At 50.5% G+C, this 56,442-nt stretch carries 59 protein-coding genes and 1 tRNA gene (2 of these 60 cut by a window edge); 40 read left to right on the plus strand and 20 right to left on the minus strand.

Annotated elements, in window-relative coordinates; all coding sequences use genetic code 11:
- Both CWI69_RS02445 and CWI69_RS02450 read right to left on the minus strand, forming a co-directional pair.
- Positions 1 to 792, minus strand: the 5' portion of a protein-coding gene (locus CWI69_RS02445; RefSeq protein WP_126761560.1) for an isovaleryl-CoA dehydrogenase. It extends 378 nt beyond the left edge of the window; only the first 792 of its 1,170 coding nucleotides appear in the window; it begins with the start codon at positions 790 to 792; its stop codon lies beyond the left edge, outside the window.
- Positions 793 to 809: 17 nt separating this feature from the next.
- Complete coding sequence (locus CWI69_RS02450) at positions 810 to 1,214, minus strand: MerR family transcriptional regulator (protein ID WP_126761562.1); 405 nt, start codon at positions 1,212 to 1,214, stop codon at positions 810 to 812.
- Positions 1,215 to 1,392: 178 nt separating this feature from the next.
- On the opposite strand from CWI69_RS02450, the gene CWI69_RS02455 reads away from it, so the two are divergent.
- Positions 1,393 to 2,571, plus strand: a complete 1,179-nt coding sequence (locus CWI69_RS02455) for an acetyl-CoA C-acyltransferase (RefSeq protein WP_126761564.1) — start codon at positions 1,393 to 1,395, stop codon at positions 2,569 to 2,571.
- Here CWI69_RS02455 and CWI69_RS02460 read toward each other — a convergent pair.
- A complete protein-coding gene (locus CWI69_RS02460; protein WP_126761566.1) occupies positions 2,563 to 3,417 on the minus strand; it encodes an EamA family transporter in 855 nt (284 codons plus the stop codon). The two genes, CWI69_RS02455 and CWI69_RS02460, sit on opposite strands and share 9 nt — an antisense overlap.
- 18 nt (positions 3,418 to 3,435) lie before the next feature.
- Positions 3,436 to 4,329 carry a helix-turn-helix domain-containing protein gene (locus CWI69_RS02465; RefSeq protein ID WP_126761568.1) on the minus strand — a complete coding sequence of 298 codons (894 nt, stop codon included), beginning with the start codon at positions 4,327 to 4,329 and terminating at the stop codon, positions 3,436 to 3,438.
- Positions 4,330 to 4,449: 120 nt separating this feature from the next.
- Between CWI69_RS02465 and CWI69_RS02470 the strand changes: the two genes are divergently transcribed.
- The 8 genes from CWI69_RS02470 to rlmM are packed head-to-tail and all read left to right on the plus strand — an operon-like array spanning position 4,450 to position 12,583.
- Positions 4,450 to 5,949 (plus strand): CoA-acylating methylmalonate-semialdehyde dehydrogenase, encoded by a 1,500-nt coding sequence (locus CWI69_RS02470; RefSeq protein ID WP_126761570.1) that lies wholly within the window; start codon positions 4,450 to 4,452, stop codon positions 5,947 to 5,949.
- An 11-nt stretch (positions 5,950 to 5,960) separates the two neighbouring features.
- Positions 5,961 to 7,118: an acyl-CoA dehydrogenase family protein gene (locus CWI69_RS02475; protein WP_126761572.1), complete on the plus strand. Its 1,158-nt coding sequence runs from the start codon at positions 5,961 to 5,963 to the stop codon at positions 7,116 to 7,118.
- Between the two features lie 36 nt (positions 7,119 to 7,154).
- A complete protein-coding gene (locus CWI69_RS02480) occupies positions 7,155 to 8,279 on the plus strand; it encodes an enoyl-CoA hydratase/isomerase family protein (protein WP_126761574.1) in 1,125 nt (374 codons plus the stop codon).
- A 10-nt stretch (positions 8,280 to 8,289) separates the two neighbouring features.
- The gene (gene mmsB, locus CWI69_RS02485; protein ID WP_126761576.1) at positions 8,290 to 9,186 is read left to right on the plus strand and encodes a 3-hydroxyisobutyrate dehydrogenase; all 897 of its coding nucleotides are present in this window, start codon (positions 8,290 to 8,292) and stop codon (positions 9,184 to 9,186) included.
- A gap of 9 nt (positions 9,187 to 9,195) precedes the next feature.
- Positions 9,196 to 9,960: an SDR family oxidoreductase gene (locus CWI69_RS02490; RefSeq protein WP_126761578.1), complete on the plus strand. Its 765-nt coding sequence runs from the start codon at positions 9,196 to 9,198 to the stop codon at positions 9,958 to 9,960.
- A 10-nt stretch (positions 9,961 to 9,970) separates the two neighbouring features.
- Entirely contained in the window at positions 9,971 to 10,870 is a 900-nt protein-coding gene (locus tag CWI69_RS02495) for a transcriptional regulator GcvA (protein WP_126761580.1), read from the plus strand.
- Positions 10,863 to 11,495, plus strand: a complete 633-nt coding sequence (locus CWI69_RS02500) for an alpha/beta family hydrolase (protein ID WP_126761582.1) — start codon at positions 10,863 to 10,865, stop codon at positions 11,493 to 11,495. The genes CWI69_RS02495 and CWI69_RS02500 overlap by 8 nt, the downstream gene beginning before the upstream one ends.
- Positions 11,492 to 12,583: a 23S rRNA (cytidine(2498)-2'-O)-methyltransferase RlmM gene (gene rlmM, locus CWI69_RS02505; RefSeq protein ID WP_126761584.1), complete on the plus strand. Its 1,092-nt coding sequence runs from the start codon at positions 11,492 to 11,494 to the stop codon at positions 12,581 to 12,583. Before CWI69_RS02500 ends, rlmM begins: the two co-directional genes overlap by 4 nt.
- Positions 12,584 to 12,591: 8 nt before the next feature.
- On the opposite strand, the gene CWI69_RS02510 is transcribed toward rlmM, so the two are convergent.
- From CWI69_RS02510 to queF, 3 genes are read right to left on the minus strand one after another with little or no spacing between them, the layout of a single operon-like run.
- Positions 12,592 to 12,966 carry a DUF3192 domain-containing protein gene (locus CWI69_RS02510; protein ID WP_126761586.1) on the minus strand — a complete coding sequence of 125 codons (375 nt, stop codon included), beginning with the start codon at positions 12,964 to 12,966 and terminating at the stop codon, positions 12,592 to 12,594.
- Positions 12,967 to 13,001: 35 nt separating this feature from the next.
- Positions 13,002 to 14,357 carry a nucleotide 5'-monophosphate nucleosidase PpnN gene (gene ppnN / locus CWI69_RS02515; protein WP_126761587.1) on the minus strand — a complete coding sequence of 452 codons (1,356 nt, stop codon included), beginning with the start codon at positions 14,355 to 14,357 and terminating at the stop codon, positions 13,002 to 13,004.
- Between the two features lie 23 nt (positions 14,358 to 14,380).
- Complete coding sequence (gene queF / locus CWI69_RS02520; RefSeq protein ID WP_126761588.1) at positions 14,381 to 15,223, minus strand: NADPH-dependent 7-cyano-7-deazaguanine reductase QueF; 843 nt, start codon at positions 15,221 to 15,223, stop codon at positions 14,381 to 14,383.
- A 170-nt stretch (positions 15,224 to 15,393) separates the two neighbouring features.
- Between queF and CWI69_RS02525 the strand changes: the two genes are divergently transcribed.
- From CWI69_RS02525 to CWI69_RS02535, 3 genes are read left to right on the plus strand one after another with little or no spacing between them, the layout of a single operon-like run.
- Positions 15,394 to 15,963 carry a SecY-interacting protein Syd gene (locus CWI69_RS02525; RefSeq protein WP_126761589.1) on the plus strand — a complete coding sequence of 190 codons (570 nt, stop codon included), beginning with the start codon at positions 15,394 to 15,396 and terminating at the stop codon, positions 15,961 to 15,963.
- 57 nt (positions 15,964 to 16,020) lie between these two features.
- Complete coding sequence (locus tag CWI69_RS02530; protein ID WP_126761590.1) at positions 16,021 to 16,716, plus strand: GNAT family N-acetyltransferase; 696 nt, start codon at positions 16,021 to 16,023, stop codon at positions 16,714 to 16,716.
- A complete protein-coding gene (locus tag CWI69_RS02535; protein WP_126761591.1) occupies positions 16,709 to 17,050 on the plus strand; it encodes an Mpo1-like protein in 342 nt (113 codons plus the stop codon). Before CWI69_RS02530 ends, CWI69_RS02535 begins: the two co-directional genes overlap by 8 nt.
- Here the strand turns inward: CWI69_RS02535 and CWI69_RS02540 are convergent.
- Entirely contained in the window at positions 17,032 to 17,340 is a 309-nt protein-coding gene (locus tag CWI69_RS02540; RefSeq protein ID WP_198678867.1) for a DUF3301 domain-containing protein, read from the minus strand. The two genes, CWI69_RS02535 and CWI69_RS02540, sit on opposite strands and share 19 nt — an antisense overlap.
- Entirely contained in the window at positions 17,341 to 18,369 is a 1,029-nt protein-coding gene (locus tag CWI69_RS02545) for a DUF3549 family protein (RefSeq protein ID WP_126761593.1), read from the minus strand. It lies immediately after the preceding gene.
- A 73-nt stretch (positions 18,370 to 18,442) separates the two neighbouring features.
- On the opposite strand from CWI69_RS02545, the gene CWI69_RS02550 reads away from it, so the two are divergent.
- Positions 18,443 to 18,787, plus strand: a complete 345-nt coding sequence (locus CWI69_RS02550) for a YqcC family protein (RefSeq protein WP_126761595.1) — start codon at positions 18,443 to 18,445, stop codon at positions 18,785 to 18,787.
- Positions 18,780 to 19,493, plus strand: coding sequence for a tRNA pseudouridine(65) synthase TruC (truC, locus tag CWI69_RS02555; protein WP_126761597.1), 714 nt, complete (start codon positions 18,780 to 18,782; stop codon positions 19,491 to 19,493). The genes CWI69_RS02550 and truC overlap by 8 nt, the downstream gene beginning before the upstream one ends.
- Here truC and dapD read toward each other — a convergent pair.
- The 3 genes from dapD to map are packed head-to-tail and all read right to left on the minus strand — an operon-like array spanning position 19,490 to position 23,751.
- Positions 19,490 to 20,314 (minus strand): 2,3,4,5-tetrahydropyridine-2,6-dicarboxylate N-succinyltransferase, encoded by an 825-nt coding sequence (gene dapD, locus CWI69_RS02560; protein WP_126761599.1) that lies wholly within the window; start codon positions 20,312 to 20,314, stop codon positions 19,490 to 19,492. The genes truC and dapD overlap by 4 nt on opposite strands.
- Positions 20,315 to 20,341: 27 nt before the next feature.
- Positions 20,342 to 22,957 carry a [protein-PII] uridylyltransferase gene (gene glnD / locus CWI69_RS02565; protein WP_126761601.1) on the minus strand — a complete coding sequence of 872 codons (2,616 nt, stop codon included), beginning with the start codon at positions 22,955 to 22,957 and terminating at the stop codon, positions 20,342 to 20,344.
- On the minus strand, positions 22,957 to 23,751 hold the full coding sequence (map, locus tag CWI69_RS02570; RefSeq protein WP_126761603.1) for a type I methionyl aminopeptidase: 795 nt from the start codon (positions 23,749 to 23,751) through the stop codon (positions 22,957 to 22,959). The genes glnD and map overlap by 1 nt, the downstream gene beginning before the upstream one ends.
- A 303-nt stretch (positions 23,752 to 24,054) precedes the next feature.
- Between map and rpsB the strand changes: the two genes are divergently transcribed.
- The 17 genes from rpsB to CWI69_RS02655 all read left to right on the plus strand — a co-directional run bounded on the left by rpsB (position 24,055) and on the right by CWI69_RS02655 (position 40,844).
- A complete protein-coding gene (gene rpsB / locus CWI69_RS02575; protein ID WP_126761605.1) occupies positions 24,055 to 24,786 on the plus strand; it encodes a 30S ribosomal protein S2 in 732 nt (243 codons plus the stop codon).
- Positions 24,787 to 24,812: 26 nt separating this feature from the next.
- Positions 24,813 to 25,691, plus strand: coding sequence for a translation elongation factor Ts (tsf, locus tag CWI69_RS02580; protein ID WP_126761607.1), 879 nt, complete (start codon positions 24,813 to 24,815; stop codon positions 25,689 to 25,691).
- A 144-nt stretch (positions 25,692 to 25,835) separates the two neighbouring features.
- On the plus strand, positions 25,836 to 26,594 hold the full coding sequence (pyrH, locus tag CWI69_RS02585; protein ID WP_126761609.1) for a UMP kinase: 759 nt from the start codon (positions 25,836 to 25,838) through the stop codon (positions 26,592 to 26,594).
- A 13-nt stretch (positions 26,595 to 26,607) separates the two neighbouring features.
- Positions 26,608 to 27,165 carry a ribosome recycling factor gene (gene frr, locus CWI69_RS02590; RefSeq protein ID WP_126761611.1) on the plus strand — a complete coding sequence of 186 codons (558 nt, stop codon included), beginning with the start codon at positions 26,608 to 26,610 and terminating at the stop codon, positions 27,163 to 27,165.
- An 81-nt stretch (positions 27,166 to 27,246) separates the two neighbouring features.
- Positions 27,247 to 28,020: a polyprenyl diphosphate synthase gene (gene uppS / locus CWI69_RS02595; protein WP_126761613.1), complete on the plus strand. Its 774-nt coding sequence runs from the start codon at positions 27,247 to 27,249 to the stop codon at positions 28,018 to 28,020.
- Positions 28,021 to 28,022: 2 nt separating this feature from the next.
- Positions 28,023 to 28,886 carry a phosphatidate cytidylyltransferase gene (locus tag CWI69_RS02600; RefSeq protein ID WP_126761614.1) on the plus strand — a complete coding sequence of 288 codons (864 nt, stop codon included), beginning with the start codon at positions 28,023 to 28,025 and terminating at the stop codon, positions 28,884 to 28,886.
- Complete coding sequence (gene ispC / locus CWI69_RS02605) at positions 28,886 to 30,091, plus strand: 1-deoxy-D-xylulose-5-phosphate reductoisomerase (RefSeq protein ID WP_126762804.1); 1,206 nt, start codon at positions 28,886 to 28,888, stop codon at positions 30,089 to 30,091. Before CWI69_RS02600 ends, ispC begins: the two co-directional genes overlap by 1 nt.
- Entirely contained in the window at positions 30,085 to 31,440 is a 1,356-nt protein-coding gene (rseP, locus tag CWI69_RS02610; protein WP_126761616.1) for a sigma E protease regulator RseP, read from the plus strand. The genes ispC and rseP overlap by 7 nt, the downstream gene beginning before the upstream one ends.
- A 35-nt stretch (positions 31,441 to 31,475) precedes the next feature.
- Complete coding sequence (gene bamA / locus CWI69_RS02615; protein ID WP_126761618.1) at positions 31,476 to 33,962, plus strand: outer membrane protein assembly factor BamA; 2,487 nt, start codon at positions 31,476 to 31,478, stop codon at positions 33,960 to 33,962.
- 53 nt (positions 33,963 to 34,015) lie between these two features.
- Positions 34,016 to 34,531, plus strand: coding sequence for an OmpH/Skp family outer membrane protein (locus CWI69_RS02620; RefSeq protein ID WP_126761620.1), 516 nt, complete (start codon positions 34,016 to 34,018; stop codon positions 34,529 to 34,531).
- Positions 34,532 to 34,536: 5 nt separating this feature from the next.
- The gene (gene lpxD, locus CWI69_RS02625; RefSeq protein WP_126761622.1) at positions 34,537 to 35,556 is read left to right on the plus strand and encodes a UDP-3-O-(3-hydroxymyristoyl)glucosamine N-acyltransferase; all 1,020 of its coding nucleotides are present in this window, start codon (positions 34,537 to 34,539) and stop codon (positions 35,554 to 35,556) included.
- A gap of 23 nt (positions 35,557 to 35,579) precedes the next feature.
- Positions 35,580 to 36,035, plus strand: a complete 456-nt coding sequence (gene fabZ / locus CWI69_RS02630) for a 3-hydroxyacyl-ACP dehydratase FabZ (RefSeq protein ID WP_126761624.1) — start codon at positions 35,580 to 35,582, stop codon at positions 36,033 to 36,035.
- On the plus strand, positions 36,036 to 36,800 hold the full coding sequence (lpxA, locus tag CWI69_RS02635) for an acyl-ACP--UDP-N-acetylglucosamine O-acyltransferase (protein ID WP_126761626.1): 765 nt from the start codon (positions 36,036 to 36,038) through the stop codon (positions 36,798 to 36,800).
- Between the two features lie 3 nt (positions 36,801 to 36,803).
- Entirely contained in the window at positions 36,804 to 37,979 is a 1,176-nt protein-coding gene (lpxB, locus tag CWI69_RS02640; protein ID WP_126761628.1) for a lipid-A-disaccharide synthase, read from the plus strand.
- A gap of 85 nt (positions 37,980 to 38,064) precedes the next feature.
- Positions 38,065 to 39,021 (plus strand): glutathione S-transferase family protein, encoded by a 957-nt coding sequence (locus CWI69_RS02645; RefSeq protein WP_126761630.1) that lies wholly within the window; start codon positions 38,065 to 38,067, stop codon positions 39,019 to 39,021.
- A complete protein-coding gene (locus CWI69_RS02650; protein WP_126761632.1) occupies positions 39,018 to 39,854 on the plus strand; it encodes a pirin family protein in 837 nt (278 codons plus the stop codon). Before CWI69_RS02645 ends, CWI69_RS02650 begins: the two co-directional genes overlap by 4 nt.
- Before the next feature lie 21 nt (positions 39,855 to 39,875).
- Entirely contained in the window at positions 39,876 to 40,844 is a 969-nt protein-coding gene (locus CWI69_RS02655; RefSeq protein ID WP_126761634.1) for an NAD(P)H-quinone oxidoreductase, read from the plus strand.
- 5 nt (positions 40,845 to 40,849) lie between these two features.
- Here CWI69_RS02655 and CWI69_RS02660 read toward each other — a convergent pair.
- A tRNA-Tyr gene (locus tag CWI69_RS02660) sits at positions 40,850 to 40,934 on the minus strand.
- 51 nt (positions 40,935 to 40,985) lie between these two features.
- Between CWI69_RS02660 and xerD the strand changes: the two genes are divergently transcribed.
- The 5 genes from xerD to lysS all read left to right on the plus strand — a co-directional run bounded on the left by xerD (position 40,986) and on the right by lysS (position 47,183).
- Entirely contained in the window at positions 40,986 to 41,933 is a 948-nt protein-coding gene (gene xerD, locus CWI69_RS02665) for a site-specific tyrosine recombinase XerD (protein WP_126762805.1), read from the plus strand.
- A gap of 72 nt (positions 41,934 to 42,005) precedes the next feature.
- Positions 42,006 to 42,722 carry a bifunctional protein-disulfide isomerase/oxidoreductase DsbC gene (gene dsbC / locus CWI69_RS02670; protein WP_126761636.1) on the plus strand — a complete coding sequence of 239 codons (717 nt, stop codon included), beginning with the start codon at positions 42,006 to 42,008 and terminating at the stop codon, positions 42,720 to 42,722.
- A 78-nt stretch (positions 42,723 to 42,800) separates the two neighbouring features.
- Positions 42,801 to 44,459, plus strand: a complete 1,659-nt coding sequence (gene recJ, locus CWI69_RS02675; protein ID WP_126762807.1) for a single-stranded-DNA-specific exonuclease RecJ — start codon at positions 42,801 to 42,803, stop codon at positions 44,457 to 44,459.
- 43 nt (positions 44,460 to 44,502) lie between these two features.
- Positions 44,503 to 45,601 (plus strand): peptide chain release factor 2 gene (gene prfB, locus CWI69_RS02680; RefSeq protein ID WP_126761638.1). Its coding sequence is split into 2 segments (ribosomal slippage): positions 44,503 to 44,577 and positions 44,579 to 45,601, totalling 1,098 coding nucleotides; the frame shifts between segments, so codons are not numbered across the junction.
- Positions 45,602 to 45,659: 58 nt separating this feature from the next.
- Positions 45,660 to 47,183, plus strand: coding sequence for a lysine--tRNA ligase (lysS, locus tag CWI69_RS02685; protein ID WP_126761640.1), 1,524 nt, complete (start codon positions 45,660 to 45,662; stop codon positions 47,181 to 47,183).
- On the opposite strand, the gene CWI69_RS02690 is transcribed toward lysS, so the two are convergent.
- The 6 genes from CWI69_RS02690 to ygfZ form a co-directional block, all read right to left on the minus strand.
- Positions 47,170 to 47,880 (minus strand): response regulator, encoded by a 711-nt coding sequence (locus CWI69_RS02690; protein ID WP_126761642.1) that lies wholly within the window; start codon positions 47,878 to 47,880, stop codon positions 47,170 to 47,172. The genes lysS and CWI69_RS02690 overlap by 14 nt on opposite strands.
- Entirely contained in the window at positions 47,877 to 48,962 is a 1,086-nt protein-coding gene (locus CWI69_RS02695) for a sensor histidine kinase (RefSeq protein WP_126761643.1), read from the minus strand. The genes CWI69_RS02690 and CWI69_RS02695 overlap by 4 nt, the downstream gene beginning before the upstream one ends.
- Positions 48,963 to 48,977: 15 nt before the next feature.
- Complete coding sequence (locus CWI69_RS02700; protein WP_126761645.1) at positions 48,978 to 50,432, minus strand: TrkH family potassium uptake protein; 1,455 nt, start codon at positions 50,430 to 50,432, stop codon at positions 48,978 to 48,980.
- Positions 50,433 to 50,519: 87 nt separating this feature from the next.
- On the minus strand, positions 50,520 to 51,674 hold the full coding sequence (locus tag CWI69_RS02705) for a trans-sulfuration enzyme family protein (RefSeq protein ID WP_126761647.1): 1,155 nt from the start codon (positions 51,672 to 51,674) through the stop codon (positions 50,520 to 50,522).
- 170 nt (positions 51,675 to 51,844) lie between these two features.
- Positions 51,845 to 52,333 (minus strand): FKBP-type peptidyl-prolyl cis-trans isomerase, encoded by a 489-nt coding sequence (locus tag CWI69_RS02710; RefSeq protein WP_126761649.1) that lies wholly within the window; start codon positions 52,331 to 52,333, stop codon positions 51,845 to 51,847.
- Positions 52,330 to 53,274 (minus strand): tRNA-modifying protein YgfZ, encoded by a 945-nt coding sequence (ygfZ, locus tag CWI69_RS02715; RefSeq protein ID WP_241971017.1) that lies wholly within the window; start codon positions 53,272 to 53,274, stop codon positions 52,330 to 52,332. The genes CWI69_RS02710 and ygfZ overlap by 4 nt, the downstream gene beginning before the upstream one ends.
- A gap of 78 nt (positions 53,275 to 53,352) precedes the next feature.
- On the opposite strand from ygfZ, the gene CWI69_RS02720 reads away from it, so the two are divergent.
- Both CWI69_RS02720 and CWI69_RS02725 read left to right on the plus strand, forming a co-directional pair.
- On the plus strand, positions 53,353 to 53,625 hold the full coding sequence (locus tag CWI69_RS02720) for an FAD assembly factor SdhE (RefSeq protein WP_126761653.1): 273 nt from the start codon (positions 53,353 to 53,355) through the stop codon (positions 53,623 to 53,625).
- A gap of 1 nt (position 53,626) precedes the next feature.
- Positions 53,627 to 53,917 carry a hypothetical protein gene (locus tag CWI69_RS02725; protein ID WP_126761655.1) on the plus strand — a complete coding sequence of 97 codons (291 nt, stop codon included), beginning with the start codon at positions 53,627 to 53,629 and terminating at the stop codon, positions 53,915 to 53,917.
- Here the strand turns inward: CWI69_RS02725 and nadB are convergent.
- Positions 53,891 to 55,495: an L-aspartate oxidase gene (nadB, locus tag CWI69_RS02730; RefSeq protein ID WP_126761657.1), complete on the minus strand. Its 1,605-nt coding sequence runs from the start codon at positions 55,493 to 55,495 to the stop codon at positions 53,891 to 53,893. The two genes, CWI69_RS02725 and nadB, sit on opposite strands and share 27 nt — an antisense overlap.
- 182 nt (positions 55,496 to 55,677) lie before the next feature.
- On the opposite strand from nadB, the gene rpoE reads away from it, so the two are divergent.
- Positions 55,678 to 56,256: an RNA polymerase sigma factor RpoE gene (gene rpoE, locus CWI69_RS02735; protein ID WP_126761659.1), complete on the plus strand. Its 579-nt coding sequence runs from the start codon at positions 55,678 to 55,680 to the stop codon at positions 56,254 to 56,256.
- 18 nt (positions 56,257 to 56,274) lie between these two features.
- Positions 56,275 to 56,442 carry the beginning of a sigma-E factor negative regulatory protein gene (locus tag CWI69_RS02740; protein ID WP_126761661.1) on the plus strand. 441 nt of this gene lie beyond the right edge of the window, so only the first 168 of its 609 coding nucleotides appear in the window; the start codon lies at positions 56,275 to 56,277; the stop codon falls past the right edge of the window.

Raw genomic sequence — 56,442 nt, forward strand, 5'->3', positions numbered from 1 at the left:
ACAGGCCTGCATGATCCCTAACGGGCCGGCCGCCAGTACAGCGCGTTCGTAATCAAGGCCGCTCATCAGTACTTCGACGCCACCGTCGACTTCGCCTAATACGTTTTCCGCGGGAACTTTGCAGTCTTCAAAGACCAGTTCACAGGTGTTGGAACCGCGCATGCCCAGTTTGTCGAGCTTCTGTGCGGTACGAAAACCAGGGTAATTCTTTTCGATGATGAACGCCGTGATACCACGGGAATTCTTATCAGGACTAGTTTTTGCGTAAACCACCAGCACATCGGCCTCAGGGCCGTTGGTGATCCACATTTTGTTGCCGTTTAAGAGGTAATGGTCACCTTGCAAATCAGCACGTAGTTTCATGCTGACCACATCGGAGCCGGCGTTGGGTTCACTCATTGCCAGAGCGCCCACGTGCTCACCTGAACATAATTTCGGCAGGTATTTTTTCTTTTGATCTTCACTACCGTTGCGTGCTATCTGGTTAACACACAGGTTCGAGTGTGCGCCGTAGCTGAGGCCGACGGAAGCTGATGCGCGACTGATTTCTTCCATGGCAATCACATGCTCAAGATAACCCAGGCCTGAACCGCCATATTGCTCCGGCACCGTCATGCCCAGCAAGCCAAGCTCGCCAAATTTTTGCCATAGATCGGCGGGAAATTCGTTTTTCTCATCAATTTCCGCGGCACGTGGTGCTATTTCATCACGCGCAAAGGCGTTGACGCTTTCACGAATCATATTGGCGGTTTCGCCTAAACCAAAATTTAAACTGCTGAATTGGCTAATCATAACTACTCCTGCGTAATCTATTGCTGCGCTGAGCCCGAAGGCTGCAAATCGTTAAGTTCGTCCCGACAACGTTCTTCCAGGTTGCCCAGTTCGACTAATAAAACTTTAATATCTTCAAGTTGTTGATGCAGCGATGTCCGCTTGTCATCAATCAACTCCAACACCGTATGTAGCTGGCGGACACTACTATTTTCCATGTCGTACAGGTCGAATAGTCGCTTGGTCTCAGCCAGTGAGAATCCCAACCGTTTGCCGCGCAGAATTAGCTTCAGACGCACACGGTCTTTGTTGGTGTAGAGACGGGTTTGCCCCTGACGCGTTGGCGCCAGCAGGCCCTGATCTTCGTAGAAGCGAATACTGCGGGTGGTAATGTCAAATTCCCGTGCCAGTTCGCCGATGCTGTATGTGGTGATATCGTTCATTTTACTTGCATTTTGGCTTGGTAGAGCGTTAAGCTTAAATCAAGTTGACGTTAACGTAAAGGTAAGAACAGCAACTGCGTTATTAGTTAGCAGATATTAGTTATTGGTTGAACGCGTTAAACTCCAATAACTACTATCCAATAACGGATAACGCTTTTGTGTTTTTTGAGGAGATTTTATGTCTGATGCAGTGGTAATTGTTGCGGCGAAGCGCACCCCAATGGGTGGCTTTCAGGGTAGTTTGAGTGCTGTCGATGCAGCCAACCTGGGTGCGACAGCAATCAAGTCAGCGGTCGCCGAGAGTGGCCTAAGTCCTGACGATGTTAGTGAAGTTATCATGGGTAATGTGTTACCTGCGGGGATCGGTCAGGCGCCGGCGCGGCAGGCGACACTGTATGCCGGACTGCCAAAAAGTGCTGGCGCGACCACCATCAATAAAGTCTGTGGCTCAGGCTTAAAAGCCGTCATGTTCGCCCATGACTTGTTGCATGTGGGTTCGGCGGATGTGGTTATTGCGGGAGGCATGGAAAGTATGACGAACGCACCTTACTTGCTGAAGAAAGCACGTGCTGGCTTTCGTATGGGCCACGATACGATCTACGACCATATGATGCTGGACGGTCTGGAAGACGCCTATGAAGGCAAAGCGATGGGTGGCTACGCGCAAGGTACTGCCGATGACTATAAACTTGGCCGTGAAGCGATGGATGCGTTTGCGCTTGAGTCGCTACGTCGGGCGCAAGCTGCGATTGCTGATGGTGCGTTTGCCGATGAAATAGCTGATGTTACTTACAGCACGCGCAAAGGCGATGTAACGGTAAGTATCGATGAGCAACCGGGCAAGGCTATGCCTGAGAAGATCCCTTCGTTACGCCCGGCCTTTGCCAAAGACGGTACCATTACAGCGGCCAATTCAAGTTCGATTTCCGATGGCGCCGCAGCATTAGTGCTGATGCGTGAAAGTGAAGCGAAAAAACGTGGTTTACAGCCACTGGCACGCGTGGTGGGGCATGCGACTCATTCGCAGGCACCGGCAGAATTCACCGTTGCCCCTATCGGTGCGATGACCAAACTTCTGGAACGCATCGGCTGGCAGAAAGACGACGTCGACCTGTGGGAAATTAATGAAGCGTTCGCCATGGTGACGATGTTGGCGATGCAGGAAATGGAACTCGACCATAACAAAGTGAATGTTCATGGTGGTGCCTGTGCACTGGGTCACCCGATCGGCGCCAGTGGTGCACGCTTACTGGTGACCTTATTGCACGCACTGCGCCGTCACGGTAAACAGCGCGGCGTCACCTCACTTTGTATTGGTGGTGGTGAAGCGGTTGCGGTAGCGGTTGAGCTAATTTAACCGCCGTCGCAACGAGGCAACATAGACAGCGCTGCCAAGGATGACAGCGCCAATTGCCAGGCGTAGCCAATCGACCTGATTCCCCCAAAAGATGAAGTTAACTAAGAGTCCGGCGGGGATCAGCATATTGTTCATAGTGGCCAGTTGCGCAGTATTCACGCGTTTGCTGGCAAGGTTCCAGGCCAGGTAGCCAACGCCGGATGCGGCCAGACCGAGCCAAAGTAAAATACCCCATTGCAGCTGAGTACTGGGGCGCAGGCTGAAGTCGGCGAAAGCGGCCATGGCAATTCCGGTAGTGACGGTTGCGCCGATAAAAAAGAGCGCAAATACGTGCACCTGATTGCGTTCGTCACCCAGAGGCAAACGTTTGTAGAATACCTGCCCGGCGGCAAAGCAAAGGTTGGCCCCCTGAATGAGCAAGAAGCCTGTTAGAAACTCGTCGCTCAGTGGGTTGAAACGAATCACTGCGGCGCCGAGTACGGCCAGCACTGCCGCCAACCACCAGGAAGCCGGCAGATGTTTGCGTTGAAATAGCACGTCGTCAATTAAGGTCACATACAGCGGTGTAAAAATCGTAAAGAGCAGAACTTCAGCGACGCTCAGATAAATAAATGCGTGATAGAGCAACAGATACATTATGCCAATTTGGATGGCACCGATGCCGGCCAGCAGCAGTTGTTTTCGTGCAGCTAACCGTTTGGGGCGCCAGAAGGGCAGAAAGAGCAGCAAGGCGAGCAGCATCCGGATGAATACGGCAATATAGCCGTCGACGTTGCCAGCGAGAAACTCACCGATAAGTGAGAAACTTGCGGCCCATAACGCCGTGACTGCCCAAAGAATCCACATGTTGCCTGCTCCTGACGTTTAGTTATGTCCCTGGTGACTGTCACGATAAGCGCTGGGTGCTAAACCCATGACTTTCTTGAACAGTCGGGAAAAATAGTAGGGGTCATCAAACCCTAAACTTTGTGCGATGGTACGCACGGTGTCTGTGCTGCTGTCGAGTTGCTGACAGGCGAGTTTAATTTTCAGCTCGTTAAAATAGCGCATCGGTGATGTGCCGGTAACGGTTTTAAATTTTTTCGCAAAATGAAAACGCGATAAGCCAGCGACGCGGGCAAAATCGGCGAGGTCCAGATTGCGGTGGCTATTGTCTTGCATGAACCGTTCGAGTGCAAGCAGGTCAAAGTCCTGTGCTTGTTGCGCCTGACTTGCCAGGTCGGGCAGCTGAGCAAACAGGCTTTGTAGCAAGGTCGCGGCACGAACCGCGCGCTGCCGTTGCCAGCGCTGGTGTTGCAGGTTGAGTAAATCGGTGACGTTTGGCAACAGACTGCGCCAGTTATCCAGCGTCAGCACAAACTGGTTCGGAGCAAGACCAAGTATGTCCATGCACCTTGCTGACTCTGAGCCGCTGAAATGGGTCCAGTAGATGCTCCAGGGCGTTTCAGCATCAGCTTGGTAAGCATGTGGCAGGCCTGCCGGCAGCAGTAACAGCTGGCCTGCATTAAGGCTGCCAAACTGAGTGCCTTGCGCGGTTTCGACACGATAATGGCCGCTACCGCGGTGACAAAATATGAGCAAGTGATCGGTGTGCATGGAACGTTTAACGCGGTGGCCGGTCGCTTCCAGGTAATGACCGTATGCCAGCGGATAGAAGTGTTTGCTGAGCGGGTGCCGGGCCAGATGCTCGGTGAGCTCGAGTGGCAACACAATACGTGAACTTCCGGTCGGCAAGGGCCAGCTGGACGGTTGGCTCATAAAAGAATCTCAAATAACAATTTTGTCCATTATAGGGGCAAAATCGTTAATGTTAAAGAATCTGGTTCAGTGCTTAAATACGAGCCATAAATCATTAGTCAGCACAACGAGGTAATTCACATGACTAAAAAAGTACCCCTTTATATTGATGGCGAATTTGTTCAATCCAAAACATCGCAGTGGATTGATGTAACTAACCCGGCAACGCAGGAAGTGATTGCCCAAGCGCCATGTGCGACCAAAGAAGAAATGGACGCTGCGGTTGCCAGTGCCAAAAAGGCTTTCCTGACCTGGAAAGAAACGCCAGTTTCTGAGCGTGCCCGCGTGATGATGCGTTATCAGGCGTTACTGAAAGAACATCATGATGAAATTGCCGAAATTCTTGCCAGCGAAACCGGGAAGACCTTTGATGACGCTAAAGGTGACGTCTGGCGTGGTATCGAAGTCGTTGAACATGCAGCGAATATCCCATCGTTATTGATGGGTGAAACCGTAGAGAACGTCGCTCGCGGCATCGACACCTACAGCTATACTCAGCCGTTAGGCGTCTGCGCGGGTATTACGCCGTTTAACTTCCCGGCGATGATTCCATTGTGGATGTTCCCATTAGCGATTTCCTGCGGTAATACCTTTATTCTGAAGCCCTCTGAACAGGATCCATTAACGCCGACCCGTCTGGTCGAGTTATTTGAACAAGCTGGCGCACCAAAAGGCGTGTTGCAAGTAATTCATGGTGCCAAAGACCAGGTCGACTTTATTCTTGATGAACCTGCTGTGCGGGCTATCTCTTTTGTTGGCTCTGTGCCGGTGGGTCAGTACATCTACCGTCGCGGTACCGAGAACATGAAGCGCGTTCAGGCCTTTGCGGGTGCGAAGAACCACTGCGTTATCATGCCTGATGCCAATAAGAGTCAGGTGATCAGTAACCTGGTCGGCGCTTCTGTAGGTGCAGCCGGACAACGTTGTATGGCAATTTCTGTTGCGGTATTTGTCGGCGCAGCGAAAGACTGGATCCCTGAGATTGCAGAAGAACTGAAAAAAGTTCGTCCGGGTGCCTGGAATGATAAAGCAGCGGCTTATGGTCCATTAATCAGCCCACAAGCGAAACAACGGGTTGAGAACTTCATTAAGCAAGGACAAGAAGAGGGCGCTACCTTACTGGTCGACGGTCGGAACTGTGAAGTGAAAGACTTCCCGGATGGCAACTGGGTAGGACCGACCATGTTTAGCGATGTTACTACGGATATGGAGATCTATAAGAACGAGATCTTTGGTCCGGTACTTTGCGCGACCAGTACCGATACGCTGGAAGAGGCAATTGAGTTAGTCAATGCTAATCCATACGGCAACGGTACTTCAATGTTCACCGCAAGTGGTGCGGCAGCGCGTAAATACCAACACGAAGTTGAAGTCGGCCAGGTTGGTATCAACATTCCAATTCCGGTACCACTGCCGTTCTTCTCGTTCACCGGCTGGAAAGGCTCTTTCTTCGGCGACTTGCATGCGTATGGCAAGCAAGGGGTGCGGTTCTACAGTGAAACTAAGACCATCACCGCACGTTGGTTCGAAAGCGATATCGCTGACGTCAACGGTCCGAATATGACCATTAACTTGAACTAACGGGGTGTGGCATGGATTTTAATTTAACTGATGATCAACAGGCGTTTGTCGATACTGCAAAAGCTTTTGCTGAGAAAGAGTTAGCACCTTTTGCCGCGGAGTGGGATGAAACATCTCACTTTCCGGTTGAAGTATTCCGCAAAGCTGGCGAGATGGGTTTTATGGGCATGTACACGCCAGAAGATGCCGGCGGCTTCGGTATGAGCCGACTCGATTCTGCGTTAATTTTCGAACAATTAGCGATGGGTTGTACCGCCACCACGGCAATGATGACCATTCACAATATGGTAACCTGGATGATCGGCTCGTTCGGCACTGCTGAGGCAGTTGAAGAGTGGGTACCTGAGCTGGTCACCGGCGAGAAACTCGGTTCCTATTGTTTAACTGAACCGGGTGCCGGTTCAGATGCCGCGAGTCTGCGTACCAGTGCCAAAAAAGACGGCGATGACTATGTTCTGAATGGCTCGAAAATGTTTATCTCTGGCGCTGGCAGCACCGATGTTCTGGTCGTTATGGCACGAACCGGTGAAGCCGGACCCAAAGGCGTTTCAGCCTTTGTGGTGCCTGCTGATGCAGAAGGCGTCAGTTACGGTAAGAAAGAAGCGAAAATGGGTTGGAACGCACAACCTACGCGTCTGGTTACCTTCGAAGATGTCCGTATTCCGGCGAAGTACTTACTTGGCGCCGAGGGTGAAGGTTTCAAATTTGCCATGATGGGTCTCGATGGCGGGCGTATTAACATTGCCGTTTGTTCAGTGGGTACGGCACAGGCCGCACTGGATACCGCGCGTAACTACATGTTGGAGCGTACGCAATTTGGCAAGGAACTGGGACAGTTTCAGGCGTTGCAGTTTAAACTGGCTGATATGGCCACTGAACTGGTTGCGGCTCGCCAGATGGTGCGCCTGGCAGCATTTAAAGTGGACAACAATGACGCCGATAAAACCACCTACTGTGCGATGGCAAAGCGCTTTGCTACTGATGTTGGTTTCCAGGTGTGTAATGAAGCATTGCAGATTCATGGTGGCTACGGTTACATCAAGGAATACCCACTTGAACGTCATGTCCGTGATGTCCGGGTGCACCAGATCCTTGAGGGTACAAATGAGATCATGCGGGTGATTATTGGCCGTCGCTTATTAGCGGACATTGATCGCGCAATTCTTTAATTTTGTAACTTAAATCGCAAACAACAAGGAATCATCATGAGTACAGTGGTTAAGTTCGAAGAACGGCAAACCGCCTGTGGAAAACGCCTTGGTATTGCCCGGTTAAACTCTGAAAAATCGCTGAACGCGCTGAGTCTGGAGATGATCCAGCAGTTGCAGCCGCAACTTGATAGTTGGGCCGGGGACGATGAAATTGCCTGTGTCTGGCTGGAAGGCGCGGGCGAAAAAGCATTCTGCGCCGGCGGTGATATTGTTGCTATGTATCATGCGATGCGCGATCAGCCTGGTGAGTTGGTTGATGAAGTGGCTGATTTCTTCAGTCAGGAATACCGTCTCGATCACACTATACACAGCTACCCAAAACCTTTTGTGGTCTGGGGCGATGGCATTGTGATGGGCGGTGGTATGGGTCTGATGAATGGTGCAAGTCATCGTGTGGTCACTGAGCGGTCGCTGCTGGCCATGCCTGAAATCACTATCGGCTTATACCCTGATGTTGGCGCCACGCATTTCCTTAATCAGATGCCAAAAGGTTGTGGGCTGTTTTTAGGCCTGACCGGTGCCCAAATGAATGCCAGCGACGCGCTGTTTCTGAACCTTGCAGACCATTTTGTGGCGAGCGAAAATAAGCAGCAAGTGGTCGACGCCTTAACTGAAATCCAGTGGGGCGAGACACCGAGTTTGAACCAGCAAAAAGTTACCGACGTGCTGGCACAATTTGGTGAGTCCGATAGTAAGCTGCGTCCAGCAGCTCAGGTTGAGCCAAATCACGACCTAATTCAGGAGCTCACCTCGGGTGATGACATTACTGAAGTAACGGACGCAATCATCAAGCTGGATAGCGATGATAAATGGTTGAGTCGGGCCAGCAAAACCCTTGCCGGCGGTTGCCCAATGACAGCACATATCGTCTGGAATCAGTTGCAGGCGGGTAAAGATTTGCAACTTGCCGACTGCTTCCGCCTCGAGCTCACTCTGTCAGTTAAATGTGCCACACGCGGTGATTTCGCTGAAGGTATTCGGGCCTTGTTAATTGATAAAGATAAGCAACCTAAATGGCAACATGACTCGGTTGCTGAGGTGTCAGCTGAAGAAGTTGATAGTTTTTTCACCTCGCCGTGGTCGCAGGACGAACATCCGCTGGCTGATTTAGGAAAATAAGGGGAAGCTAATGGCAACCGTAGGTTTTATTGGACTTGGTAATATGGGCGGCCCAATGGCTGCCAATCTGGTTAAAGCGGATCATAAAGTTACCGTTTTTGATCTTTCTGAAGCAGCGCTGGATCAAGCGCGCGAAGCCGGCTGTGCAGTTGCATCTGATGTGCAAAGCGTAACAGAAGGTGCCGATTTTGTTATTTCCATGCTGCCAGCCGACCATCATGTGGAGGGTGTTTATCTGGGCGACAAAGGCCTGAAAAATGTCCTCGATAAAAATACCCTGGTTATCGATTGCAGTACCATCAGTGCTGAAACAGTCCGTAAAGTTGCAGCGGAACTTGCAGAAAGTGGCATCGCCTTTATTGACGCGCCGGTATCTGGTGGGGTTGGTGGCGCAAAAGCCGGTACCTTAACCTTTATCTGTGGTGGTGCTGAAACTTCGGTCGATCGCGCCCGTGACGTACTCAATGCGATGGGTAAAAACGTATTCCGTGCCGGTGATGCGGGCTCAGGTCAGGTAGCAAAAATCTGCAATAACATGCTGCTTTCCGTACTTATGGCGGGAACTTCAGAAGCGTTGCAGCTCGGTATTGCCCATGGCCTGGATGCCAAAGTTTTATCAGAAATCATGCTGCAAAGTTCGGGACGCAACTGGACCTTGGAGGTTTATAACCCATGTCCGGGCGTAATGGATGGTGTACCGTCCAGCAATGACTATCAGGGCGGCTTCCTGGTCGACTTGATGGCAAAGGACCTGGGGCTGGCGCAACAAGCTGCACTGCGCAGCGGAGCGAGTACGCCTATGGGCTCGTTAACCCTCAACCTATACCGCAGTTGGTCACAGCTCGGCCATGGTCGGGAAGACTTCTCGAGCATTTTCAAGTATGTTACGCCACAAATGAAAAAGTAGGAGCAACGGATGGATATTGCAGCAAGTACAATTGTGATTACTGGTGGTGCCCAGGGGCTTGGGCGTGCCATGGCGGAACATTTTGCCGAAGCGGGCGCTGCACTGGCGCTGATCGACATGAATCAGGAAACGCTGGACGAAGCGGAGCAGGTTTGCGCAGCTAAGGGTGCCAAAAAAGTTAAAGGTTACCTCGCTAACGTGACCGATGAAGCAGCGGTTGAAGAGGTTTTTGCCACCATTAACACTGACTTCGGTGGTATCAATGTGTTGGTCAATAATGCCGGTATTTTGCGTGATGGCCTGTTAATCAAGTGCAAAGACGGCGAAATCACCCACAAAATGCCATTACAGCAGTTTCAGTCGGTTCTCGATGTGAATCTGACCGGTAGCTTTCTTTGTGGTCGTGAAGCTGCAGCACATATGGCAAAAGCCGGTAACGGCGGCGTGATTATCAATATTTCAAGCGTCGCGCGAGCGGGGAACATGGGCCAGACCAATTACTCAGCGACCAAAGCTGGTGTGGTTGCCATGACAGTCACCTGGGCGCGTGAGTTAGGTCGTTTCGGTATCCGTTGTGGTGCTATTGCTCCGGGCTTTATTGAAACACCGATGACTGCGCAAATGAAACCCGAAGCTATTGAACGTGCTCTGAGTATGGTGCCGTTGCGACGTTGGGGACAACCTGATGAAATTGCGCACAGTGCCCGTTACATCATAGAGAATGACTTTTTCAGCGGACGTGTGTTAGAAATAGACGGAGGCGTCCGACTTTAATCGATCAAACATGCGAAAATTACCCCCATTAAATGCACTCAAGGCTTTCGAGGCTGCTGCCCGACACTTAAGTTTTACCCGCGCTGCGGATGAACTCTTTGTTACCCAGGCAGCAGTGAGCCATCAGGTCAAAGCATTAGAGGAGTTTTTGGGGGTAAAGCTGTTTATCCGGCGCAACCGTTCACTGCTACTTACCCCCGAAGGGCAAACCTATTACCTTGAGCTGAAAGAGATTTTTGATCATCTGCAGCAAGCGACGGAACGCTTGAAAAGTGCCTCCGAACGTGGCTCGTTAACCATTAGTTTGCCGCCAAGTTTCGCGATTTTATGGTTTGTGCCCCGGCTGAGTCGGTTCCACGAAGCCTGTCCGGAAATCGATGTGCGGATCCGTGCCGTAGATGAAGTCGATGGTTCGCTGACTGACGACGTCGATGTCGCGATTTACTATGGTTCGGGCAAGTGGCCTGGCTTAAAAGCCTATAAGTTACATAATGAGTTTTTACTGCCTGTTTGTTCGCCGTTATTGTTAAATGGCGCCAAGCCATTACGCGAGCCAAAAGATCTACTCAATCAGACCTTATTGCATGATGAGACCCGTAATGCCTGGAAGGACTGGTTTAAGTTAGTAGGTATTGATAAAAATAAAGGCGATAACGGGCCGATTTTCAGTCATTCTAACCTTGCTCTGAAGGCCGCGGTTCACGGCCAGGGCATTGCTTTGGCAAACAATGTTCTGGTGAAACCGGAAATTGATGCCGGTCACTTGATTCAAATATTTCCGGAAGCCCTGCCACGGGAAAAATCATTTTATTTAGTTTGTCGTGACTCTCAGTCAGAAATCGGTAAAATCGCCACCTTTCGCAATTGGCTGCTTAGCGTAGTCGAAGAGGAAGAGGACGCTTATGAATGATTCACAACGCGTCGCGGTACAGCGTGATAATCCTGACGGCTCGGTGCGGGTGATCTTTGCCCACGGCGCGGGTGCAGGCTTACAAAGCGATTTCATGCAATATTTTGCGCTAGGTTTAGCGATGAACGATATTGACGTGGTCCGTTTTAACTTCCCTTACTGGCAAAAATTTATGGATACGGGGGTACGCCGACCACCTAACCCAATGCCCCAGCTTGAGCATTCCATGCGTACGGTCATCCAGCAGTTTGATGATGATAAACCTTTATTTTTAATGGGAAAATCTATGGGGTCGCGGGTAGCGTTCCGGCTTGCTGATGAAGCTAAAGCGACGGCGGCAATTGCATTGGGTTTTCCGTTTCACCCGACGGGTAAGCCCGAGAAATTGCGGGTAACGGATTTACACAATAACTGTGGCAAGAATTTGATCATACAAGGCGAACGTGATGGTTTTGGTAAACCTGCTGAAGTTGCCAGCTACCAATTACCAGAAACGATCGCCGTGCACTGGCTACGCTATGGTGACCATAGTTTTGAGCCGACCAAACGCAGCGGGCTGGACCGGCGTGCGTTATGGCAAGAGGCCATCGATACGGTGCGCGCTTTTATTACGGAGAGAACATGAGTGGATTATTAGCCTACTGCCGGCCTGGTTTTGAAAGCGACTGTGCCGCTGAGCTGCAGGATAAAACTGCGCTGTTAGGCAGCTTTGGCTATTGTCAGACCAAAGCAAATCAAGGCTATGTGATTTATCGCTGTGCAGCTGAAGAAGCTGAGCATCTGGCGAAAAAGTTAGTTCTGAATGAATTGATCTTTACCCGTCAATTTATTGCCATTCTGGCCGAGGTCAAAGATTTACCAGCCGAAGACAGGGTGTCTGCGGTGCAGCTGGCGTTGCTTGATGAAGGTTTACAAGAGGTCTTTAGTGGCATTAAGCCGGCGGGTGATTTACGGATCGAAACACCGGACACCAACGAAGGTAAAGAGCTGACCAAGTTTTGCCGTAAGTTTACCGTGCCGTTACGGCAGGGACTACGCAAAGCTGGCTGGATGACGACAAAAGAGAGCGATCGCCGGCCGACCTTGCATGCCTTTTTTATCTCCAGTAGCCATGTGGTGATTGGTTTTTCGTTCAGCTTCAATCAGTCGCCCTGGCTGATGGGTATTCCCCGTTTACGGATGCCAGGCGATGCACCGAGTCGCTCGACGCTGAAACTCGATGAAGCGTTTCAAGTATTTGTGCCTGCGCATGAGCGTGAAGAACGCATCAGCTCAGGTATGAACGCTGTTGACCTGGGTGCCGCACCAGGCGGTTGGACCTATCAGCTGGTACGCCGCGGCATGATGGTGCAAGCCGTTGATAACGGACCTATGGCTGAGAGTCTGATGGATACCGGGCAGGTCAAACACATTAAGGAAGATGGGTTTAAGTACCGGCCGAAAAAGAAAAATGTTACCTGGCTGGTATGCGATATGGTTGAAAAACCGTCCCGTGTGAGTGCGTTAATCACCGATTGGCTGGTGCAAGGCGACTGTAAGGAAGCCATTTTTAATTTGAAATTACCAATGAAACGGCGCTATGCGGCTGTTACTGAATATCTGGATCAAATTAAAGAAACCTTGATGGAACAAGGGCGGGGACGGCTCGAATTACAGGCGAAACAGCTCTACCATGACCGTGAAGAAATCACGGTGCACCTGCGCTGGCTTTAATCGCTGGCCTAAAAGTCCTGATAATCTTGATAAGCATCGGCTCCCCAGGCAATCAGGGAGCCGTTCTTAAAGAGTAGTGGCGTACATTCGTCGCGGGTGGTAATGCCATCAGATTTGACGTGGTGAGTTCGATAGAACAGCACCAGAACCTCTTCACCCGTTGCAGTCGACTTAGCTTCACTTATGTCTGGCGAGCCAAGCAGGCGGATAACATCTTCTTTTGGAATACCAAGATCTAACCGACCAATCTGCTTCAGGTTAAAGGTTTCCCGTTCCTGCCAGCTCATATTGTCCGGGTCAGCCTGGTAAACCGCCAGGATCAGCGCTGTTGCCGTCAGATAAATGACAAAGCCAATCAGTATTATTTTCATCATTTTCGACATACAGCGCCTCGCGTTATGTGCAGATCAATCGGGTATCAGTCGGTGATGACACGATAACAAGGATGATACACTGAACCTGGTAGTTTCATCCGGCCTTGTTCGACGAATGCCTGTAACAACACGTCGAGTTTCCGCATCATTTCACGTTCACCATGAATTTCAAATACACCATGAGCACGAATGGCACGAATGCCTTCGTCTTTGACGTTACCGGCAACAATTGCAGAAAAGGCGCGGCGCAGATCTGCGGCCAGTAACTGTGCTTCCTGATCCCGGTGCAGATTAAGATTTGCAACGTTCTCATGGGTTGGGGTAAATGGCCGCTGGAACGGCTCATCAATGTGCAAGGTCCAGTTAAAGCAATAAGAATCACCAGTATCACGGCGGTATTCTTTCACATCGTTGGTGCTTTCACACATGGCTCGTGCGACTTTGACCGGATCGTCGATGATTATGGTGTAAAGACTACGGGCATCCTCACCCAGCGTGGCGACGACAAAGTCATCAATAGCCTCAAAGTAGGCTTTACTGCTCGCTGGCCCGGTTAAGACTATTGGATAAACCTGACGTTCATTTGCCGGGTGCATGAGAATACCGAGAATATAAAGCAGCTCTTCGGCTGTACCTGCGCCACCAGGGAAGATAACGATGCCGTGGGCACAACGAACAAAGGCTTCCAGACGTTTTTCGATATCGGGCAGAATCACCAATTCGTTAACGATAGGATTCGGCGGCTCAGCAGCAATGATACCTGGCTCAGTAAAGCCTAAATAGCGACCATCAGGGATACGCTGCTTAGCATGACCGATGGTGGCACCTTTCATGGGACCTTTCATTGCCCCCGGACCACAGCCAGTGCAAATATTCAGGCCACGCAAGCCCATGTGGTAGCCCACTTCTTTGGTGTATTTGTATTCGATTTCGTTGATCGAATGACCACCCCAACAGACAATGATATTGGGATCAAGGTTAGGTTGCACGACCTGCGCATTACGCAGAATATCGAAGACCACATGGGTCAGGGTATGCGTATCGGCAGAGTCCAGAGTTTGTGCATTGTAGCGCTCACCGGTGAACAGAATATCGCGCAGTACGGCTTCTACCAGTTCTTGCATACCGGCGATCAATTTACCGTCGACAAAGGCTTCTGCGGGCGGATTGATGAGTTCAAGCTGCACACCACGTTCGCACTTGATGACATTTACATCAAAATCTTTGTATTTTTCGAAAATCTCTGCACTGCTGTCGGTGGTACTGCCGGCGTTTAATACGGCCAGACAGCAATTACGAAATAAACGGTACAGTTGTTCGTCACTTGACTCTTGTAAGCGGTCAATTTCCAGTTGCGACAGCAAACTCATGCTGCCCCGTGGCGAAATAGTTACTTTCATTCTGATTCCTTTTCTTCTTGTTCTTACTGACGACTCAATCGCGTCATTGCCGGAGCCGTTTCAAAGTTCGAGCGGAACGGGTTGATATCGAGCCCTCCGCGTCGGGTATAGCGTGCGTACACCGTTAGTTTCTCGATGTCGAGGCGCTGACTTAAATCCATAAAAATACGTTCAACACATTGTTCATGAAATTCATTGTGATTACGGAACGAGACGATGTAACGCAGTAACGCTGCACGATCAATCACCCGGCCCTGATAATGAATATACAGTGACCCCCAATCCGGTTGATTGGTAATTAAACAGTTTGATTTCAACAGGTGACTGCGTAACTGTTCGGTTACTCTGGCGTCGCCGGCATGCTGCAGCACACTGGGTGTGTAATCATAATTGCTTATCGCAAGGTCGTTATTATCAATGGATTCAGCTGTCCACTCGCCGACGCTGTGGCGGGCATGATCCAGTTCCACTAGTTGTACCTCAACGGCAGCGCCGGCACAATCACTAAGGTCGCGTTGCAACGTGGCTTTGACCTCATCCCAGCTCGTCCACTGACTGCCATTTAAGCTGTTGAGATACAGCTTAAATGACTTGGATTCAATCAGGTTTGGGCTGGTGCAGGGCACAGTAAAATAGCCAATCGCGACCTGTGGCAGTCCATTTGGCAGTAGCCAGGAGATCTCGTACGCAGTCCAATAGTCATCGCCATGAAAAGGTAACGGGGTGTGCTCAGCAAGGCCGATAGGAGTGCGGTTGAGTTGCCGCGGAACGGCTTTTAATAATCCTGCGTCGTAGTGTTCGGGGTACTGGGTGGCCTGACCTAATTCCAGGTGTGCCAGTGGATGTTCTGCAGGAGTTTGCTTCATTGCGTTTGATTACCTTGTTACACTTAGGGACGACTTAGCTTAACGGCCGCTGGTTCTCTTAGGTTGCCGGCAGCCAGTCGAGCATTGTACCGCTGCTATTCTTGAGATGCTAGTTTGCGCACCAAGCGCTGCGTAGCAATTCACGCTTTCAACCTACGCGAGACCTATTGATGACGATCAACGACGCTCTAGATGATTTAATCGCCCGCTATATCGCTGCCTATGAAGCAGCCCGGGTGCCGTTAGTGACGGAAGCCAATGATGCCTGGCAAGCGCCCATTTATACCGCGGCTGTTGGCAATGACGATACGGTTAGCTGGCAACCGGTCCGGCAGCAGCAGGCGTTAGATTTTACCGACCTGGTTAACGCACTTGAAGAACCTTTTCATGAAGATTTTGTGGCATATTTTTCGCGTTGGTTCAGCGCTGATTTAGCGGTGTTATGGGATGAGCATCCACTTTGGTTACTGCATTTACATGGCGATGACGATGCTGAACGTATGCTGGCAAATCAGGCCGGGCACGTGCTGATGAAACGGCGCTTAAAGCAACCGATTACATTGTTTCTGGGGTTGGCAGAGGAATCTGATGATCTGTTGATCACCCTTGATAACCAAACGGGTGTGGTAGGGTTAGAGTTTGTCGGACAAGAACAACACGAAACTCTGGCAGCGACATTGGCGGAATTTTTAACAAAAAGTACTCCAAGAGTGGTAGAAAAGGATGCGGCAATCGGCTAGTTTGTAAGCATTGAACGTTGCAACTGTCTGCAACGCTGAGGTAATTCAGGTGTAACAATGACAACAACAAACAATGAGCAACCAGCGACAGCAACAGCTAAAGGCGAATTGCGTTATCTGGTGGCGGAAGAATTGAAGTTAGCCGCTTCGCTGCTTTATCAGGCTTATCATGACGATCAATTGTTGATGTCACTATTTCAGGCCGACAAAACCGATTACGAAAAACGTTTGCGCGCAGCAATCCGCGAAGAGCTTGCTGCCTTTTGGGAAGCACAACAGCCGATGATTGGCGTTTTTACCGGCGACAGCTTAATTGGCGTTGCCTGTTTAACTGAGCCTGGCAAGAGTTTTGGTCCGGGCCGTTACTGGCATTGGCGCCTGAAAATGCTCCTTACCGCGGGTTACGTGAGTACCAAGCAACTGGTCGATAAAGAAGGGCGGATTCAGGCGGCCATGCAGAAAGAGTTGGGATCTGATCACTATCATATGCTGGCGTTTATCGCGGTGAATCCGCGCTATCAACATCAGGGTTGGGGCGATGTCCTGGTCCAGGCGGCGCAACAGGCACTGACTGACACACCAAGTTCGCAGGGAATTGCCGTGTTTGTCACGCAGCCTCAACATAAACAGTTATTTATTCAGCATGACTACCAGTTGGTTACGCAACTTACGATTGGTGATGTTGCGGGCGAACTGTATTTCTGTCCCAGTGAATCGGCGCGGGCAGCAGTGACGGAGGCGGCTCATGGCTAAAGAAGCGAGTAAAGAGTTTCAATCATTCCGGGAGTTTTATCCCTATTACCTGGCCGAGCATGCTAATCCAAAATGTCGCGCTTTGCATTATATCGGTAGCACTCTGGTGGTGCTGATTTGTGTTGCGGCGGTGGTTCTGCAGCAATGGTGGTGGCTGCTGGCTGTGCCTGTGGTGGGTTACGGCTTTGCCTGGGTTGGACATTTCTTTTTTGAGCATAACCGGCCCGCCACCTTCAAGCATCCCTGGTATTCACTGTTAGGCGACTGGGTTATGTACGGCGAGTTCTTACGCCGCACATTTACTGGCGGCAAAAATCATTCGGGTAGCCGGTAAGCTGGCGTCTGAATAGATAGTAAACGTAAGTTAAGCATCTCTAAATCGCCTTCGTAACGACTTTCGCGGTCGCTACTGAAGGCAAACTGATAATGACTGAGCCAGCCAAGGTGTCGGCCACGACGGGCGATGCGGCCTCCTTGCCAGGCAATATCAAGAAACTGTAGTTCGTTTTGATTACAGTACCGCTGGGCATGCACCCGTGCCAGTTCTGCCTGCCGCCGGCCCTGCCAGAACAACAGGCCAACAAAGCCAATACCAATCAGCAAAATCGCATCAAATAACACCACTTAACGGGCTCCTGTAAATGTTTGCCAGGCCTGGCGAATTTGCTGCGGCAAATCATCGCGTTGCAATAAAATCAGTAGATGTGGTCGCAATCCTGGCAGTCGCAGAAGGTCCGTAAGCAGGGCCGCAAAAATGGCAGCTTGTTGTTGCGCCATCGCATGCAGTAACAGCTCTAAGGCTACTGGATGTTCGGCCATAGGATCGAACGCCCGCCATAATCGCGCGCAGCAAATCACCACTTCATCGGCAGAGGCTTGTTGCAGCACATGTTCGATGGCTGCAGCACTACACTCGGATTGCTCCTGACTTGCCAGACTACGCAACAAATCCGCCCGCAGCTCGTTTGCTTCCGGCTGTTGTTGCAGTTGAGACGCCAGGGATTCGATCATAGCAACGGGCAACTGCTGATGTTCCAAAGCAATGGCCAGTGCCTGGCGCAGCTGCGGCGGATAGCTGACAAAGTTATCACAGATGGCGCGTTGACTGGCAGGTAATTCACCAAGCCGGGCACAGACATCATGTAAACCTTGTACGCCAACATCTTGCCACTGGTCAGGCGTCTCCAGATTACTCTGGGCTAACTCAAAATGGACTGAAGGTGGACGCTGCCAGTGCACACGTAACTGCGCATGTAAGGCGGCACGTTTATCCTCCGCCGGAGTAAACAAATAGGGGCTTTGTTGTAACTGCTGCTCTTGTTCTGAGGTCAGCGCCTGTGTCACTTGCTGACCGAGCAGGGTAATCACCTGCGTAATAAACTCATAAACAGTGCTTTGCTCGAGCAGGCCACGCTCATCAATAGGAAATTTTAAAAACCAGAGAAAAGGATCCTGATTGCTGTCGGCGAGTTTCGGCCAAAACACCAAAGCAAAGCAGGCGTGGCCCTGAATAGGGTAAGGATAGGGCATCGCTTGCTGTTCGATTGCGGCGAAATCGGCGTTGCTGATAGGCTGCACCAGACGGCCTAAGTCGTAACAAAGGTAGCTGCTTTGCCCTTCGTGAAGTAACTGCGTTAAGGTAGAAATACTCATTAAACTTGCATCGGGCTTAATTTTGCTGAAAGATGTGCGCCATTATAACGATTAATCGGTCGTGGAGGTAGTAATGGACCAACGACAACGTGCTGCGCGTTTGTTAGAACGTATCGAAGCCGAGTTAAATGGCCTTGGATTGTGGCAAAGTGAATATCCTGCCGCGCATGAATTGCAGAGCAGTGAACCTTTTGCCATTGATAAACTGGACTTTCACCAGTGGTTGCAGTTCATCATGTTGCCGCGTATGTGGGATGTGATTGACGGTGAACATCCGCTGCCACAAAACATTGCGGTAAGCCCTATGGCGGCGCATGTGTATCGCAATGAACTGGATAATCATGAAGGCCTGATCATTATTCTGCGCGAATTTGATATTTTACTCAGTGGAACGGATCCGCTGGCTGAAGATGTCTGATCTCGACGTCGTTTATGACGATGCTTACCTTATAGCTATAGATAAACCCAGTGGTTTACTTGTCCACCGCAGTTGGCTCGCCAGAGAAGCAACAGAATTCGCGTTGCAACGGGTACGCGATCAAATTGGACAACGGGTCTACCCGGTGCACCGGCTTGATCGGCCCACCTCAGGAATTTTATTATTCGCAAAAGACGCAGATACTGCCCGACTGTTGACCAGCGCTTTTGCCGAGCGCCAGGTACAGAAAGGTTATCATGCAGTAGTGCGGGGCTATCTCGGAGACGGTCAGTTAGATTACCCACTGCGCGAAGAGCTGGACAAAATCGCGGACAAATACGCAGAACAAGATAAAGCAGCGCAGCCGGCCATAACTGACTATCAGTGTTTAGCGCAGATCGAGCTGCCTTTTGCGGTCAGTAAAAAGCATGCGACCACGCGTTATTCATTGATGCACCTGCAACCAAAAACTGGCCGAAAACACCAGTTACGGCGGCACATGTCACATTTGCGTCATCCAATCATCGGTGATACCAATCATGGCGATGGCCGGCACAATAGATTCTTCCGTGACCACTTTGGTTGCCAGCGGCTGTTGCTGGCGGCAACCTCGCTAGAATTCCAGCATCCACATACGCAACAGGCAGTCCAACTTGAACTGCCTGTACCGGAAGAGCTTATGCGGGCGTTTCAGCCGACGGCTTAGTCAGCCGAACGTAAGAGTTCATTGATGCCAACTTTGGCGCGCGTTTTGGCATCTACTTTTTTGACAATGATGGCAGCGTATAAACTGTAGTTGCCATCCTTACCTGGCAGCGAACCTGGCACTACCACCGCTCCTGCCGGCACCCGGCCATAATGAATTTCACCCGTTTCGCGGTCAAAAATGCGGGTACTCTGGCCAATGTAAACCCCCATAGAAATCACCGCACCTTCTTCAACGATGACACCCTCGACGATTTCTGAGCGGGCGCCAATAAAGCAGTTATCTTCGATGATAGTTGGAGTGGCCTGCAATGGCTCAAGCACGCCACCAATACCGACTCCGCCGGACAAATGCACGTTGGCACCGATTTGTGCGCACGAGCCCACAGTTGCCCAGGTGTCAACCATAGTGCCAGCACCGACATAGGCACCAATATTGACGTAGGAGGGCATGAGCACCACGTTGCGGCCAATAAAGGCGCCTTTACGAACCATTGCCGGTGGTACTACGCGCATCCCTTCGGCGCGAAAACGCGCGTCATCATAGCCAATAAATTTACTGTCGACCTTATCGAAGAAGCGTGTTTCACCACCATTCATCAGATGATTGTCGTTAATACGAAATGACAGCAGCACCGCTTTTTTCAACCATTCATTGACGATCCATTTACCGTCCTGTTTTTCCGCTACCCGAAGAGTACCGTTGTCCATACTGGCAATGACGCTGTCTAAGTCTTTGCGTAATTGCGCAGGGACGTGTTTAGGCGAAAGTTCGGCACGTTGCTCGAAAGCGTCTTCGATACGCTGTTGTAATTCAATCATGGTATTTCCTTAACGAATGTAATGCGCCTAGGCGTCGTCTAGTGTCTTCACTATTTGCTCGCGCAATGCTTGTCGCTGCGATTCATCCAGGGCAGTGTTCGCTTCAGTTGCGACAATGAATAAATCCTCAGCTTGCTCGCCAACGGTGGAGATTTTAGCAGTAAGAATATTTAAATCGAGTTCCTGTAACACGCGCGCTACCTGAGCCACTAAACCGGGGCGGTCGAGCGCGGTCAGTTCAAAGGCCGTCCGGCGGGCATTGCGTGATGGTACGAATTCGACTTTCGTGGGCACGGTGAAGCTGCGTAAGCGGCGAGGCAGGCGACGTTGGCTACTCGGCACGGGACGGCGGGCGCGCAAGACATCATGCAATTCCTGCTTCAGCCGTTCAATGTGGCGTGGATCCGTTAGCGGATCGCCGTCGTCCTGCAGCACCACAAAGGTATCCATAACAAAGCCATCGCGGGTCGCGAGGATCTGCGCATCATGAATGCTCAGATTTTGATGATCCAGCACCGCAGCAACTTCTGCAAACAAGTGTTCATGTTCCAGGTGATAGATAAACAGTTCGGTGGTGCCCTGGCGATTTTCGTCACCGACTAAGATCAGGGGCAGCAGCTCATCGTCACTGACTGCCATAATGTACTGCGAATGCCAGGCGATTTGCTCGGGCTGGTGGCGCAGAAAATAATCGGCGGTAAAACGTGACCAGAGTTCTTGCACCTGGCGTACCGGAAAACCTGCGCTAAGCAACAACGCCATAGCATGGGACTGATGCTCGTGGATGCGTTGGCGCATCTCCCGTTGCGGAGACGGCTGCTGCTGTTTCAGGTAATTTGTGGTGGCCTGATAGAGGTTTTCCAGCAAGGTTGCCTTCCAGTTATTCCATAAACTGTTATTGGTGGCACGGATATCGGCAACGGTAAGACAATAGAGGTAGTCGAGTCGGGTCTGGTTATCCACCTGCTTGGCAAACTCTTCAATCACTTCAGGATCATGAATGTCACGCTTTTGTGCGGTGACGGACATGTACAGGTGATGGCGCACTAACCAGGCCACCAGATCCGTGTCGGTTTCTTCCAGTCCATGTTGCAGCCCGAAGTTGCGGGCGTCGAGTTCACCTAATTCTGAGTGATCGCCGCCACGGCCCTTGGCAATGTCATGAAAGATGCCTGCTAAATACAGTAATTCCGGCTTCTCCATATCTTCGACAATGCTGGCACAGAGAGGGAACTCCTCTTCGCCACTTTCAAGGGTGTAGCGGTAAAGGTTTCGTACCAGGCGGAAGGTATGTTCATCGACGGTGTAGGCGTGAAACAAATCAAACTGCATTTGACCGACGATCTGTGCCCATTGTGGCAAGTAGTGGGCCAGCACCTTGTGGCGGTGCATCAGTTCAAACGCCAGGCCGCAACCACGCGGATGCCGCAGCAAACGCATGAATAATTCACGGCATCGTGGCGAATCACTGAGCGGGGCGTTTAGTTCGCGTCTGGCGTTTCGCAACAGGCGTATGGTATGCGCGCGGATGTAGCCAATCTCCGGATGCTCCGCGATCGCCAGAAACAGTTCCAGCAGCTGCTCAGGCTCGGCAAACACGGCATCGCTTTGCGCCGCAATACTCTCGCCCAGCACCTTAAAGTTCGCGTCGATGGTAAAGGTATTCAGATCTTTGGCACTACTGAGAATGGTCTGTGCGAAGAATTGCAGCAACATGTCATTGAGCTCACTGACATCAACCACAGCGTTGAAGTAATCCTTCATCATGGCCTCAACCGCTGCTTTACCACGACCTTCGTAACCCATGCGGGCGGCAACCGCCGGCTGATGATCGAATAACAGCCGGTCTTCTTTTTTGTCAGCCTCAAGATGCAGGGCAAAGCGGATACGCCAGAGGAATTCCTGACATTCACGCAGCTCCAGCAGCTCGGCGGCACTGATGTAGTTGTACTGGACTAAACTCTCATCGCTTTGGGTGTGAAAGTGGCGCTTGGCGATCCAGCCTATGGTTTGAATATCACGTAATCCGCCTGGGCTACTCTTTATATTGGGCTCAAGATTATACGACGTGCCATGAAATTGCTGATGACGCTCATTCTGCTCTGCCAGTTTGGCGTGATAAAACTGGTCACTGGTCCAGGGGAAGCGGTTATGAATCAGTTGTCGCAGGGCTTGTTCTAAATCGGCGTTACCGCTGATGAAGCGTTGTTCCAGCAGACTCGTGGCAACACTTGTGTCGGCAGCAGCTTCGCGTTCGCAATCCTCAATGGTGCGCACACTATGGCCCACGTCCAGGCGTAAATCCCAGAGCATTTGTAGCATGCTGGCGATGGCATCCTGCACGCGTGGAGCTAAGGCTCCGCTATGCAGGAATAACAGATCAATATCCGAGTGTGGATGCAGGGTGCCGCGGCCGTAGCCGCCAACGGCAATCAGCGCCAGGTCGGTTTCGGCTAAATCGAGTTGCTGCCAGAGTTGGTGTAACAAGCTATCGATGAAGGCGCTGCGATCCGTCAGCAGGCTTTCAATGTCAGCGGTAACAAAGGCTTCTGCCGACCAACGTTGATAGCGTTCTAAACACTCTCGCCCAGCACTTACGGTAATCGGGCTGGGCCAGTGTATGTCAGCTACCGAGCTGGTCATTAAGAGGCTTCCGCATGCTCGATGACCCGGGGAAAATCTTCGTCTTTACGTAACGTCAGAACTTCGACGCCAGTTTCAGTGACCAACAGAGTATGCTCCCATTGCGCGCTCAAGCTGCGGTCTTTGGTGAGTACGGTCCAGCCGTCACGTAATAGTTTGGTGTGACGTTTACCAGCATTGACCATAGGTTCGATGGTAAAACACATCCCCGCCTTTAACACTTCACCGGTACCCGGCGAACCGTAATGTAAAATCTGTGGTTCTTCATGGAAGACTGCACCGATACCATGGCCACAGTATTCGCGAACAATGGAGTAACCATGTTGCTCAGCGTGCTTCTGGATAACCGCCGCAAAGTCGCCAATATGTAGGCCGGGACGAACCATCTTTATGGCTTTATAGAGTGATTCCTGAGTGACCCGGATTAAGCGTTCAGCCAAAATACTGGGCTGGCCGACAACAAACATCTTGGACGTATCACCATGGTAGCCGTCGAGTTTGACGGTAACGTCCAGGTTCATGATGTCGCCGTCTTTCAGCGGTTTGTCGTTGGGAATACCGTGACAGACAACATGATTTAACGACGTACAAACCGATTTCGGGAAGCCATGGTAGTTTAAAGGTGCGGGGTAGGCGTTGTGCTCGACAATATAGTCGTGGCAGATTTTATCCAACGCTTCGGTGGTAACGCCGGCCTTTATATGCGGTTCAATCATTTCCAATACGGAGGCCGCCAGTTTACCGGCAGCGCGCATTTTTTCAATTTCATCCGGCGTTTTAATCGTAATACTCATGCGTTGTCCTATGTCTCCTACCGCAGTCTCGTACTGCGTCTCGTACTGTGTCGTACTCTAACCTCGTGTAATGGCGCGTATAATAGCATTTGCAAGACGGTCGGGAAAGCGCTTCGAACGCCAATAAAGCTTGCGCCACGTGGCTTTTTCATGGTATAAAGCGCCCGCAATTTCAATTGCAAAAACGATATTAACTAAACCACACACATACATCGACACATAGATCGGGGTGCTCAAAGGCGAAAGCTGCGGGTCGAACTATGGGATGTATGGAGGCATAACCCCTTAAAAAGGAAAGATAAAATGGCTAACGTATCAATGCGTGATATGCTCAAAGCTGGTGTCCATTTCGGTCACCAAACCCGCTTCTGGAACCCGAAAATGAAACCTTTTATTTTCGGCGCACGTAACAAAATTCATATCATCAACCTGGAAAAAACAGTGCCAATGTTCAACGACGCGTTGAACTCATTGCAACACGTTGCTGCAAACAAAGGTAAAATCTTGTTTGTCGGTACTAAGCGTGCGGCAGCTGAATCTGTACAAGAAGCAGCGGTTAACTGTAATCAGTTCTTCGTCAACCATCGTTGGTTGGGCGGCATGTTGACTAACTGGAAAACAGTTCGTCAGTCAATCAAGCGCCTGAAAGAACTCGAAATCATGAGCCAGGACGGTACTTTTGAGAAGTTAACCAAGAAAGAAGCCTTGGTAAACACCCGCGAAATGGAAAAGCTTGAAAAGAGCCTTGGCGGTATCAAGAACATGGCTGGCCTGCCAGACGTATTGTTTGTTATCGATGCTGATCACGAACACATCGCTATCAAAGAAGCGAATAACCTTGGGATTCCAGTTATCGCAGTCGTTGATACGAACTCAAACCCTGATGGCGTAGATTACGTTATTCCAGGTAACGACGATGCGATCCGCGCAATTCAATTGTACTTGAACGCTGCCGCAGCAGCTGTAAACGACGCACGTGGTGCAGTTGTTGAAGGTAAAGCTGACGACTTCGTTGAAGCGGAAGAAACTGAATAAAACATCCGAATAGAGGAAATTTACACATGGCTATTACAGCAGCTCTGGTAAAAGAACTGCGCGAGCGCACTGGCGCTGGCATGATGGATTGCAAAAAAGCTTTGGAAGAAACCAATGGTGACATCGAAGCGGCCATCGAGAACATGCGTAAGAGTGGTCAGGCGAAAGCAGCTAAGAAAGCTGGTCGCGTAGCCGCTGAAGGTGTCATTTTGACTAAGACTGACGGCAACGTTGGTACTTTGGTTGAATTGAACTGTGAAACTGACTTTGTTGCCCGTGATGAAAACTTCTTGTCGTTTGGTGAGAAAGTTATCGACGCAGCCTTCGCCAACAAAGAAACTGATGTTGAGAAGCTGAAAGCGACCGAGATCGACGACGGTACCGTTGAAGAAGTTCGTGAGCGTCTGGTTGCTAAAATCGGTGAGAACATGAATGTTCGCCGGGTTATCACCGTTGAAGGTGGTGATTTGGTTGAAGCTTATGTTCACGGCGGTCGTATCGGTGTATTGGTTGCCATTACTGGTGGTGATCAGGAACTGGCGAAAGACCTGGCAATGCACGTTGCAGCAAGCGCTCCACAGTTTGTGAAGCCGGAAAATGTTGACGCTGAAGTTGTTGACCGTGAGCGTCAGATTCAGCTGGACATCGCTATGCAAAGTGGCAAGCCACAAGAAATCGCTGAGAAAATGGTCGAAGGTCGTATGCGCAAATTCACTGGCGAAATCAGTTTGACTGGCCAGGCATTTGTGAAAGATCCTTCTATCACCGTTGGCGATTTGCTCAAGCAGAAAGGTGCTGATGTACTTACTTTTGTACGTTTCGAAGTAGGTGAAGGTATTGAGAAGAAATCTGAAGATTTCGCTGCCGAAGTACAAGCTCAAATGGCTGCTGCGAAAAAGGCGTAATGCCCATGTCGCTATCGACGACGCACAGTTAAAGCTAAAAACCGCATTCCATGTAGTTGGGATGCGGTTTTTTTTCGCGTAAAGTGAGACCATGCGCTTAACGCAATTCAATTTCACCGTTTATGCTGCACAGGGAGCAACCAAATGACCGCAATGACAAAACCGGCCTACCGACGAATTTTACTGAAGCTAAGTGGCGAAGCATTAATGGGCGAAGAACCCTTTGGTATCGATGCAAAAGTACTCGACCGGATGGCCCATGAAATTAAAGAACTGGTAGAACTCGGTGTACAGGTTGGCCTGGTCATCGGTGGCGGTAACCTGTTCCGCGGTGAAGGTTTAGCGAAGGCGGGTATGAACCGGGTGGTCGGCGACCATATGGGGATGCTGGCGACCGTGATGAACGGTTTAGCCATGCGCGATGCATTGCATCGGGCATTTGTAAACGCGCGCTTAATGTCAGCAATTGAACTTAACGGCGTATGCGATAGTTACAATTGGGCTGATGCGATTAGTTTACTCAAGTCAGGCCGGGTTGTGATTTTCTGTGCTGGTACCGGAAATCCGTTTTTTACAACGGATTCGGCGGCTTGCTTGCGCGGCATCGAAATTGAAGCCGAGTTGGTTTTGAAAGGCACCAAGGTTGATGGCGTTTACTCAGCAGATCCAAATACTGACAGCAATGCACAACTCTATCCGCAAATCAGTTATAATGATGTACTGCAACAACAATTGAAAGTGATGGACCTTGCTGCATTCACCCTGGCACGCGATCATAAATTACCGATTCGGGTATTTAATATGAATAAGCCAGGCGCACTGCGAGCGGTGATTATGGGCTCAGAAGAGGGCACCTTAATCGCCAGCGACGAAATGCTTGAACGGTTGTCATCAAGAATTTAAAAGGGAAAGTACAGTGATTAACGAAATTAAATTAGATGCCAAACAACGCATGGAAAAAACAGTTGAATCCTTGCGTTCACAAATCTCAAAAGTCCGCACCGGCCGTGCACACCCAAGTATACTTGATAGTGTGACGGTGAATTATTACGGTGTCGAAACACCGCTGAAGCAGCTTGCTAATATTACCATTGAAGATTCGCGTACTTTAGCTCTTACGGTATTTGATAAGTCATCAAGTGGTGCTGTTGAAAAAGCCATCATGACTTCTGATCTGGGCTTGAATCCAGCTGCGGCAGGAGCTGTTATTCGTATTCCATTACCTGCATTGACGGAAGAACGTCGCCGCGATCTGGTGAAAATTGTTCGAGCTGAAGCTGAACAAGGTCGCGTGGCGATCCGCAACATCCGTCGTGATGCCAACAGCGATCTGAAAGAACTGCTGAAAGAAAAAGAAATTACTGAAGATGAAGAACATCGCGGTAACGAAGAAATCCAGAAATTGACAGATACTTTCGTAGCAAAAATCGATGACTTATTGGCGGATAAAGAACGCGACTTGATGGAAGTCTAATTCACCGCTTTATCTCTCATTGGTTCCAGGCGCCGTGTTCGGTTACACTCGCACGGCGTTTTTATTTTTACGGCAGCGCGAATGGAAACTATCGATTTCGAACAAATCAGGCTACCCAAACATGTCGCTATCATCATGGATGGTAATGGTAGATGGGCACAGTTACGCGGTAAGCATCGCACCTTCGGGCATAAAGCCGGCGCTGAAGCAGTTCGCCGGGCTGTTACCTTTGCCCGACAAAAGGGAATTCAATCGCTGACGCTGTTCGCGTTTAGCAGCGAAAACTGGAAACGACCGCAACAGGAAGTTTCCGTGCTGATGGACTTATTTTTTACTGTCCTTAAGCGAGAAGTAAAAAAACTACATAAACACAATGTGCGGTTGCGAATTATTGGTGACAAACAAGCGTTTTCCGATAAGTTGCAGCAACGCATTGCTGAAGCCGAAGCTCTGACCGCAGCAAATACCGCCTTAACCTTGAACATCGCCGCCAACTATGGTGGTCGTTGGGACATTGCCCACGCCGCAAAGCAGTTGGCGGAAGCGGTGCAAGCAGGTAAGCTAAGTGTTGAAGATATTTCTGAGGACAAGCTTGCTGACAAGCTTTGTTTAGCCGAGCAACCGGCGCCGGACTTACTCATCCGGACCGGGGGCGAGCACCGGGTAAGCAACTTTTTATTGTGGCAGCTTGCTTATGCCGAGTTCTACTTTGCCGATGTGTTATGGCCCGACTTTGACGAGCACGCGTTTGCGCGTGCCATAGCCGACTTTAGTTGTCGTGAGCGGCGGTTTGGCCTAACCAGTGCACAGGTACAACAAGCCATCCTCGATACTGATGTAACTACTGGGGAGTAAGCGTGTTAAAACAACGTCTGATAACAGCTCTCATTCTTCTACCCCTAGCGTTGTACTGTGTTTTTGGTCTCGCATTAGAGTGGTTTGCGGCCGTCATCACTGTGGTGATGATTGGCGCTGCATGGGAATGGTCGCCGATCATGGGTCTGAAACGCCCCCTAAGCCGGGTGCTCTATACCTTATCGGTAGGCCTGGCGCTGGCGGGATTACAGTGGTGGATCCCACTTTCACAGATCTGGCAAGCTGAACAGCTTCACCCCGTTTATTTCTGGCTGCTGATCGCTGGCGGCGGTTGGTGGGCAATCGCCACATTGCTGGTATTAAATTACCCCGGAAGCCGGCGTTTGTGGTCGCGAACGCGTTCGATTGTAGGCGTGTTTGGCTATTTAACCTTAATTCCTGCGGCGGCCGGTATGTTTGCCGTCCGTTCACTAAATTATACGACGGAGCCGTTATTTGGTGGTTTCGTTCTGTTGTTCATTTTGCTGTTGGTTTGGGCGGCCGATGTTGGTGCTTATTTCGCCGGTGTGCGCTATGGCCGCAATAAACTTATGCCAGCCGTTAGTCCGGGAAAAACCATGGAAGGCCTATGTGGCGGTGTTGCGTTAGCATTCGTGGTGATGATGGTGGTCGCCCAGTGGATACAGGTCCCGGCTGCGGATTACAGTGGCTTTTATTTTACCGGATTATTAACCGTGGTGGTTTCAGTATTTGGTGATTTAACTGAAAGTATGTTCAAGCGCTGTGCTGGAGTAAAAGACAGTGGCGCTTTGCTGCCGGGTCATGGTGGATTACTGGACCGTATCGATAGCCTTACCGCCGCCTTACCTGTCTTTACCCTCGCTTATTTATGGTTACTGCTATGATGCACCGGCTTTGCCTTCTTGGTGCAACCGGTTCAATCGGCGCAAGCACCTTAGCAGTATTACGGCAACAACCGCAGCGTTTTAAGTTATATGCGGTAACAGCACACAGCAATGTCGAACAGTTGCTGGCGATTTGCCAGGAGTTCCAACCGGAAGTGGCCGTCATGGTTGATGAACAGGCGGCACAGCGACTGGCAGCAGCCTTAACTCATTCGACGACGCGCGTCCTGAGCGGCGCCAAAGCCGTCGCTGAAATAGCTGCCGATAGCCATAGCGATACAGTTATGGCGGCAATTGTCGGGGGCGCTGGGCTAGTACCTACGTTTGCTGCCGTGCGCGCGGGCAAACGGGTTTTGTTGGCAAACAAAGAAGCGCTGGTAATGTCGGGCCAACTCTTTATTGATGCTGCAGCGGCGAGTGGAGCACAAATCCTACCCGTAGACAGTGAGCACAACGCCATTTTTCAGTGTTTGCCCGGCGCAGTACAAGACCAGTTGGGGCATTGTGACCTCAGCGGCGCGGGGATTCACAAAATTCTGTTGACCGGCTCCGGCGGGCCCTTTCGCGATCTGCCGTTGACGGAGCTCGCGCAACAAACTCCTGCCGCGGCGTGTGCCCATCCGAACTGGGATATGGGGCAAAAGATTTCAGTCGATTCTGCCACCATGATGAATAAAGGGTTGGAGTATATTGAAGCCCGCTGGCTGTTTAATTGTACCGCCGAGCAGCTTGATGTGGTACTGCACCCACAGAGCGTCATTCATTCGATGGTCAGCTATGCTGACGGTTCGGTTCTGGCGCAAATGGGACAACCGGATATGCGTACTCCTATCGCGCACTGCTTAAGTTATCCTGAACGGATTTCGAGTGGAGTAAAACCGCTGGATTTCTTAACTATCGGCAATTTAAGTTTTGCAGCCGCAGACAGCGCGCGTTACCCTTGCCTCGATTTGGCCATGCAGGCATGTTGGCAAGGGCAATGGGCGACCACCACACTCAATGCAGCGAATGAAGTTGCCGTTGCTGCTTTTTTGGCGGAACAGATTAAATTCACCTCGATTGCGACTATCTGTGCAGAGGTGATCGAGCAGGTACAGCGAGCGAATAACGTGACTGCATTGAACTCCATCGATGCAATTTTGTCTCTTGATGGTCAAGCGCGTGCCTATGCACGTGAACGAATTAAACGGGTTGAGACATGCTAGATATTATTTGGTCACTTGGGGCATTTATTGTCACGCTGGGCGTGCTGGTGACCTTTCATGAATTTGGTCACTTCTGGGTCGCGCGCAAGTGTGGGGTAAAAGTACTCACTTTCTCCGTCGGCTTTGGCAAAGCGTTTTGGCAACGCCGGGGCAAGGACGGCACCCTTTATCAGCTGAGTCGTATTCCCCTTGGTGGCTATGTACGCATGCTCGACGAGCGGGTCGATGATGTGTCAGCCGCCGATCGCGATAAAAGCTTCAATTCGAAATCTGTAGCTAAGCGGGCGGCGATTGTGGCAGCGGGTCCTGTAGCTAACTTTATTTTGGCAATTGTGGTGTTGTGGGGCATGTTTCTGATTGGCGTGCCTTCGGTCAAGCCTATGCTCGGAAGTATCACGCCTGACTCAGTTGCAGCGCAGGCTGAATGGCCAACCCCGAGTGAAGTTGTGGCCGTCAATGGCACCGAAACCGTGGACTGGCAACAAGTGAATCTGGCTTTTGCTGCAGCCCTTGGCGACGATACTGCAACGGTAACAGTGGAAGACGAACAACAACGCTTACATACCGTAACGCTTGATATAAGCTCGTGGCGCTTGAGCGAAGAACAGATACCAACGTTTATGGCGCTGGGTTTACAACCCTACCAGCCTGAAGTCTTCACTGAACTTGCGTATATACAGGAGAACTCACCGGCTGCAGCGGCAGGCTTGCAGGAAGGGGATAAAATTCTCGCGTTCGATGGAACTCTCATGCGCGATTGGTCTCAAATACGAGATGCAATCATGGCGGCGCCAGGAGCATCGGTTGAGCTAACGATTGAAAGGCAACAACAGCAGCTGACTGTGCCGGTGGAAATCGGCGAACGAGAGGTGGCAGGAGAAAACTATGGTTTTCTCGGAGTGGAACCTCGTCGCGAAGCCTATCCGGAAGCGTATCGATTTGTACAACAATACGGTATAGTGGATGGCCTAGTGAAAGGTGCTGAACGCACCTGGGGGTTAATGGTCCTCAGTGTGCAAATGATTGGCAAATTGATTACCGGAACAGTATCGGTCACAAATCTAAGTGGCCCGGTAGCAATCGCAGAGGGTGCAGGTGTTTCTGCGAGCTATGGATTGGTTTACTTTTTAGGGTTTCTCGCGCTAATCAGTGTTAATCTCGGTATCATTAATCTGGTACCCTTACCGATGCTTGATGGCGGGCATTTAATGTTCCTCGCGATTGAAAGTGTTCGTAAGAAAGCGGTCTCGGAACGAGTCCAGGAGATTAGTTACCGTATAGGTGGCGCACTGATTTTTGCACTGATGGCAATTGCAATCAGCAATGATGTTTTGCGATTACTTCGGTGAGAATAAATTTACAATAAACAAATAAGTAGCACAGAATGACGTTGAAAAAGCTATTTTTAAGTGCCCTTGTAGCGGGTGCTGCATTACCAGCCTACAGTGCTGACGAATTTGTCGTAGAAGATATTCGGGTTCGCGGTTTACAGCGTGTCGCTTTAGGCGCTGCTTTAACCTACATTCCTATTCGCGTTGGCGACAGTGTTGATAGTGAGAACATTCAAACCTCTATTCGCGCATTGTACTCCTCGACGCATTTTAACGACATCGTCGTGCGTCGTGTCGGTGACACTTTAGTTTTCGAAGTGACTGAGCGTCCGACCATTAGTGCCATCGAATTTGATGGTAATAGTGATATTAAAGATGAACAGTTGGTCCAGAGCTTGACTGATCAGGGCATCATCGAAGGTGAGCCCCTTGATCTGACGACGATTTCCAGCATTGAAACTGGCCTGGAAGACTTCTATCACTCTATCGGTAAGTATAGCGCCGAGGTCAACGTCAATATCATCAAGTTGCCGCGTAATCGCGTGCGACTTGAAATCGATTTTGATGAGGGCGAGTCTGCTGAAATTCAGCAAATTAACATCGTCGGCAATAGTATGTTTAGTGACGATGAATTACTCGCGAACCTTGAACTGAAAGATAAGTTGCCGTGGTGGAATTTCCTCGGCGCGCGTCAATATCAAAAGCAACAGCTTAGCGGTGACCTTGAAACCTTAGAGTCGTTCTATAAAGACCGTGGTTATCTGACATTCCGCCTTGAGTCTGTGCAAGTTAGTATGACACCTGATCGTTCAGGGGTTTATATCACCCTGAATATCGATGAGGGCGAGATTTTTAATGTCCGCGAAACCAGCGTGATTGGTGATTTACGTGGGCAGGGTGAAGTCGTGAAGCGACTGACTAAAATCGAACCTGGTACACGTTACAGTGCTGCACAAATTACCTATCTGGAAGAGCTGGTTGCTAAGGTCTATGGTCGTTACGGCTATGCCTATCCGGAAGTTCGCGCAATCCCTGAAATTGATGAAGAGACCAACGAAGTTGATCTTATCTTCTCCGTTGACCCGGGCAAACGGGTTTACGTTAACCGCATCAAATTCCGCGGTAACAGTGTGACCCAGGACGAAGTACTGCGCCGCGAAATGCGCCAGTTCGAAGGCGCACCGTTAAACGATGATATGGTCGAGCAGGGCAAAGTTAGGCTTGAACGTCTGGGTTTTTTTGAGACTGTAGAAAGCAGCACCAATCGCGTAAACGGTCGTGAGGATCTGGTCGATATCGAATATCTGGTTAAGGAACAGCCATCCGGCTCATTCAACTTTATGTTGGGTTACGGTGACTATTCCAAGTTGCAGATCGGTGTCGGTGTTTCACAGGACAACTTCCTGGGTACAGGTAACCGTGCAGCAATTAACATCAATACCAACCGTTTCAATAAATCCGTTAGCTTGTCGTACATGGATCGCTATTTCACCAAAGATGGCGTGAACTTGTCAGGACAGGTGTTTATGAGCGAATTTGACGCCGGGCGTCAGGAAAACCTGATCCGCTATAACACCAAGCGGATAGGCATTGGCGGTAATCTGAGCTTTCCAATTAACGAAGTGAGCAGTTTAAGCATTGGTGCCATGGCACGTCGTGAAGAAGTCACTAACGTTGAAGGCTATGAACAGGTTAAACGTTTCTACCAGCCGTACCTGGATGAGCAAAATCCAAACTCTGGTGTAGCGTTCGATATGCTGTCACTGGAAGCTGGTTGGCAACGGGTCACACTTAATCGTGGAACTTATCCAACAGCGGGAACGTCAAACCGTATTAATGCGGAAGTTACGGTGCCAGGAAGTGACATTCGCTATTTCCGGGTGAGCTACGACTTTAAGCATTATTTGCCGATTACCAACGACCATAGCTTTGTATTACTGACACGTTTTAATGTGGGCTACGGTAACGGTTACGGTTCCGATGACAATGGCAACGATTATATATTCCCGTTCTACGAGAATTTCCGTATTGGCGGTAAAGACGATTTACGTGGTTTTGAAGCCAATACTGTAGGGCCACGTGCTGTCTACCGTTATCCGGACTCGATCTCAGGACCGCCGAACTATTACGGTATTCCAAGTGATTTGCCAGTTGGTCCTGGTGCTGATACGTTAGCAGTGAGTCAGTACTCAGTAGGCGGTAACGCTATGTACACCGGCGGTATCGAATTAATTGTACCGACACCTTTTGTTAACGAAGAGACCAAGAACTCAGTTCGTACCAGTATCTATGTTGACGTAGGTAGCGTTTGGGATACAGAATTCCAATACGAAGAGTTCAGTCAGTTAGAACAAACCGGGAACCCGGATTTCCGTTTGTATGACTTTAGTTCACCGAGTTTATATCGGGCGTCTGCAGGTATAGCCGTACAATGGATATCACCTATGGGCCCATTGACCTTTGCTTTAGGTCGTCCAATCAAGACCTACGAGGGCGATCGTACGCAATCATTTAGTTTCAACTTTGGCACGACGTTCTAATAAGTAAGAATAATACGTCGGGCTATTACATTTTGAAGAACAGGAGTATTCACGTGAAAGTATTAATGAAAACCACAGTTGCAGCAGCACTTTTATCTACAGCATTTTTTGCCAACGCTGCTGAAGCACAGCAAAAAATCGGCTTTGTCAGCATGCAGAATGTGTTCCAACAGCTGCCACAAGCACAGCAAATTTCTGAGCGTTTGCAACAAGAGTTCGCTGATGATTTTGCTGCATTGGAGAAAATGACAACCGAGCTACAAGGCCTGCAGGAAAAAGCCGAGCGTGATGCGCAAATCATGTCTCCGACTGAGCGTCTCGAAATTAGCCGTGAAATCGAAATGCTGGAAACACGTCGTCAACTTAAGTACAAAGCACTTCGTGAAGACAGTGAACGCCGTCAGCAGGAAGAGCGTAACAAGCTTATGCGTGACATCGTCCGTGAAGCACAGACCGTTGCACAAGCGGAAGGTTACGACATGGTATTGAACGATGGTTCAGTCCTTTACGCTGGTGAAGAGCTTGACCTTACCGATGAAGTTATTGCGAAAATGACTGGCGGAAACTAAGTCAGATGCAGCAACAAACTTTGCAACAATTAGCATCGGTGATTGATGCTGAGATTGTCGGTGATGAGCAGCAGTTTATCACCGGCGTTGCAACTCTTGCCTCGGCCAAGCCGGGGCAAATTGCATTTTTAGCCAACGAAAAATATCGTTCTCAGCTTGAAGCAACCAAGGCCAGCGCGGTTATTGTTGCGCCGAACGTTGAATTGCCGAAAGGGTTATCCGCGTTAGTGACGAAAAACCCCTATGCTGGGTTTGCCAAAATCGCGCAACAGCTGGATACCACACCCAAGGCAGCGCAGGGCATTGATCCTTCGGCTCAGATCGCCAGCAGTGCTGAACTCGGTGCTGGTGTTGCTATTGGCCCATTAACCATTATCGCGGACAACGTGGTAATTGGCGACAATGTGCAAATTGGCGCCGGCAGTTATATCGGTCCCGGGGTTAAGATTCAGGCAAACACTAAGATTTGGCAGCAGGTAGTGATTTACCATAACTGTGAAATTGGTGCGGACTGTTTGATCCATAGTGGTGTCGTTATAGGTGCAGATGGTTTTGGTTGGGCGAACGAAGCCGGCAAGTGGGTTAAGATCCCGCAGCTTGGCCGGGTGATTATTCATGATCGCGTCGATATTGGTGCCAATACCACTATTGATCGTGGCGCACTAGATGACACCATTATCAGCAGTGGCTGTATAATCGATAATCAGTGCCAGATCGCTCATAATGTGTTTATTGATGAAGACACAGCGATAGCCGGTTGCACCGTGCTTGCGGGTAGTTGCCGAATTGGCAAACGCTGCCTAATCGGTGGCGCAACGGCGATTAACGGCCACATTGAGATTTGTGACGATGTCCAAATCAGCGGTTTTTCGATGGTTATCAAAGGCATCACTGAACCCGGTGTGTACGCGTCAGGAATTCCGGCGGCACCGCATCGCGAATGGCGCCGTAATGGTGCGCGTTATCGTCAGCTTGATGATTTGTTCCAACGCGTCAAAACAATCGAGAAAAAACTCGCCGATTAAATTCAATAATTGGAGATCCAATTTTGTCTGCCTCTGACTCAGCTTTTAATATTCAAGAAATTATGCGGTTGTTACCGCATCGTTATCCTTTTTTACTGGTCGACAAAGTCATCAGTTGTGATGCACAAACGCAAATTCATGCGGTGAAAAATATCACCGTAAATGAAGACTTATTTAATGGTCACTTCCCTGGTAACCCGATTTTTCCGGGCGTACTGATTCTGGAGGCGTTAGCCCAGGCTGCCGGTCTGTTAGGTTTTAAAATCACCGAAAGCAAGCCCGGAGCCAATGACCTATACTTATTCGCAGGCGTCGATAACGCGCGTTTTAAGCGTCAGGTCATTCCCGGTGACGCGCTGCATTTGCATGTGACTTTTGAAAAGGAACGTCGCGGTATATGGGTGTTCAAGGGAAGAGCTGAAGTCGACGGTCAACTGGCCTGCAGTGCCGATATCATTTGCGCGAGAAGAGAAACTTAAGTGATTCATTCAACAGCGATTATTGATAGTAAAGCCGTAATTGGAAAGAACGTCGAGATCGGCCCTTACAGCATTGTCGGGGCCGATGTCGTGATTGGTGATGATTGCTGGATAGGTCCGCATGTGGTACTTAAAGGCCCGACGGTCCTGGGCAAAGGTAACCGCATCTTTCAGTTCGCTTCAGTTGGCGAAGATTGCCAGGACAAAAAGTATAATGGCGAACCCACCCGGCTTGAAATTGGCGATAACAATGTCATTCGCGAATGTGTCACTATTCATCGCGGCACGGTTCAGGATCAAAGCCTTACCAGAATTGGCAGCAATAACTTACTCATGGCTTATGTGCATGTGGCTCATGATTGCATCGTCGGTGATAACGTGATTCTTGCCAACAATACAACTCTTGCTGGTCACGTGCATGTTGGCGACTGGGCAATTTTGGGCGGCTTTACCGGCGTCCACCAGTTCTGCCATATTGGTGAGCATGCATTTACCGCAGTGAACTCTGTGGTGGTGCAGGATGTTCCCCCTTATGTCATGGCGCAGGGGCATAACGCAGTACCCCGTACCATTAACAGCGAAGGCTTAAAACGCCGCGGCTTTAGCAAAGAGCAGGTCATGACGATAAAACGCGCCTTTAAGACGCTGTATCGGAAAGGCCTTACTGTTGATGAAGCAGTCCACGAAATGAAAACCTGGCAAGCCGAAGAACTCAATGAATTGATTCGTTTTGTCCAGCATAGCTCCCGCGGCATTATTCGTTAACCAATGCGTACAGATAAACCGCTTTTGATTGCTGTGATCGCCGGTGAACATTCCGGCGATTTGCTTGGCGCTGGTTTGCTAAGGGAATTACGGCAACGGCAGCCAAACATCGAGTTTATTGGGGTCGGTGGGCCCTTAATGGAAGCCGAAGGTTTGACCAGCTTAGTGCCGATGGATGACCTGGCGGTGATGGGCCTGGCCGAAGTTCTGGGCCGTCTGCGGACATTGTTAGCGCACCGCAAATTTCTCATTACGACCTTCCTTGAGCGTCAACCTGACTTGTTTATTGGTGTCGATGCGCCTGACTTTAACCTGCCGGTAGCGAAACGTCTTAAGGCTGCGGGTATTCCAACTATGCATTATGTAAGTCCAAGCGTTTGGGCGTGGCGTCAGGGACGGATCAAAGGTATTAAACAAAGCGTTGACCATGTGCTGTGTTTATTGCCATTTGAAAAAGAGTTTTACGACAAGCATCAGTTGCCCGCAACGTTTGTCGGGCATCCTCTGGCAGATTCTATTCCGCTGGAATGGGATCAGAAGCAAGCGCGGCAGGACATTAATCTGACCGCAAGCGACGTCGAACAACGCCAGGTAGTGGCGTTATTACCTGGTAGCAGGGCTGGTGAAATTGCGCGTTTAGGGCCCGTGTTTTTGCAGGCAGCGCAGCAGTATCTGCAACGTCATCCACAGACATTATTTATTAGTCCGATGATTTCAGCCGCGCGGGCAGAACAGTTTCGAACACTGCAGCAGCAACTTGCCCCGGAGTTACCGTTAAAACTTATTGATGGTCAGTCGCGCACAGCGATGGCCGCCGCCGATGCGCTGGTGCTGACGTCAGGTACAGTAACCCTGGAGGCCATGCTGATAAAACGGCCAATGGTGGTCGCCTATCGTTTTAACTGGCTGACCTATCAAATTATGCGGCACATGTTTAAGGCTCCTTTCTTTAGTTTGCCTAACCTGCTTGCCGGCCGCGAGCTGGTGCCGGAACTGCTGCAAAGTGAAGTGAACCCTGAAACTATCGTAAAAGCGCTGGAACGGCAGCTGGCCGCAGCTGATCATGGCGGCCTTATTACCACTTTCACAGAATTACACCAACAGTTACGGCGCGATGCCGACAAGGTGAGTGCAGAGGTTGCGCTGAGCTTAGTAACAGAGGGAAATAGTTCGCTTTAATCGAACGAAAAGCGCTTATTTTCGCACTAATTATTCAATTTAATTCCAGCTATACTATGAGTTCACAGGTTAAATGAGGTGAACCATGGGATTATTAGTAGAAGGTCAATGGCAAGATAAATGGTACGACACCGAGGAAAACGAGGGTCGTTTCGAGCGTAGCGCCGCACAGTTTCGTAACTGGATAAGTGCCGATACTGAGGCGGAATTTCCAGCGCAATCCGGTCGCTATCACTTGTATGTTTCCTATGCTTGTCCGTGGGCACACCGTACCCTGATCTTCCGCAAGCTTAAGGGCCTGGAAGAGCATATTTCGGTTTCAGCAGTACATCCACTGATGCTTGAAAATGGCTGGGAGTTTGGCGCCGATGAGCTTGCCGATCCGCTCTACCAGAATGACTACCTGTATCAGTTGTATTTGCGTGCCGACTCCGACTATAGCGGGCGGGTTACCGTACCGGTGCTATGGGACAAAGAGAAGCAAACCATTGTCAGCAATGAGTCGGCGGATATTATTCGCATGCTGAACAGCGAATTTAATGCTATTACCGGCAACACACATGACTTCTACCCTGAGCGCCTGCGTGACGAAATCGATTCCGTCAACGATCTGGTTTATGACACCATTAATAATGGCGTTTACAAGTGTGGTTTTGCTACCCGGCAGGCAGCCTATAACGAAGCCTTTGATGCGTTATTCGCGACTCTCGACAAGCTTGAAAAACGACTGAGCGGGCAACGGTTTTTGGCGGGTGATCAGGTGACTGAGGCCGATTGGCGGCTGTTTACCACACTGGTAAGGTTTGACACGGTGTATTTCAGCCATTTTAAAACTAACCAACAACGCATCATTGATTATCCGGCTCTGTGGGACTACGTAAAAGCGCTTTATCAAGTGCCTGGAGTTGCCGGAACCGTGGTTATGGATCACATTAAAACCCATTACTATGCAAGTCACACCATGATTAATCCGACGCAGATCATTCCGCGCGGTCCGGCAATTGATTTCCATGCATCACATCGGCGTGGGGAGGTACTATGAGTGTTATTTTAAGTCGTCATCGGGGCATACCTGCACAAGATGGTGCGGGAGTTAAGCTGACCCGAATTGTCAATCAACCGAGCTTGCGCTATCAGGATCCCTTTCTGATGCTTGATGAATTTCGCTCCGACAACCCTAATGACTATATTGCCGGTTTCCCGCCGCACCCGCATCGTGGTTTTGTGACCCTGACCTATATGCTGGCCGGACGTATGGAACATAAAGATTCCGTTGGCAACACCGGCCTGGTGGCAGGTGGCGGGGCGCAATGGATGAAGGCCGCACGTGGTATCATTCATGCAGAGATGCCACAACAGGTGGACGGCCTGATGTGGGGCTTTCAGTTGTGGATTAACCTGCCAGCTAAAGACAAAATGGCGGCAGCTGAGTGGGCGGACTATCCGGCCGAGAAAATTCCGGAACTGCAGGTTGGCGCAGTCACAGTAAGAGTTGTTGCCGGTGAGTTAGCTGCTGCGGAAGGCCCTTTGCTGGGGCCGGTACAGCAAACTGAGCAAGGCTTTCAAATGCTGGATGTGCGGTTTACTGGCAGCGATGAATGGCAGCATCATGGGGACGGTCAGGAAACCCGTTTGGCGTATGTCTATCAGGGCGAGGTCGAGGTGAATGGCGAGGCAGTCGCGCGTGGCGAACTGGTCCGTCTTGATCCCAATGCTGTACTGACATTGCGTTCCGCTGGTGAGGCTGGCATGCTGCTGTTATCAGGTCGGCCGATTGGCGAACCCGTCGCACAATACGGTCCATTTGTGATGAATACACAAGCGGAAATTGAGCAAGCCATCCGAGATTATCAAAGTGGCAAACTGACCGCGTAGCAACAGGAGTTATCCATCGCCATGCCAAGCATCGCCAGCGGCTTTATTGTTGAACAAGGACAGCCCAAACAGACCGACTTTGACCTGGCAACCCCGGTTGCCGATGAGGTCGTGATCGCCATTAGCCATAGCGGTATTAACCGCGCGGACTTAATGCAGTTGGCGGGACATTACCCACCGCCAGCTGGTGCCTCGGAGATACTTGGCCTGGAGGCGAGCGGACGTGTGGTTGCGGTCGGGCCTGCGGTCAGTCGTCTGCAGGTTGGTGATGAGGTCTGCGCACTTTTGGCCGCCGGTGGTTATGCCAGTCATGTATTGGTAAGTGAACAGCAAGTTGCGAAACTACCGCAGGGCCTCAGCCTCGAGCAAGGCGCAGCGATTTGCGAAGCTTATGCGACAGCGTGGTTTAACCTTTATGAGATAGCTGCATTACAGGCGAATGAGCGGCTAGTTTTGCATGCGGGTGCCAGTAGTGTTGGTCTGGCAGCACTGCAGTTGGCGGTACAGTCGGGTAATCCGGTGTTTGTGACCGCCGGTAGTGACGAGAAGCTAAAGCTGTGCCAACAACTTGGTGCCAGTGGTGGCTGGAATCGTCACCAGGGCTCATTTGTTGATGCGGTTAAAGCCTGGGGCGGCGCGGATGTCATTATCGATCCAGTAGCCGGCGATTATCTGGCTGACGATCAGCAGGTACTGAATGTTGATGGTCGTATTGTGGTTCTCGGTCTCATGGGAGGTCGCAGCGCGCAATTGGATGCCGGGCGCTTATTGATGAAACGCCAGCGGATTCAGGGCAGCACGTTGCGTAATCAGTCGTTAACCGTTAAGGGACGAATTATGCGCGCGTTAGAGCAAAATGTATGGCCCTTGCTAAGCAGCGGCAAGTGTACAGCGCGAGTCGAGCAGGTGTATCCTATTGCTGACATGGCGCAAGCGCTGCAGCAACTAAAAGAAAACCGAACGATGGGGAAATTAGTTTTAGCCTGGTAAGAAAATGGTGGAGGGGGCAGGATTCGAACCTGCGAAGGCTGAGCCGTCAGATTTACAGTCTGATCCCTTTGGCCGCTCGGGAACCCCTCCACGAAGACGCCGCATCATAGCAGATTGAGGCAGGCTGTAAACCCCGCTATGATGAATGTCCGGAATTTATCGCCCGACTTGAACAGGCTGCTTATTTTGTCGACAACTACTGCTGAATTAATCAACACCTTCCTTGAGCGACTCTGGTTAAAGCAGGGCGTCAGTAAGAACACATCATCTGCTTATGGCACGGACCTGAAAAAGTTTTATCAGTTTTTACTCGATTTTCAGGGTGAAGACGCGGATTTGTTAAACGTCGAAACCGAGATCATCGAAAATTATATGTTGTGGCGACGCCAGCAGGGGTTGTCACCACGCAGCACCGCCCGCGCGCTGAGCGCATTGAAAAAGTTTTACAATTACGCGGTGACCGAGCGATTGGTTAACACTGACCCGACCACCCGGTTGCGCCAGCCGAAACAGCCGCAGGCGATTCCCCACAGTCTTGCCGAGAGTGAAGTCGAAGCCCTGCTGGAAGCGCCGGATTTAGATGATCCTGTGCAGTTGCGTGACCGCGCCATGCTGGAAGTCCTCTACGCCACTGGCTTACGGGTAACCGAACTGGTGCATTTGAGCTTTGTCCAGGTATCCATGCAGCAGGAGCTGGTACGGGTGGTCGGGAAAGGCAACAAAGAGCGCCTGGTACCGCTTGGTGAGACAGCGTTGGAGTGGTTACAGCGGTATCAACAGTACGGCCGGCCGGCGTTAAGCGCCAGTCCCAGTGAGTTTGTGTTTATCACCCGTCGCGGGGGACCACTGACCCGTCAGGCGTTCTGGCATCGGATTAAGTTGTACGCGCAACGGGCAGACATTCGCTCACACCTGTCTCCGCACACATTGCGGCATGCGTTTGCTACGCATTTACTCAATCACGGTGCCGATTTGCGGGTGCTACAGATGTTACTAGGTCATAGCGACTTATCCACCACACAAATCTATACCCACGTTGCGCGTGAACGTTTACAGCAACTTCATGCCAGTCACCATCCGCGCGCTTAAAAGTGCTGCAGCTGGGCGGAATTCACGATAAACTGACGGCATTATAATGAGCAGCTGAAAATTAGGAAATCCATGAAACAACTACTCGTAGTGGCCAGCGTAATTGGCTTACTGGCCTGCAGTCCACAGGGCGCAGCGCAAGATGATACAAGCTTCAACAGTCAACACCTTGAGCGTATGGGCTTCAAAATTGAAGCGGTAAACGACTCGACCATTGCTGGCGTTTATGAAGTCATTACCGATCAGGGTCTGGTTTATGTCACCGCTGATGGTGAAACCTTAATTGGCGGGCGCCTGTATGACATTACCGGCAGTGAGCCGGTCAATGTGAGTGAAGCGTCTATCCGTGAAATGCGTAAAACTGACATCGCTAAGGTCAGTGATGAAGCTATTGTTTATCCGGCAGCCGATGAAGACTACATGATCACTGTTTTTACTGATCCAACCTGTGGTTATTGCCGCCAGTTGCATAGTAATCTCGATACCTACCATGACCTTGGCATTTCTGTCCGTTACCTGGCCTGGCCACGCAGTGGTTTGCAGGGAAGTGCGTATCAGCAATTAAAAACCGTCTGGTGTTCAGACGATCAGCAAGCAGCGCTCGATGCTGCGAAAAATGACCAGCGTTTAACTGCCGCCAGCTGTGATGACCCAGTCGACGAACATTTTGCTTTAGGTAACAAATTCGGGGTGCGCGGTACGCCTGCGATCGTTTTACCTTCAGGCGAGATGTTACCGGGATTAGTGCCGGCTGAGCGGTTGCTCGGAATGCTGAAAAGCGGACAATAATGTTGTTTCACAGTGGTTGATTTAGCAGTGGAGATACAACGCCGGGCGGACGTTCCGCTCGGCGATTTGCCAGCGGGAATGCCCCTGATTTTGCGCCAGATTCTGGCCCGGCGTGGGGTATCCGATGCGACCCAGCTTGACTTGCGGGTGCAGCATTTACCGCATTTTCAGCAGCTGCGCGATTGCGAGAAAGCGGCTGCGCGGATTTTGGATGCGATTATTGCCGATCAGGTGATCTGTATTTGCGGCGATTTCGACGCCGATGGCGCCACCTCGACCGCGTTAATGGTGTCCGTATTACGAGCGATGGGCGCGACTAAGGTCAATTACTGTGTGCCGAATCGCTTTACCGATGGCTACGGACTCTCACCAAATTTAGTGCGTGCGGCGCAGCAACAAGGTGCAGAACTGTTGATCACCGTTGACAGCGGTATTTCCTGTCATGCCGGTGTTGCTGCAGCGAACGCGGCGGGGCTGGATGTCATCGTTACCGATCATCATCTGGCGGGCGCCGAATTACCTCCGGCTTTTGCCATTGTAAATCCTAACCAACCGGCGTGTAACTTTCCTAGCAAGTCTATTGCCGGGGTGGGGGTTGCGTTTTACCTGTTGCTGGCGGTGCGTGCCGCCGCGCGGCAACGGCAACATGCCGCGGCACAGGTTAACCTTGCCGACTGGCTTGATCTGGTCGCGTTAGGCACTGTGGCTGACGTGGTTAAGCTTGATGGTGTCAACCGGATTCTGGTGCAGCAAGGTTTGCAACGCATCCGTAGCGGGCATTGCCGGCCAGGCATTCAGGCGTTGCTCGCTGTTACTCAGCGTGATGCCGCCCGGTTGCAGGCGAGTGATCTGGGCTTTGCGCTGGCACCGAGAATCAATGCGGCGGGTCGGTTGGATGATATGGGCTTAGGCATCGAGTGTTTACTAAGTCCAAACTATGATCATGCAGAATCACTGGCGCAACACCTTAATGAGCTCAACGGTCAGCGACGTGAAATTGAGACCGAAATGCGCGAGAGTGCTGCAGCCTATGTCAGTCAGTTACAGCTCGATAGTAGTGAGCTGCCAGCGTTGTTGGTGTTACATCAGGAAAACTGGCATCAGGGCGTCATTGGTATTGTAGCGGGGCGGGTGAAAGAGCAGTTTCATCGACCGACCATTACCTTTGCCGAAGGCGATGATGGCTTGCTGAAGGGCTCAGCGCGCTCGATTCCGGGGTTGCACATGCGCGATTTGTTAGAACGCATTCACAGCCTTGAACCTGAACTTATCAGTCGTTTTGGCGGGCATGCCATGGCCGCGGGACTGTCTTTGCCGGAAGAAAACCTTGAGCGTTTCAAAGTCATGGCTGAACAAGTTGCCCAAGAATGGCTTAATGAACACGATCTAAAACGCCAAATCTGGAGCGACGGCGAACTCGACGGCTCCTGCTTCACTGTACCCTTTGTGGAGCAGTTGCAAGGTTTAGGACCATGGGGGCAGGGGTTTCCGGAACCGAGTTTTGATGCGGTTTTTGAGCTGGTGCAACAGCGTATTGTCGGACAAAATCACCTTAAACTGGTATTGCGCAGTGCTGACGGCGTGATGATTGATGCCATTGCTTTTAACGTGGATACACAGTTATGGCCAGATTTGGCTGTACGCCAGGTGAAAATCGTCTACAAATTACAGTTAAATCATTTCCGTGGCCGCACCAATGTGCAGCTGCTGGTGGAGCATTTAGAACCTTTACGGTAAAATGCCGCCCTTTGTATTCATCAATGGACGAGCCGGATTCACTATGTTTGAAACTAATGCGACCTATGTTGCCCTGAAAGAGATGCGTGAGCGCAGTGAAGCGCTTCGGGGGTATCTTTGACTACGCTCAAAAAGTTGAGCGTTTAGAAGAGGTTACCCGTGAACTTGAAGACCCGAAAGTATGGGAAGATCAAGAGCGGGCGCAATCCTTAGGTAAGGAGCGGGCAAGCCTGGAAGAGGTCGTGGAAACCTTAGACCAGCTCGCCCAGGGCCTGGAAGATGTTGAAGGGCTCGTCGATCTGGCCGTTGAGGCAGAAGACGAAACTACCTATAACGAAGCCGTGGCGGAACTTGAGCAACTGGAACAGCAGTTAGCTAAGTTAGAGTTTCGGCGGATGTTTTCCGGAGAACAGGATTCCTCCGACTGCTACCTTGATATTCAGTCGGGGTCAGGTGGCACAGAGGCACAAGATTGGGCGAATATGCTGCTGCGCATGTATTTGCGTTGGGCAGAGAGTCACGAGTTTAAAACTGAACTGACGGAATTGTCGGAGGGCGAAGTGGCCGGGATTAAATCCGCCACGGTGCGGGTTCAGGGTGACTATGCTTACGGTTGGTTACGTACCGAAACCGGTGTACATCGCTTGGTACGCAAGTCGCCGTTTGATTCTGGTAACCGTCGGCATACATCTTTTGCTTCGGTTTTTGTTTACCCGGAAATTGATGATTCAATTGAAATTGAAATCAACCCGGCAGATTTACGGGTCGATACTTATCGAGCTTCGGGCGCTGGTGGACAGCACGTCAACCGCACCGACTCAGCGATTCGTATTACCCATGAACCAACGGGCATTGTGGTGCAGTGCCAAAGTGATCGTTCGCAACATAAAAACCGTGATGCGGCGATGAAACAGTTGCGCGCAAAATTATTCGAACTCGAATTGCAAAAGCAATTGTCAGAGAAACAGGCATTGGAAGACAGTAAATCGGATATCGGCTGGGGTAGTCAAATCCGCTCTTATGTTCTGGACGACGCGCGAATTAAAGATTTACGCACGGGAATCGAGAATCGCAATACTCAGGCGGTGCTTGACGGTGCATTAGACCCATTTATTGAAGCGAGCTTAAAGTCCGGACTTTAAGCGTGGCTTTTGTGAGTACCTTTTCAGTAGCAGTAAAGAAACTATAGGATTTTTGACCATGACAGATAAAACGCAAGGCAATGAAGTTGTTGATGTTAACGAACAGATTGCGCAGCGAAAGGCGAAATTAAAAGCTTTGCGTGAACGCGGTGTGGCGTTTCCAAACGACTTTCGTCGCGAACACCTTGCCGCTGACCTGCATGCTGAATTTGATGACGTTGAAAAAGAAGAACTAGCATCTAAGGGCATTCGGGTTGCGGTTGCAGGTCGTATGATGACCCGCCGGATTATGGGCAAAGCGAGTTTTGCGACCATTAAAGACATGTCTGGTCAGATTCAACTTTACGTTGCCCGTGATAATCTGCCGGAAGGATTCTATAACCAGGAATTTAAAAAATGGGATTTGGGTGACATTATAGGCGCCACTGGTACCTTATTTATTACCGGTACTGGTGAACTGAGTGTTCAGGTGGATGACATCCGCCTGTTGACCAAAGCGCTACGGCCACTACCGGATAAATTCCATGGTCTGGCAGATCAGGAAACCCGTTACCGTCAACGCTATCTTGACCTTATTGCCAATGATGACTCTCGTCGTACCTTTATCGTACGCTCGAAAGTTGTTGATTACATTCGTCGCTTTCTGGCTGAACAGCAATTTCTGGAAGTTGAAACACCGATGATGCAGACCATTCCTGGTGGCGCTGCGGCACGTCCTTTTATGACGCACCATAACGCTCTGGATATGGAATTGTACCTACGAATTGCCCCTGAGTTGTACTTGAAGCGTCTGGTGGTTGGTGGTTTCGAGAAGGTGTTCGAGATCAATCGTAACTTCCGTAATGAAGGTCTTTCCACTCGACATAACCCAGAATTCACCATGCTTGAATTTTACTGGGCCTACGCGGATTTCAATGACTTAATGGATTTAACCGAGTCGATGCTTCGTGGCATGACTAAGGAAATTCTTGGTTCTAACCAGTTTACCAGTGAAGGTGTGGAATACGATTTTAGTCAGCCGTTCGCACGGATGACAGTGAACGAGGCGATTTTACAACATCTGCCAAGTGCGTCTGCCGAGCAACTTGCGACCCTTGAACAAGCGTCATCCCTGGCGGAGAGTCTTGGTATTCATGTGAAGAAGAATTGGGGCCTGGGCAAGGTGCAAATCGAGATTTTCGAGACGGTTGCTGAGCATAAGCTTATCCAGCCAACCTTTATTACGGCTTATCCGGCAGAAGTTTCGCCGTTAGCACGCCGTAATGATAATGACCCACACATCACCGATCGTTTTGAGTTCTTTGTTGGCGGCCGTGAGTTAGCGAATGGCTTTTCTGAGTTGAACGATGCCGAAGATCAGGCGGCGCGTTTCCAGCATCAGGTGGAGCAAAAAGAGGCTGGTGACGATGAAGCGATGTTCTTCGATGAAGATTACATCACGGCACTTGAACATGGTTTACCGCCTACGGCCGGTGAAGGCATCGGCATTGACCGGCTGGTGATGTTGTTGACCGACTCGCCATCGATCCGTGATGTGCTGTTATTCCCGCACATGCGTCCCCGTAAAGCTACTTCTGCTTAGGCGCAAGTAAAAAGCGGTAGCCGATGCCCGGCAGTGTTTCGATGATGCCTGGGTCCCGGCTACTGTCGTTTAATTTGCGCCGGAGCTGGCTGATGAAAATACGTAAATAGTGAGTATCCTGGCGATGCTGGACACCCCAGACTGAGGTCAGGATATCTTTCTGAAGCAGTAGCTTTTGGTAATTACTGGCTAGCAACCAAAGTAACTCAAACTCCTTCGGCGACAACTTTACAACCGCATCGTTGTGGACGACAGTATGTTGTGGGTAGTCGATGGTAAGCCCATCAAACGCAAGTCGTTGTTGTGGCGCTGGTGTGTCATACTTCGCTAAATCTCTAATCAGCACTTTCAGGCGTGCGACCAGCTCGCGAATACCGAAAGGCTTGGTTAAATAATCATTTGCCCCGGCGTCGAACGCTCTTATCTTCTCTTCTTCATCATCGCGTGCGCTCAGAACTAAAATAGGTAAGCTTTCCTGCCGGCGCAATTCCACTATTAATTCCTGACCGTCCTGATCAGGTAATCCAAGATCCAGAATAACGATGTCGCAGTCGATCTCTGAGAATAGCTCTCGACCTAACTGGGCGTTTCCAGCTTCAACGACCGAAAATCCTTCGGCTTGCAGGGAGATCCGGATAAACGCACGAATTCGTGCTTCATCCTCGATGAGTAATACCACGGGTTTGGTCTGCGTCATGAGTCGTTTGCCCCTGCAGTTAGAGCTTCAGTAGCTATGTCACGAAAGATAATGCTGACACTTAGTTCGCGTTGGTGCTCGTCCAGCTCGGCAGTAATTTCACCTTCATGGGCGGCAATGATACCGTAGGCGACCGCAATACCAAGTCCCAGTCCGCCATCACCCCGATCGCGTATGCGATGACTGATAAATGGCTGCCCCCAGGACTCAAGTTGTTTGGCGTCGAAATCCTCGCGAACTGAGTTAACGATAGTGAGTTGTAGCTGATTTGTCAGGGCGTTGTAGTGGCTGCGAACCTGAACCTGCGTTTCTGTCGCGCGGTAGCGAAAAGCATTATCAAGAATATTGTATATGGCTTGCTCCAGTAGTGCTGGCTGGGCGTTAACACAAACGCCATTCGCCTCAATTTCCAGCAGTGCCGGCGATTCTTCCGGGTCAAACCGATCAATGACGGCTTGCATCAATTGTGTGATAGCTATGGGTTGTTTGTTCACCTGGACGGATTTGTATTCCAGACGCGTGGCTTGCAGTAAATTCTCGAGATAATGTTGTAACCGATCAGCTTCACGGATGGCGTTACTTATCAGCTCGTTTTGTTCGGTACGGGTTAGCCGGGGGCTGTAATCAAGCAGTGTGGTCAGGTTACCGACAACACTTGCTAACGGCGTGCGTAAATCGTGAGACAAGGAGAGCAAAAGTTGCGATTTTAACTCAGCGGCCCGCAGCTCAGAGCGCGCAAAACGATCGCGAAGAACCCAATAGCTGCTGATCATAGCTGTCCCAATGAACACCCCGAGCGTCGCGATCTCGTCCAGCTCGGCCATGTGTAAGGTGCCCCGCGGGGTGGTGAACATCACGTTAAAGGTAAGTGCACCAATAAACGCAGCAAAGACAGCGCCCCGGAACGAAGTAAGCACCGCTGAACCTATAACGCCGAGCAGCAGCAGCAACGCGGTGCCCGAACTTGGCAGTAACCAACGCTCAAGAATAAAGGCCAGCACACCGGTCAATGCCATCACTGCGAGAACCAGGATAAATTCCATCACCAGCTGATGTCGGGACCAGACAAAACGCGATTTCATAACTTACTCCAAAAGCTAGCCACGCCAGAAAGTAGGCAATAGTAGGGCGATTAGTGTGAAGTATTCAAGCCGGCCTAACAACATGGCTAAATTTAAAAGCCAGATCCCGGTATCGCTAACCACGATGAAATTGCTGCCGACTTCACCAAAGCCAGGACCCAGCACATTGATACAGGCTGAGACAGCGGTAAAAGAGCTCCAGAAGTCGAGTCCCGTCGCCATCAATAAGACAGTAAAAACCAGAGTGGTCGCGGCGGCAATGGTCATAAAAGCCAGGACGGCACTGACGATGGTATGGGAAACCGTTTGCTGATGGTAGCGAATGGTTTTTACTGCATGGGGATGAACCAGCAAAAACAATTGCTGCCGCACGACTTTGAATGTAATGATGTCGCGGATGACTTTGTTGCCGCCGGCGGTTGAGCCTGCGCAGCCGCCAAGGTAACTCATAAAAACCAGAAACAGCGGTGTTGCACTTGGCCAGAGCGATAAATCTGTCGCTCCATAACCGGTACTGGTCATGAAAGAAACAATATGGAAGCTGGCCTGAGTTAGTGCGGTAAAGTTATCTGAATAGCTGGAGCTTACGATGAGATAACCTGTCATGAGCAGACAGGCAACGACAATAATGCTGACAAATACCCGGGTTTCTTCATCGCGCCAGTAACCGAGCCATTCCCGCTTACTGTGAACCCGATAGTGCAAGGCAAAACTAATCGCACCTAAACACATAAATACGTTTGCAACCCAAAGTAACAATGGACTTTCAAAATAGCCCATACTGGCATCATGCGTTGAAAAACCACCGGTTGAGACAGTGGTAAAACTATGGGCAACGGCATCGTACGCAGACATGCCGGCAAGCCAGTAGGCAAAAGCGCACAGACAGGTGAGCGTCACGTATACAAGCCACAAATAGCGCGTTGCTGATTTAACTCGCGGAGCTACCTTATCATTTTTCATCGGCCCGGGAGTTTCGGCCATAAGCAGCCGCATACCACCGACGTTGAGCATGGGCAAAATGGCAACCACGAAAATAACGACGCCCAGTCCGCCGGTCCACTGTAAAAACTGCCGGTACATCAGAAAACTGGGGGGCATAGCGTCCAGCCCGACAAGAATTGTCGCCCCCGTCGTGGTCAGGCCACTGATGGACTCAAACACAGAATCGGTGAAGCCCACATTGGTAATGAAATAGATGGGTATTGCGCCGGCAAAACCAGCAATAATCCAGGTAAGTACCGCGAAGACCAGACCATCCTGATTCGACAGGGACTGGTAATTAATTTTGGGCGTCCGAAGCAGGACAATGGCGCTTAGAACGGCGAGGGCTGCGCTGCTCGCGAAAAATACAGTGGCGACACCGTCGGCAAAGACAACGACGGACAGGCTGGCAAAAACCGCCTGGATCGCACTGAACCACAACAATGGGAAAGCTAATAAGCGGGTAACTGTATTAAAGCGAACCATGCTTGTTGTGCGTTGGGAAAGGTTCCAGCTAGCATAATTACTCGCTGCGTAAAGATACTAGCTGGCAATAGCCGATTGCCGTAAAAATTATATAAAGGTTTTTAAGGCTTGCAGAAAATCCTCGAGCAATTCGTGTTTGTCCTCGATGCCGCACGACATACGTAGTAAATCGTCAGGGCAGGGGGTACCAGTGCCTTCAATACTGGCTCGATGCTCAATGAGACTCTCGACCCCGCCAAGTGACGTTGCCCGCTTCCATAACCGGGTATGAGCAGCCACGTGGATCGCAGCCGCAGCACCATCGCGTAACCGTACCGACAGCATACCGCCAAAACCACCGTGCATTTGTTGCCTGGCAATGGCATGGCCAGCGAAGGATGGCAAGCCAGGATAAAGAACTTCTGCAACAGCCTCATGCTGTTCCAGTTGCTCCGCGATAAACTGCGCGGTGCTGCAGGACTCGCGCACACGCAAGTGCATGGTGCGCATGCCTCGTAGCAGCTGCGCTGCATCGTGTGGGCTTGGCACCGCTCCGCCCTGTGAGCGTACCAGGCGGATACGTTGCCAATAGGCGTCATCGCGGGCGGTGATCAGTGCGCCGGCAATCACATCTGAGTGGCCGTTAAGGTATTTAGTCGCCGAGTGCATGACAATATCCGCGCCCAGAACCAGTGGTTGGCTTAATAACGGCGTTGCACATGTCGAATCGACCGCAACCTTGGCGCCCGCGGCATGTGCGTGTTCGGCAATGGCGGCGATATCACTGACGCACCAGAGCGGATTCCCAGGCGTCTCTAACCATACCAACTTTGTACGTTGGGGTTGCAGGTGCCGGGCCAAGGTATCCACATCGGTCATATCGATAAACTCAATCTGCAAGCCCCAGTCGGTGGCAAAGTTCAGCAGCCAGTTGCGCAGGGACCAGTACATCACTTTTGGTGCAAGCACATGGTCGCCGGGACGTAAGCCTTGGAAGACGGCAGTGGCAGCAGCCATTCCCGAGCCGAAAAGCAACGCTTCGTGCCCCTGTTCGAGCTGGCATAGCAATGCTTCCACCGGTTGATAGGTTGGATTATCCGCACGCGAATAGACACGGCCGTTGGGATAACTGTTGTCAGTACCGCGCAGGTAGGTGGTGGCTACGTGAATGGGCGGTACGACAGCCTGGGTTTCCTGATCAATTTTGCCCAAAGACTGAGCCAAAGCGGTTGCAGCAGAGTACGGGTAGGTTTTCCCAGACATAAGGTTTCTCGTGAGCGGTTACAAAGGTTTGAGACGCTTAGATTATAGAAATGATGAGCGGTTGAAAAGGACTAGCAAGGAATAAAAAAACGCAGCCTGATAGGCTGCGCTTTTCAATGGTGCTTGGTGCATAACGGACATCGTGTATTAACGACTATCCGCTGATGCGATTAAGCGTGATCGTGATCGCCGTCAGTGTGAACATGACCGTGCTCAAGCTCGCTTGGGTCAGCATCACGTACTTCAACAACTTCAACGTCAAAGGTAAGCTCAGTTCCCGCTAATGGATGGTTACCATCGACAGTGACTTGCTCGTCGTTAACTTCGACAATAACTACTGACTGTTCACCATGATCAGTGCTGGCACGGAACTGCATGCCTGGTTCGACTGGGTTGTCGCCGAACAAGTTACGGGGAACTGTCTGGATCAAGCCGTCGTGACGCTCGCCGTACGCGTTTTCAGGCGCGATAGTGGTGTTAAATTTGTCGCCTTCGCTTTTACCTGCAAGTGCGTCTTCGAGACCTTTAATCAACATGCCGCGACCAAAGATAAACTGTAACGGTTGACCTTCTTTAGATTGGTCTAACGTTTGTCCTTCGGCAGTTTTCACGGTGTAGTGAATGCCGACAACTTTGTCTTGGCTAATGGTTTGAGTCATGATTCATCCAATTTATAGGGCAGTGGGTAAATTTCCAGAAGACTCGCGTCATCATCTTTAATGCGTAGTGGTGTGGTGCTTTCGATATCACTCGGAAGTACCGCTAACACATCAAGATGTTGGTCAGCACGGCTCACTGCATTTATTACCGTGCCTGCACGTCGCCAGTTTTCACCAAGCTGTTGTTCAACAATTGCACCTGTTGTAACTGGCTTGCCGTGTCCACTTAGGCGAAATAGTGCACGCTTTTGCTTGCCCAAATATTTCATTCGGGCCACCGTCTCCTGGCCGATATAACACCCCTTACTAAAACTTATGCCGTTCAGTGCCTGAACATTCAGCATTTGGGGTACGAATTCTTGTATTGTACCTGAAAACAGGGTCGGCCGGCCACGTTCGATTTCCAACGCATGCCAATAGCGTAGATCCGAGTTGGTCGGCAGAGGCTCGCCCTGATTCAGGCAAAGGTACTGATCCGGTTGAGTGCCCAGACTTAGTACAACAGCCTGGTCGCTGCGACTGACGCTGTTGCTGTCGGCTTCGTTAAGTGGCGTCCCCAGTGACTCTGCCAGCCGGGCAGGTGCCGCTGTGCCAAACACACCCAGCAATTGAAAGTCGGCGGTGGCATCGCGGATCTCAACCTTATTAAAGACACCATACTTCTGCAGTTGGTTTAATGTTGCTTCTAAGCCCGGCTGAGACGTAACTATGAGTACGCCATCGCCATAACGCAGAATCCAAAATACACTCAGGGTTTTACCCTTATTGTCGCAATGGGCACCGTATAACCAATCCTGTTCAGATAGCTGAGCAAGGTCACAGGTGAACTGTCCTTGCAAAAATCTTTCAGTATCGGGGCCCGAAACCTGAAGAATCCCATGATCATCAAGTGAAACCGTTACGTATTCGGGCGGAGCTTTGGTAAACTCTGTCGTTAACACAATCAACCTCGTTGTTTCGCGTCTATGTCAGATAGGTGGGGACAGATTTTTATTTAACAAGGGGCACAACAGGATCCTATGCAAAAGTTACAACAAAATGCAGACAGCTTACGTAATAAGAACCGTATGCGATGGGCGTGTCGCCGTGGCATGTTGGAACTCGATGTACTTTTCATGCCATTTGTCGAGGAGGCTTATGATGATTTGGATGAGGCCCAGCAAGCGGCTTTCCGGCGCTTATTAACCTGTGATGATCCTGATCTTTTTGCCTGGTTTATGGGGCATCAGGCCTGCGAAGATGAAGAACTTAAAGGCATGGTTGATTTTATTCTGAGTCGGGTGAAAGTCTGAGATGTGGCTCTGTTGCCAGAGCCCCTGGCGCTGGTGCCGTCTGGCACCGTCAGTGTGGGCGGTGGATACAGAGCAACGACAACTCTGGCGACTGGATACTTTTGCGCTTTGGCAAATGACCCAACCCGGTGCAATTTTTATAACACCCTGGTTCATTATCGTGCGATTTGATCGGGTGCAATGTGGTGAGCTACAGAGCGCACCACGGTGGTGGATGTGTTGCGCATTCTGGACCGACGGCCTCGCATTTGCGCGTTGCCGACGACTATTTCTGGCCTGGCGTGAGCACTGACGGATGGGCCAGTGTTAGCGTTTCCGGATAATCCAGATTGTAATGCAGGCCGCGGCTTTCTTTACGTTGCATGGCTGAGCGGACAATGAGTTCCGCTACCTGTACCAGATTGCGCAGTTCCAGCAGGTTATTACTCACCCTGAAATGACTATAGTACTCATGGATTTCCTGCTGCAACAATTCGATTCGCCGTAAAGCTCGCTCCAAACGTTTATTGGTGCGCACAATACCTACGTAATCCCACATAAATAAACGCAGTTCATGCCAGTTATGCTGAATGATTACCTCTTCATCAGAATTGGTGACCTTGCTTTCATCCCAGCCGGGTAAGTCTAAATGCAGTTGGGCGCCGGCTAATTGTATACAGATATCTTCAGCGGCGGCCTGAGCGAACACCACACATTCCAGCAATGAGTTACTGGCCATTCGGTTTGCGCCGTGCAAACCCGTGCAGGCAACCTCACCAATCGCATATAAATGCGGGATGTCGGTTTGCGCGTGTAAATCTGTCATCACGCCGCCACAGGTGTAATGCGCCGCTGGCACGACAGGCATGGCTTCGCGGGTAATATCAATGCCTAAACTTAGACATTTTTCGTAGATGGTGGGAAAGTGATCGCGAATGAATTCTGCAGGTTTATGCGAGATATCAAGGTACATACAGTCTGCACCCAGTCGCTTCATTTCATAATCGATGGCGCGGGCCACAACATCCCGTGGCGCAAGTTCCGCAGCGTCATGAAAGTCTGGCATAAAACGACTTCCATCCGGACGCTTTAACACCGCACCTTCACCGCGCAGGGCTTCGGTGAGCAGGAATGAATGTGCATTAGGATGGAACAAACAGGTTGGGTGGAACTGATTGAACTCCATGTTACCTACGCGGCAACCGGCTCGCCACGCCATGGCAATACCATCACCACTGGCAACATCCGGATTCGAGGTGTACTGATAGACTTTGCTGGCGCCACCGGTGGCCAGAGCTACAAATTTAGCGGCAACGGTTTCGACACGTTCCGCGGCCCGGTTCCAGATATAGGCTCCGTATACCTGTTGTTGTTTATTGGTTTGCCGGCTGGTAATCAGATCAACCGCATTGTAGCGCTCCAGAATACGAATGTTGGAATGCGCTTTAACTTTACCAACGAGCGTGGTTTGTACGGCCTTACCGGTAGCATCAGCGGCGTGTAAAATCCGGCGGTGGCTGTGGCCACCTTCCTGGTTCAGGTGAAATTTAGACGCGCTGTCGGCGGCGTCGACACGATCAAAACCAACGCCGAGGTCAATCAGCCACTGTAAACTTTTTCGTGCGTTTGACGTCGTATAAGCAACCGCCTCAGGGTCGCAGAGACCCGCACCAGCGACCAACGTATCCTGAATGTGGCTTTCAATGCTATCATCTTCATCGAAGACCGCGGCGATACCGCCCTGCGCGTAATAGGTCGATCCTTCAGTGAGCGGGCCTTTGGAAAGCACCAGAACCTGAGCGTGATCAGCAAGGTGCAGAGCCAGTGTGAGACCAGCAGCGCCACTGCCGATAATAAGTACGTCGCATTGATAATCGATGACTTGTTTCATAAAGTAGGGGAATAGCCCGGCGCAAAGCGCTGTTTTACCGATGGAATAACAGCGATTTTACTCTTTTAGAATTATTTTGCGAACTTTTTACCAAAGCTCCGGTCTGAATTTGCAACATGCATTTCATAAGAGCTTGGGCCTGGTTCGCAGTACACGATATGGGTTGAGGAGAACAGGCTCAGATGAGCGAACAAGATACTGATAAAGCCCTCGTACTGCGAGTACAGCAGGGTGACCAACAGGCTTTTGACCTGTTGGTTAAAAAATATCAGCACAAAGTAATGAGCCTGATTTCGCGTTACGTAAAGCAGGCAGCAGATGTTCCGGACGTGGCTCAGGAAGCTTTTATAAAAGCTTACCGGGCGATTGGGAACTTTCGGGGCGAGAGTGCGTTCTACACATGGTTGTACCGCATTGCCGTGAATACTGCGAAAAATTATCTGGTGTCTCAGGGGCGTAAGCCACCGGCTTCAGATGTTGATGCAGAGGATGCAGATTACTACGAAGGTGCAGGTGCACTGCGTGATTCTGCATCACCGGAAAGTTTGTTGTTGACGGATGAGATCCGCGATGTGGTGATGCGCACAATAGAAGCATTACCGGAAGACCTCCGCCGGGCAATTACCTTACGTGAAATAGAAGGGCTAGGGTACGAAGAAATTGCAATCGAGATGGATTGTCCAATTGGAACAGTGCGGTCACGCATTTTCCGGGCTCGAGAAGCAATCGACGCGCAATTAAAACCCTTATTAGAGCGCTAAAAAGTTAAAGGAAACCTTATGACAGACCGTAGCTATGAACAAGTATCAGCACTGCTCGATAACGCGATCGACGATACGCGGGAGCAGGAGCAGCAATTGGATACTTTGTTAAGCGATTCCGAAGCGCAAGAAGCTTGGGGACGTTATGCGTTAATTGGTCGTGTAATGAAAGGCGATGCGACAACT

The organism is Pseudidiomarina halophila, assembly GCF_003987215.1.
Classification (GTDB): domain Bacteria; phylum Pseudomonadota; class Gammaproteobacteria; order Enterobacterales; family Alteromonadaceae; genus Pseudidiomarina; species Pseudidiomarina halophila.

What these genes read in the sequence shown, in the direction of transcription:
- truC (WP_126761597.1), top strand. Translation starts at nt 18,780, where the DNA reads ATGTCTGATCTCGACGTCGTTTATGACGATGCTTACCTTATAGCTATA.
- CWI69_RS02705 (WP_126761647.1), bottom strand. Translation starts at nt 51,674, where the DNA reads ATGTCTGGGAAAACCTACCCGTACTCTGCTGCAACCGCTTTGGCTCAG.
- dsbC (WP_126761636.1), top strand. Translation starts at nt 42,006, where the DNA reads ATGAAACAACTACTCGTAGTGGCCAGCGTAATTGGCTTACTGGCCTGC.
- CWI69_RS02535 (WP_126761591.1), top strand. Translation starts at nt 16,709, where the DNA reads ATGGCTAAAGAAGCGAGTAAAGAGTTTCAATCATTCCGGGAGTTTTAT.
- ppnN (WP_126761587.1), bottom strand. Translation starts at nt 14,357, where the DNA reads ATGAAAGTAACTATTTCGCCACGGGGCAGCATGAGTTTGCTGTCGCAA.
- CWI69_RS02490 (WP_126761578.1), top strand. Translation starts at nt 9,196, where the DNA reads ATGGATATTGCAGCAAGTACAATTGTGATTACTGGTGGTGCCCAGGGG.
- CWI69_RS02650 (WP_126761632.1), top strand. Translation starts at nt 39,018, where the DNA reads ATGAGTGTTATTTTAAGTCGTCATCGGGGCATACCTGCACAAGATGGT.
- CWI69_RS02700 (WP_126761645.1), bottom strand. Translation starts at nt 50,432, where the DNA reads ATGGTTCGCTTTAATACAGTTACCCGCTTATTAGCTTTCCCATTGTTG.
- CWI69_RS02470 (WP_126761570.1), top strand. Translation starts at nt 4,450, where the DNA reads ATGACTAAAAAAGTACCCCTTTATATTGATGGCGAATTTGTTCAATCC.
- bamA (WP_126761618.1), top strand. Translation starts at nt 31,476, where the DNA reads ATGACGTTGAAAAAGCTATTTTTAAGTGCCCTTGTAGCGGGTGCTGCA.
- rseP (WP_126761616.1), top strand. Translation starts at nt 30,085, where the DNA reads ATGCTAGATATTATTTGGTCACTTGGGGCATTTATTGTCACGCTGGGC.
- map (WP_126761603.1), bottom strand. Translation starts at nt 23,751, where the DNA reads ATGAGTATTACGATTAAAACGCCGGATGAAATTGAAAAAATGCGCGCT.
- ispC (WP_126762804.1), top strand. Translation starts at nt 28,886, where the DNA reads ATGCACCGGCTTTGCCTTCTTGGTGCAACCGGTTCAATCGGCGCAAGC.
- CWI69_RS02465 (WP_126761568.1), bottom strand. Translation starts at nt 4,329, where the DNA reads ATGAGCCAACCGTCCAGCTGGCCCTTGCCGACCGGAAGTTCACGTATT.
- pyrH (WP_126761609.1), top strand. Translation starts at nt 25,836, where the DNA reads ATGACCGCAATGACAAAACCGGCCTACCGACGAATTTTACTGAAGCTA.
- lpxD (WP_126761622.1), top strand. Translation starts at nt 34,537, where the DNA reads ATGCAGCAACAAACTTTGCAACAATTAGCATCGGTGATTGATGCTGAG.
- recJ (WP_126762807.1), top strand. Translation starts at nt 42,801, where the DNA reads ATGCCCCTGATTTTGCGCCAGATTCTGGCCCGGCGTGGGGTATCCGAT.
- tsf (WP_126761607.1), top strand. Translation starts at nt 24,813, where the DNA reads ATGGCTATTACAGCAGCTCTGGTAAAAGAACTGCGCGAGCGCACTGGC.
- queF (WP_126761588.1), bottom strand. Translation starts at nt 15,223, where the DNA reads ATGAAGCAAACTCCTGCAGAACATCCACTGGCACACCTGGAATTAGGT.
- lpxB (WP_126761628.1), top strand. Translation starts at nt 36,804, where the DNA reads ATGCGTACAGATAAACCGCTTTTGATTGCTGTGATCGCCGGTGAACAT.
- CWI69_RS02460 (WP_126761566.1), bottom strand. Translation starts at nt 3,417, where the DNA reads ATGTGGATTCTTTGGGCAGTCACGGCGTTATGGGCCGCAAGTTTCTCA.
- xerD (WP_126762805.1), top strand. Translation starts at nt 40,986, where the DNA reads ATGAATGTCCGGAATTTATCGCCCGACTTGAACAGGCTGCTTATTTTG.
- CWI69_RS02695 (WP_126761643.1), bottom strand. Translation starts at nt 48,962, where the DNA reads ATGAAATCGCGTTTTGTCTGGTCCCGACATCAGCTGGTGATGGAATTT.
- CWI69_RS02710 (WP_126761649.1), bottom strand. Translation starts at nt 52,333, where the DNA reads ATGACTCAAACCATTAGCCAAGACAAAGTTGTCGGCATTCACTACACC.
- rlmM (WP_126761584.1), top strand. Translation starts at nt 11,492, where the DNA reads ATGAGTGGATTATTAGCCTACTGCCGGCCTGGTTTTGAAAGCGACTGT.
- rpsB (WP_126761605.1), top strand. Translation starts at nt 24,055, where the DNA reads ATGGCTAACGTATCAATGCGTGATATGCTCAAAGCTGGTGTCCATTTC.
- CWI69_RS02480 (WP_126761574.1), top strand. Translation starts at nt 7,155, where the DNA reads ATGAGTACAGTGGTTAAGTTCGAAGAACGGCAAACCGCCTGTGGAAAA.
- CWI69_RS02725 (WP_126761655.1), top strand. Translation starts at nt 53,627, where the DNA reads ATGTGGCTCTGTTGCCAGAGCCCCTGGCGCTGGTGCCGTCTGGCACCG.
- CWI69_RS02545 (WP_126761593.1), bottom strand. Translation starts at nt 18,369, where the DNA reads ATGAGTATTTCTACCTTAACGCAGTTACTTCACGAAGGGCAAAGCAGC.
- CWI69_RS02645 (WP_126761630.1), top strand. Translation starts at nt 38,065, where the DNA reads ATGGGATTATTAGTAGAAGGTCAATGGCAAGATAAATGGTACGACACC.
- CWI69_RS02475 (WP_126761572.1), top strand. Translation starts at nt 5,961, where the DNA reads ATGGATTTTAATTTAACTGATGATCAACAGGCGTTTGTCGATACTGCA.
- mmsB (WP_126761576.1), top strand. Translation starts at nt 8,290, where the DNA reads ATGGCAACCGTAGGTTTTATTGGACTTGGTAATATGGGCGGCCCAATG.
- CWI69_RS02500 (WP_126761582.1), top strand. Translation starts at nt 10,863, where the DNA reads ATGAATGATTCACAACGCGTCGCGGTACAGCGTGATAATCCTGACGGC.
- CWI69_RS02525 (WP_126761589.1), top strand. Translation starts at nt 15,394, where the DNA reads ATGACGATCAACGACGCTCTAGATGATTTAATCGCCCGCTATATCGCT.
- CWI69_RS02455 (WP_126761564.1), top strand. Translation starts at nt 1,393, where the DNA reads ATGTCTGATGCAGTGGTAATTGTTGCGGCGAAGCGCACCCCAATGGGT.
- CWI69_RS02655 (WP_126761634.1), top strand. Translation starts at nt 39,876, where the DNA reads ATGCCAAGCATCGCCAGCGGCTTTATTGTTGAACAAGGACAGCCCAAA.
- glnD (WP_126761601.1), bottom strand. Translation starts at nt 22,957, where the DNA reads ATGACCAGCTCGGTAGCTGACATACACTGGCCCAGCCCGATTACCGTA.
- lysS (WP_126761640.1), top strand. Translation starts at nt 45,660, where the DNA reads ATGACAGATAAAACGCAAGGCAATGAAGTTGTTGATGTTAACGAACAG.
- CWI69_RS02690 (WP_126761642.1), bottom strand. Translation starts at nt 47,880, where the DNA reads ATGACGCAGACCAAACCCGTGGTATTACTCATCGAGGATGAAGCACGA.
- uppS (WP_126761613.1), top strand. Translation starts at nt 27,247, where the DNA reads ATGGAAACTATCGATTTCGAACAAATCAGGCTACCCAAACATGTCGCT.
- CWI69_RS02450 (WP_126761562.1), bottom strand. Translation starts at nt 1,214, where the DNA reads ATGAACGATATCACCACATACAGCATCGGCGAACTGGCACGGGAATTT.
- CWI69_RS02530 (WP_126761590.1), top strand. Translation starts at nt 16,021, where the DNA reads ATGACAACAACAAACAATGAGCAACCAGCGACAGCAACAGCTAAAGGC.
- CWI69_RS02550 (WP_126761595.1), top strand. Translation starts at nt 18,443, where the DNA reads ATGGACCAACGACAACGTGCTGCGCGTTTGTTAGAACGTATCGAAGCC.
- CWI69_RS02495 (WP_126761580.1), top strand. Translation starts at nt 9,971, where the DNA reads ATGCGAAAATTACCCCCATTAAATGCACTCAAGGCTTTCGAGGCTGCT.
- dapD (WP_126761599.1), bottom strand. Translation starts at nt 20,314, where the DNA reads ATGATTGAATTACAACAGCGTATCGAAGACGCTTTCGAGCAACGTGCC.
- CWI69_RS02510 (WP_126761586.1), bottom strand. Translation starts at nt 12,966, where the DNA reads ATGTCGAAAATGATGAAAATAATACTGATTGGCTTTGTCATTTATCTG.
- rpoE (WP_126761659.1), top strand. Translation starts at nt 55,678, where the DNA reads ATGAGCGAACAAGATACTGATAAAGCCCTCGTACTGCGAGTACAGCAG.
- CWI69_RS02720 (WP_126761653.1), top strand. Translation starts at nt 53,353, where the DNA reads ATGCAAAAGTTACAACAAAATGCAGACAGCTTACGTAATAAGAACCGT.
- nadB (WP_126761657.1), bottom strand. Translation starts at nt 55,495, where the DNA reads ATGAAACAAGTCATCGATTATCAATGCGACGTACTTATTATCGGCAGT.